This window comes from Paenibacillus sp. J22P15 (assembly GCF_056269345.1).
On sequence record NZ_JBWDNT010000001.1, the window covers coordinates 287,737 to 345,407 of the forward strand.

The following is a 57,671-nucleotide window of genomic DNA, read 5'->3' on the forward strand; positions in this document are numbered from 1 at the left end:
GTCGGCTGTTACGGATTCATATAGCACTGGTTTGCTTGAGCATCCACATTATACACGTCCGGCTTCATTTCGCGGCTGGGACGTTCCGGATGTTCTTATATCTGGACATCATGCAAACATAGAAGTATGGCGCCGCGAGCAATCGCTTCTGCGGACGCTGCAGCGCCGTCCTGACCTGCTAAGGAGTGCTCCGCTTACGGACAAGGAACGCAAGTGGATAGCTGCTCAGCTGAAGCAGGAGCCTCAGAAGACGGGTAAATAGCTTGAACCTATATAATAAAGCCGCAACGAAATTCGTTGCGGCTTTTATTATATAGAAGAGATCGATTATGGCGTGTAAAAATTTTGGGTATAATAAATGTTATAGTTCCCGCCAAAAGCAACACCTGTACCAAGACGTTCAAGCTTGCTGTTGAGCAGCGCTTCCCGATGTCCTGTTTTGGAATTGACCCAGCCATAGTGAGCATAAATGCTGTTTGTGTATCCGGCTGCTATGTTTTCCGCTGCATTATGGTATTTGACGCCTATTGCTTTCATGCGATCGAATGGAGAAGAGCCGTCAGGATTGGTATGATCAAAAAACTGACGAGTACTCATATCATTGCTGTGACCGTGCGCTGAGGCAGCTGCGAGCTTGTCCCATTGCAAGATTGGAATTCCCCGGATAGCGCGTTCGGCATTCGTAAGTTCAAACAACTGCTGCTCAAAGGCAGCTTCCAGCTTAGAAGTATCAGTTGAATTAATAGTCTTGGGCTTGGACACCGTGTTATCCATTTGCATAACACCAGTAATATTATTTCCGTCCAGTCTGTCTATGAAGAGAACCGTATGTACGTTTTTTGAAAGGTATGCATAGTAGTCGTCTTTGGCTTCAGCATTAATAGCATTGCCAATCAGCTTCTTGGCAGTTGCAATCGGTTGGCCGACTTTTACGCCTGACTTGATGTGCCAGCTCTTACCAGCATTAGAGAATAGTGCGACGACACGTTCATTTTGGATGCCAAACATCATGTAATTGTTATAACTGCTATTATAAATATGCCACGTGAAGCCATACTCACTTGGATCGATACGAGAAGGTTTGCCTAATGATTGTTGAAGCTTCTGGAGCGTATCATTAAGAGCGATGTTACTAAGCGTATCAACTTTTTTTATAATTTTTGCTTCTGATAGAGTTGTGGAGTGAAGCTTGAGGTTATATAAGAAGGTAAGTGCCTCCGCTCGTGTTAGCTTTCCATCAGGAATGAAGCCGCTAACAGTTGCAGATGTTCGTCCATTTGATATCTTCTCATCAAGCAGCCACTGAATTGCTCCTTGTTCCGTGAATGCTTTGCCATTAGCGGCTGAAGCGAGTAGAATAGCAGCTTGTCCACGTCGGAATTCGATATTGTGCGGCAATGAGCTAATTGGCCAGCCAAGACTATTTGCATAATTATAATAGGGCTTGGTCCAATCATTCGTGCTCGATGGTGATTCTGTTACTAACTGGTATGCTCTAAGGAGCATAGCAATAAATTCTGATTCATTAACTAGCTTATTTGGCTTAAAGGAGCCATCCCCATAACCTTTAGTTAAATTGTGTTCTATAGCCCAAGAAATATAGGAGCTAGCCCAGTGACCCTTCGTATCTTTAAAAGATAAGGATTCAGCAGAGGTTTGTAAAGGTGATGAAATAGTTAAAACAATGAGCAGTACAGCAGTGATTCCCCCTTTGATTTTAGTAGATAAACATTTTTTTTGAGTGAGCAATATTGTCACCTCTTCATGTCGGTGTTTGTCATCATTTAGTATACATGATTTATGAATAAAAAATCATGTTGTATTATTGGGCTGTATGTGGTAAAATTTCTAGTGTTGTTCGTAAAGTCGGACGGTCCGCTATCAGCGATGAGCCGGTTCAGAGGAATTCGGTGAGCTTATAAGAACGTCTATGGTGGAAGGAGTGAATCAAATGAATCTTTTGCAAACAATTGCGCAAGAAAACCTGCGCCAAGGTCTACCGAACTTTCGTCCTGGTGACACGCTAAAAGTTCATGTAAAAGTTATCGAGGGAACTCGTGAGCGTATCCAATTGTTCGAAGGCGTTGTAATTAAACGTCGCGGCGGTGGTATCAGCGAAACTTTTACAGTGCGTAAAATTTCCTACGGTGTTGGTGTGGAAAGAACTTTCCCGCTTAACTCGCCTAAAATCGAAAAAATCGAAGTGGCTCGCCGTGGTAAAGTACGTCGCGCGAAATTGTACTACCTACGTAGTCTTCGCGGAAAAGCTGCTCGTATTAAAGAAATTCGTTAAGAACAAACGACAAGAGGGGCTTGCGCAAACAAGCTCCTTTTCGTTTTTTCTCAAAGGTCATTTACATATCACAGCATATGGAAAGAAGGCGGATTGAGTGGACTCACAGCAGCGAAATGACGGGCTGGACAATGGCAATGATCAAGAATTGAACAATACGCAGAGTGATGCGGATATTCAGCAAACTATACCAAACCGTGCAACAGCCCATGCATCCGGCTCAGGAAAACAGGGCGGAACCTATAAGGAAATCGTAGAATGGATCAAAGCGCTAGTTATAGCGGTCGTTCTCGTATTTCTCATTCGTCAATTTTTGTTTTCACCATTCATCGTCGACGGACCTTCCATGCAGCCTAATTTCGAGACAGGCGAACGTCTAATAGTAAATAAGATTTTATATACAATACGCGAGCCGAAATTTGGTGAGGTCGTCGTGTTTGATGTCCCTGAGCAAGGCCGGAAATTTATAAAACGAGTGATTGGCGTACCGGGTGATAAAATTAGACTCGAAGGCGATGACCTCTATATTAATGATAAGAAGATTGATGAGCCTTATTTAAAAGAAGCTATTGAGGCGGCTCATGCTGAAGGCAGACTGTATAATGAAAAAGGTGTAAATTCCGATGTGTCTGAAATAACAGTTCCAGAGGACACGATTTTTGCGCTAGGCGATAATCGCAGTGATAGCACAGATAGCCGCGTTATCGGATTCGTATCGGATAAAGAGGTTGTTGGCCGCGCTGATATTATTTTTTGGCCGCTGGACAAACTAGAGTTTATTAAGCACTGGACTAAATGAGGTGAGTAAATGACCATTCAATGGTTTCCAGGTCATATGACCCGGGCGAAACGGCAAATACAAGACAAGCTTAAATTAATCGATCTTGCCATCGAACTATTGGATGCAAGGGTTCCGCTTTCGAGTCGTAATCCGATGATTGAGGAAATTTTGAACGGGAAGCCACGGCTGATCGTATTAAACAAATCCGATTTAGCCGACCCAAAGACGACAGAGCAATGGATGGCTTATTTCCGCAATGAGGGCCATGAATCGATCGCAATTGATTCATCAACAGGAACCAAAGTAAATGAGGTTCCTCTTAAGGCGAAACAAATTTTGCATGAGAAAATCGCTCGCCAAATTTCCAAAGGCATAAATCCGCGTGCAATTCGCGGACTAATTGTAGGTATACCGAATGTCGGCAAATCCACGCTTATCAATAAGCTGGCCGGACGCGCTATTGCGTTAACCGGGGATCGCCCTGGCGTCACAAAGGGACAGCAATGGATTAAGGTTGGAACAGAGATGGAATTACTCGATACGCCAGGGATATTGTGGCCAAAATTTGAGGATGAGCTTGTCGGTTATAGACTTGCAATGACAGGTGCAATCAGAGAGCAAATTTTGAACGTGGACGATATTGCGTTTTTTGCGATGCGTGAGCTAGTGGATCGCTACTGGCCCAATATGAAAGAACGTTATGAACTGGATACGCCTCCAAAGGACACTTCTGATTCGGATGAGATCGTACGCGTGATGGAAGATATCGGACGGAAAAGAGGCTGCTTAGTAAGCGGTGGACGCGTCGATTTAGAGAAGACATCGGGTATTATTTTACGTGATTTACGCTCAGGTAAGCTGGGAAGAATCACGCTTGAGGCTCCGCCTTATTGATGTGAAACGGGGGAACGTAACGTGCTGCAATATGAACAGTCGTTATGGCAAGAGGGATACAAAGCAATTGCTGGTGTGGATGAGGTAGGCCGAGGCTGTATGTTCGGTGACGTCGTTGCAGCAGCTGTTATTTTACCGCCTGGGCTAGTGATCGAGGGAGTGAACGACTCCAAGAAGCTTTCCGAGAAAAAACGTGACCAACTGTATGATGTTATTTTGCAGGAATGTGTGGCGTGGTCAGCTGCTCGTGTTGATGCGGAAACCATTGATCGGATCAATATTAAGCAGGCATCTAGGCTTGCAATGAAAATTGCAGTGGAATCCTTGCAAGTACCATCCGATTATTTGCTTATCGATGCAGAGAAGGTGGATGTCTCTCTGCCGCAATTATCGATCATAAAAGGGGATGCTACGAGTCAATCCATAGCAGCAGCTTCTATCGTTGCTAAGGTGACGCGTGATCGGCTCTGCATGACGGAGTGGGAGCAGGAGTATCCTGCTTATGGGATTGCAATACACAAAGGTTACGCGACGAAGCTGCATCGCGAGCGATTGCTTGAGAATGGGCCAAGCCCAATGCATCGCAAGTCGTTTCTTGGCAACTTATTTACAGAGGAGCAATTGCTTCTCTTCTAAACTACTCCTTTCAGCAAGAGCTATATAACGCTCGATTGATTGTACTAGGCATAGAATGCCTTGTGTGATGATCGGGCGTTATTTTTGCTTTAAGCCTGTTATTTGGAATGAATCGCTTCAAGCTTCGGTCTTGATGACCGATATAAGGTTATAGGTTCATGAAATCGTACGAGCATGGGTATAAAGCAAAACGTTTAGAATGGCGCTGGAGCGGTGGAGGCGGATAAATAAATGAATATTAGTCAAATGATGCGGAGCTTCTTGGGGGAAGCCTCCAGTGCGGATACGCGGGCATTGGAGCTTAAGGTTGGACAAACCGTTCGAGGCATCGTTATGCAGGTTATGGAAAATAACGAAGCACTCATTCAAATTAATGGTGTACAGGTGCGGGCGAAGCTGGAGATTCCTCTTCAGGCGGGGCAAACGGCTATGCTGAAGGTAAAGCCAGAATCTAACGGTGCTCTAGTCCTGTTTAAACAAGTCGAGTCGGGGCAAACGGGACTGCCTGAGAACACGCTCGAGGATTGGGCTAAGCAGCTTGCACTGCCGGATAAGAAGTGGGCGGCCCAGCAAGTAATGGATTTGAGGAAAGAAGGCATTAGTTTAAACAAAGAGGTCGCACAAGCTTTTCAACAGGCTGCATCTGCAATGCCGCCAGGTGGAGACGCAGAGCAGTGGATGCAAGCGGCGTCTGCAACGTTTAAAAGAGGCTTGCCTATGACAGCTGCAACCATTGGCGCGATGCAGCAGCTTATGTCCGGACGCAGCACGCATGAGCTGCTTGAAACGCTGCAGCAGCAGCTTACTTCGTTTTTAAACGATTCGGTTGAAGGTGCTGGAGTCGAATCGAAGGCTGCAGCGCAAGCGGCTGCACGTGTACAATCTCTTCTTTCCGAAGGCATGGAGCTGCTTCGAAATGCGACAGCATTGCTCGAGACACCTCGCGATGGGGAAGCCGCGGCTAAAGAATGGTCCACAGCTATGAAGCAGAATGCACAAATAGCGAATACGAATTTGCAGCAAGATCATGCAGTTATAGTGCCCGCTGCGGAGGAGGACACGGCTGATCCAGTCAATCCTCAAGCGGGAAAAGCATCAGCAAGTCAGCCCAATTGGCTTGGTCAAATGTTGAAATGGATGGGTGTGGATCATGAGCTCCAACTAGCTAAAGCATTGGCAGCTGATACACTAACGAGTCAACATGCTCCGGCGTCTCAGTCTGTCTCAGCGGATTCTGGGGCGACGGCACCGGGAACCATTCCAACAGGCCAATCACAGCAGCTTCCGGATAATAAGCTGATCGTTGAAAGAGCAGTATTAGCTGCTCTGGCAACAGTCGGTGATAACCTTCCGTTGCCGGACTCTTCTCCTCCAGCTCAGCAGGAATCATTGAAAAGCGCGCTACTCGCGCTTGTTTCCTCCGAAAATACACCGCCAGGCATTAAAGAGACTGCACAGCAGCTCGTTCAGCAAATAACAGGACAGCAGCTTTTACTTTCGCCTGAACGAAATAACTCGATGCTGACACATGTTACGATGTTTATACCTTTAAACAGTGAAGAAGGAAAACAAACCGCATCGGTTCATATTCAAACGAGACGCAGCCGCAAAGGAGAACTTGACTCTTCCAACTGCAGACTTCTGTTTAATCTGTCTATGAATACGCTTGGTGACACCATGGTTGATGTTAATGTCGTGGACAAAATCGTCAGCTTAAATTTGTGGAATGACCATCCTGCCATGTCGGCTTTAGCGGAGTCATCTCGTTCTGAAATTGTAAGCAGCATTCAGCAAGCGGGGTATCAATTGCTCTCACTACGTACAACTCCATTGCCTAAAGCTGGAGAAGTAAAGCAAGAAGAGGGGGCGAAGGCAGTTAAAAGCCAACAGCCTGCTGATTTAAACGCCTTTTCTTCGAATCGCTATAAAGGAGTCGATTATCGCATATGAGCAATGGTGAACAGGAAAACAAATCACCGCAAACGAAGGTCAGGAAGGCAGTTGCTTTAAAATACGAGCCAGGCGAGCGATCAGCTCCGGTAATGATTGCTAAAGGTAAAGGCGATTTGGCGGATCTTATACTCGAGAAAGCAAAGGAGAACGGTATTCCTGTTCAAGAGGATTCCTCGCTAGTGGAAGTGCTCTCCAAGCTTGATATCGATCAAGCAATTCCGAATGAACTGTATAAGCTGGTCGCAGAAATTTTAAGTTTCGTCTATCGTTCTGACCGAAAAGCGAGGGATTTGGTAGATGAGTGAGGCCGAGGGCACTGGGAATGGACAAAAGAAACGAGATAATAGGAAGCTAACTGGTGAACTTGGTGAAGAAGCGGCTTGCGAGTATCTAGTGAAGTCGAATTATTCCATCGTTGCACGAAATTGGCGCTGCCGATATGGTGAAATTGATATTATAGCTGAGAAGTCAGGGAGGCTTGTTTTTGTAGAGGTGCGTACGCGAAAAGCAGGAGGCAGATTCGGCACAGCTGCTGAATCCGTCGATTATCGAAAGCAGCAAAAGGTAAGAGGTATCGCTCAGGTTTATTTGCGCAGTATCGGGAAATCAGATGCATCTATTCGTTTTGATGTTGTTGCTGTAACGATGAATCGAGCAGACGACAAAGTCACGGAATACAAGCATTATGAGGGAGCATTTTAGAATTAATTCATATGATTGGCTTTCTCTTGGACTATGAATCCATAGAGAAAGCCTTTTTTCGATTAAGGAAGCTGTTTGTCCAGTCCTCGGAATTGAATAGCTTCAGCAATATGAACAGCTTCGACTGTATCGCTCGCTTCAAGATCGGCAATGGTACGAGCAAGCTTCAGCATACGATCGTATGCTCGCAAGCTGATTCCAAGCGCTTCAAACGCATTTTCCAGCAGGCTGATAGCGTCTGGCATAATATTCACTGCTCTCCGAAGGGCTGAGCCGGATTGTCCAGTATGATGTTTATATCCTTGTTGGCTGGTGCGCTCTAACTGAAAAGCTTGTGCACCTAGCACCATTTCTCTCATTTGAGCCGTATTAAGTGTAGGGCCTGATAAAGCGTGATCGAGAGAAATCGGACGAGGCACTTCAAGCTGCAAATCAATTCGATCAAGCAAAGGACCAGAAATTTTCGATCGATACCTACTTATAATGGTAGCACTGCATGCGCAGCGTTTATCGCCGTATTCATGTCCATAGTAACCGCAAGGACACGGATTGAAAGATGCTGCCAGCATAATATTTGCAGGAAACTGGAATACGGCCTTGGAGCGGGATATCGTAACAATACGGTCCTCAAGCGGCTGCCGCATTACTTCGAGCACTTGCCTTGGAAATTCGGGCAGTTCATCTAGAAAGAGAATACCGCGATGGGCTAGGGTCACCTCTCCAGGCTTCGGAATCGAGCCGCCTCCGATCAGTCCGCCGGTTGAAATCGTATGGTGCGGAGAACGGAAGGGCGGATGTGTAATAAGACCGTGCGAGCTATCAAGCAGCTTGCCGGCCACACTGTATATTTTCGTAACCTCGAGTGCTTCCTGTTCATTCAATAAGGGCAATATCCCCGGTAGTCGACGAATCATCATGGTTTTACCAGTGCCAGGAGGCCCGCTAAGCAAAATATTATGTTTGCCGGCTGCTGCAATTAGCATAGCGCGTTTAGCTTGATGCTGTCCGATGACATCACCGTAATCGCCTATTTCATCCTGCTTATCCATGTAAGCTTTGTATTGGCTTTCGCAAAAAGAAGGGTTCTTAACTGGATCGACGCGGATATGTTCCCAATTGGTTTGCTTTTTTTTGAGCAAATCCAGCTCGTTTAAGTGACTTAATGCAAATAACTCCATATCAGAGATCCAAATAGCTTCCTTCACACTGTCAATCGGAAGCAGGACACGCTTAAAACCGAGTCGCTTCGCTTGTTCAATCATCGCTAATACACCTGCAACTGGTCGGACATTGCCGTTCAGAGATAGTTCCCCGAGTAGCAGTGTGTCCTCGAAGGGGACCGCGCTAATTTGGCCGCTTGCTGTCAAGATGCCCGCTGCTATGGCCAGATCAAAGGAAGTGCCTTCTTTTCGCAAGTCGGCGGGAGCCAGATTAACAGTAATTCTGTCCATTGGAAAAGTAAATCCACTGTTTTTTAGAGCTGCTCTCACTCGCTCGACTGATTCACGGACAGCCGGATCAGGGAGGCCGACGATGCTGATTTGAGGTAGTCCACTTGAAATATCGACCTCAACCGAGATGCCCTTTCCATCAACTCCGTACACGCTTGCACTCTGAATTAAACTAAACATGACAAAAAGCACCCCCATATGTGTGAATGAAGGTGCTTCCTTTCGATTCCGTTCCATCGTTATGAATTTGCAAATATCATAATTTAGTTATGTTCAACTTGTCAATATTTAAAAATCTGCGGGTATGGATTTCGAGATTGGGTCATACTAGATGGCGTGGTTCTTATGCTCAAGAAACGAGCATTCAAGCAGGTTCTCACCCTTTAATCTCAAATTGAGATTAAACCCATATCAAAAAGGACGTATTAATTATGTGTGAAAGTAAGGTAACTGTTGGGGAAAGGTGCTACAATAATAGAGGTTTGTGTACATATGACTGATTTCAGTCTGTGAAATGGAGGATTTCAACAATGAATATCCATGAATATCAAGGGAAAGCGGTCCTTAAACAGTATGGTGTCGTCGTACCTGAAGGTAAAGTAGCCTTCACTGTAGACGAAGCTGTTGAAGCGGCTAAATCGCTCGGAACAAAGGTTGTTGTCGTGAAGGCACAAATTCACGCTGGCGGCCGCGGTAAAGCGGGCGGAGTTAAAGTAGCAAAAAATCTTGATGAGGTGCGCGCTTATGCTAGTGAGATTTTAGGCAAAGTGCTCGTAACACATCAAACAGGTCCAGAAGGCAAGGAAGTTAAACGTCTTCTGATCGAAGAAGGCTGTGACATTAAAAAAGAATATTATATCGGCGTAGTATTGGACCGTGGTACAGGTCGAGTCGTTATGATGGCTTCGGAAGAGGGCGGCACTGAGATCGAAGAAGTTGCTGAGCACTCCCCGGAGAAAATTATCAAAGAGATCGTTGATCCAGCTGTTGGCTTGCAAGCTTTCCAAGCACGCAAACTAGCTTATGCAATCAACATTCCTAATGAGCTCGTTAACAAAGCAGTTAAATTCATGATCTCGCTCTACACAGCTTTTGTAGAGAAAGACGCATCTATTGCAGAAATTAACCCGTTAGTCATTACTGGCGACGGACAAGTTATTGCTCTTGATGCTAAGCTGAACTTTGACTCAAACGCTCTTTATCGTCACAAAGATATCGTTGAGCTGCGCGACTTGGAAGAAGAAGACGCAAAGGAAATCGAAGCGTCCAAATACGACCTTAGCTACATCGCTCTAGACGGCAACATCGGTTGTTTGGTTAACGGTGCAGGCCTAGCGATGGCGACAATGGATATTATCAAATATTACGGCGGAGACCCTGCCAACTTCCTAGACGTAGGGGGCGGTGCTACAGCTGAGAAGGTTACTGAAGCGTTCAAAATCATTTTGTCTGATGAAAAGGTTAAAGGTATTTTCGTTAACATTTTCGGAGGCATTATGCGTTGTGACGTAATTGCAAATGGCGTTGTCGAAGCAGCGAAGCAAGTCGGTCTTGACCGTCCGCTCGTTGTTCGTCTAGAAGGTACAAACGTAGACCTCGGCAAAACTATTTTGAAAGAATCGGGATTGAACATCGTGGCTGCGGATTCCATGGCGGACGGCGCGCAGAAGATTGTCGCTCTCGTGAAATAAGATAACTTGCTGTGTGGCATAGGCCGCATACGAATTCATTCAGGGGATGTGAGTTAAGAGTGAGCATTTTGGTTAATAAAGATACAAAAGTCATTACCCAAGGTATTACTGGCGCAACTGGCTTGTTCCATACCAAAGGCGGATTGGAATACGGTACGCAAATGGTTGGCGGCGTAACACCTGGCAAGGGCGGCACGAACGTTGATATTACACTTGATAACGGCACGCTCGTATCATTGCCTGTTTTCAACACAGTAGCTCAAGCTAAAGCTGCTACTGGCGCTAACGCTTCAGTTATCTATGTTCCACCTGCATTTGCTGCAGATGCAATTATGGAAGCTGTCGACGCTGAGCTTGATCTTGTTATCTGTATTACAGAAGGCATTCCCGTGCTTGACATGGTAAAAGTAAAACGTTACATGGACGGCAGCAAAACCGTTCTAATCGGACCAAACTGTCCTGGCGTTATTACACCAGATGAGTGCAAAATCGGTATTATGCCTGGTTACATTCATACAGCTGGACATGTTGGCGTTATTTCTCGCTCAGGAACTTTGACTTATGAAGCGGTTCATCAATTGACGACTCGCGGCATTGGTCAATCATCTGCAGTTGGAATCGGCGGAGACCCAGTTAAAGGTTCCGAGTTTATTGATATCTTGAATCTTTTCAATGAAGATCCAGATACCTATGCGGTAATCATGATTGGTGAAATCGGCGGTACGGCAGAAGAAGAAGCTGCTGAGTGGATTAAAGCGAACATGAAAAAACCAGTTGTCGGCTTTATCGGCGGCGCAACGGCGCCTCCGGGCAAACGGATGGGACATGCAGGCGCAATCATTTCTGGCGGTAAAGGAACAGCTGCTGAAAAAATCGCAACACTTGAAGCTTGCGGCATTAAAGTAGCTCCAACACCATCAGAAATGGGTTCGACACTTGTAACTGTTCTTGAAGAGCAAGGCCTGCTTGAAAAATGTATCACACGCAAATAAATAGTTTGATCTAAGGTAAGCAACCTTTCAACGACCCGAAAACGGGAGTTGAAAGGTTGCTTTTTTTTTACCGATTGCCATTATTTTATCGGCTGACTTGCAATCTTATGCTATGTACCGCACAATAGATAAGTATGTAGGCCAGCCCTAAACAAGAAGGGGCTTGGATAAAATGACGAAAAATCAAGATATTCGTAGACAAATGGTAATTGCTTTTCACGAAATTCCTGGTATTGGATGGCATGCTATTCAGAAGGCCGTTCAACATCAATTTTGGAATAAACGATCATGGAGTATAGAAGATTTACTTGCTATAGGACTTCATCGAGGTCAAGCGAAGGCGGCGGCAGAGCGTTATGCTGAGCGGCCGTGGATTTTGACAGATGATCCATCTGAAGCGATAGCAGCGGTTAATGCAATTGCACTAACGCCCTATGACTCCGAATATCCGAAAATTTTAAGAGAAATTGCACAGCCGCCTTGGGTCTTGTATGCTAGAGGTCGATTAGAATTGCTGCAGCGGCCCGCAATTGCGGTGGTAGGCACTAGAGTGCCGACAGCATATGGCAGACAGTCTGCGACTACACTAGCTCAGGAACTATCCTCTGCTGGCTTAACAGTAGTCAGCGGTTTGGCAAGAGGTGTCGATAGTAAAGCTCATGAAGCAGCTCTATACGGAGCGGGAGGGACGATTGCAGTTCTGCCCACGCCAATTGATAAATGTTATCCGTCAGAAAATTTATCCTTATTTCACAAAATTGCTGAACATGGCTTGCTCGTCTCTGAGACACCAATCGGTACGCCGCTGCACCCAGGGCAATTTCCACAGCGCAATCGTATTATAGCTGCTTTATCTGTTGGTACGGTAGTTGTAGAGGGGGCTTCAAAAAGCGGTTCTCTCATTACGGCGCAGCATGCAATGGACATGTCTAGGGAGTTATTTGCAATCCCTGGTCCAAACTCATCGCCTAAGAGCGAAGGGCCAAATGAACTCATCAAGCGCTGTGAAGCAAAGCTCATTAGCAGCGTTAAGGATATTATCGATGAGCTGAATTGGCTGCCGGCAGCACTTAAAGCTTATAAGGATGCAGATCACACGAACAAATTAAAACCGGAAACAAGCAGTGTTGAGCTAACGTCTGAAGAGAGTAAGTTAATTGCTTTCTTGAGAGATCAGCCATTGTCAATCAATGAGCTGCACGAGCTCTCAGCCATTCCGTTTGGACATTTGAACGCACTTCTGCTAAATTTATGTATAAAACGCAAAATTGAATTGCAGCCCGGATCAATATATATTGCTTTATAGTTGCAATAGAGAGAGGAGGCGCCTTACATGGCAGATTCTTTAGTTATCGTCGAATCACCCGCAAAAGCCAAAACGATTGGTAAATATCTTGGCAGTAAATATATCGTTAAAGCTTCAATGGGACATATTCGCGATTTGCCCAAAAGCCAGATCGGCGTCGAAGTGGAAAATGATTTTAATCCTAAATACATAACCATACGCGGTAAAGGCAGCATCCTCAAGGAATTAAAGGATGCCAGCAAAAAAGTGAAACATGTCTTTCTAGCAGCCGATCCGGATCGCGAAGGTGAAGCGATTGCATGGCATTTGGCGCACTATTTGGAGCTCGATGAGACCGATACTTGCCGTGTTGTATTTAATGAGATAACGAAACAGGCCGTTAAGGATGCGTTTAAGACACCGCGCAAAATTAATATGGATCTAGTGAATGCACAGCAGGCGAGACGGATTTTGGATCGATTGGTTGGTTACAAGATTAGTCCGCTTCTGTGGAAAAAAGTGAAAAAAGGCTTATCTGCCGGCAGGGTTCAATCGGTTGCTGTTAAGCTTATTATCGATCGTGAGAATGAAATTGACGCATTCAATCCTGAGGAATACTGGTCCATTACCGCGAAACTTACGCATGCAGGCATTCCATTCGATGCGAAATACCATTCCATTAATGGGGAAAAACGCGAGCTAGGTAAGGAAGCGGAAGTGCAGGAAGTACTTCAAGCAATGAATGGTAGTAAGCTTACCGTCTCTGACGTGAGAGAGAAGGAGCGCCTGCGCAATCCAGCGCCGCCCTTCATAACAAGCTCACTGCAGCAGGAAGCGGCAAGGAAGCTAGGTTTCCGCGCTTCTAAGACGATGTCAGTCGCACAGCAGCTGTATGAGGGTGTTGAGCTTGGAAAAGAAGGAACCGTCGGTTTGATTACTTATATGAGAACGGATTCCACACGGATATCCCCTGTGGCACAAGAAGAAGCGAAGGAATTCATTACGGAAAAGTATGGCGCTGCTTTCGTGCCTGAACAACCGCGTATCTATTCTAAGAAAAATAGCAACGCTCAAGATGCGCATGAAGCGATTCGTCCAACGTCCACTTTAAGGGACCCCGAATCGATGAAACCGTTTTGCAGTCGTGATCAATTGCGATTGTATAAGCTCATATGGGAACGCTTCGTATCCAGTCAGATGCAGTCAGCGGTGCTTGATACGATGACGGTAGACTTGCAGGCAGGCGAAACGATTTTTAGAGCTACGGGTTCTAAAATAAAATTTGCAGGCTTTATGAAGGTATATGTGGAAGGCAATGATGATGGTACGGTAGAAGAGCATAAGTTTTTGCCGCCGCTGGCTGCAGGAGATGTGATTCAATCCGAATCTATTGATCCAAAACAGCATTTCACTCAGCCGCCGCCGCGTTTCACGGAGGCACGTTTGGTAAAGACGCTTGAAGAGCTCGGTATAGGACGTCCAAGTACATATGCACCTACACTAGAGACCATTCAAAAGCGCGGCTACATTGCTATGGAAGAGAAAAAGTTTATGCCGACTGAGCTGGGCGATCTTGTTATTCAGCTTATGGAGGAATTTTTCCCTGAAATTCTTGACGCTGAGTTTACGGCCAACATGGAAGGCAACCTTGACCATGTGGAAGAGGGAACTGAGGATTGGGTAAAGGTACTTGCGAATTTTTACGAATCCTTTGAGAAAAGATTAGAAGTTGCCGAAGATGAAATGAAAGAAATTGAAATACAAGATGAAGTGTCTGATGAGCTTTGTGAGAAGTGTGGACGCCACTTAGTGTACAAGATGGGACGTTTCGGTAAATTTCTAGCGTGCTCCGGCTTCCCGGATTGCCGCAATACGAAACCGATTGTCAAAGATATTGGAGTGACTTGTCCGAAATGCGCAGAAGGTAAAATCATCGAGCGTCGGAGTAAAAAAGGACGTATATTTTATGGCTGCGATCAATATCCCGGCTGTGATTATGTTTCTTGGGACAAACCGACGAATAAACCATGTCCGCAGTGTGAGGATTCCAAGCTAGTGGAGAAGCGTAATCGCAGCGGAGCAAAGCTGCTCTGCCCAACTTGCGACTATTCCGAAGAAGTTTTGGACGAAGACGAGCAAGGCACTGATCTAGATTAAGCATGCTTGTTCTCACTAATCATAGATAGCTACACAGTTAAAGAACCGAATGACAACCGCATTACCCGTCCTCCCTTCACAAAGGGAGGACACCGTTGTTAATCGGGCTATTAAGCTGTTGTAGTAACATACAATTTTATCAATGGTTCTATAGGGCTTGATGGTCTTAAAGGTACTACAGGTACTAATGTATAAACGAGTGCACAAACTGAAAGCGTGTCCCCCCGGGACGAAAGCGATCCTAAGCTAAAATAAGCTCACAACCGTCTGAGGGTAGCCTACGTTAGTCCAGTTGCAGGAGTCCAGAGGACGCAGTCCTTGGGGCCCTCCCTTGGAAGGGAGGGTTTGGGTGGGTTCGAAAAGTTTGAAGGGAAGAAGTTATAAAGTTAAATTGTTAAAGGCATCATTTGCCTCAAAAGGTTTGGAATTTTTTGAAGTTTCAAAATTGTTAATTTACAATAAAAACCTTTGAAGGCAAGGTAGAAACCCTCGAGGGCAACCTGGGTGAACTATATTTGAAAGGATTGAATTTATTTTGTCACAACCACAAAAAGTAACCGTCATTGGAGCAGGTCTAGCAGGCAGCGAGGCTGCATGGCAAATCGCATCACAAGGAGTACCTGTCGTTCTATACGAAATGCGTCCGGTCACCAAAACACCGGCTCACCATACGAATCAATTTGCAGAGCTTGTCTGCAGCAACAGTCTACGTGCTAACGGTCTTGCTAATGCCGTAGGCGTTCTAAAGGAAGAAATGCGTCAGTTTGATTCACTAATTTTGAGCTGCGCGGATCAGCATGCTGTACCGGCAGGCGGAGCACTAGCGGTTGACCGTGATGGTTTCTCAGGAGAAGTCACTCGTAGACTACATGAGCATCCGCTTGTAGAAGTTCGCAATGAAGAAGTAACTGAAATCCCTAAAGACGGAATTGTTGTTATTGCAACAGGTCCGCTGACGGCACCAAGCCTATCTTCTCAAATTCAAGAACTGCTTGGTGAAGAATATTTTTATTTCTTTGATGCTGCAGCTCCAATCGTCGAAAAAGATTCCATCGATATGAGCAAGGTTTATTTAGCATCCCGATATGATAAAGGAGAAGCTGCCTACTTGAACTGTCCGATGACAGAGGAAGAGTTTGAAGTTTTCCATGAAGCGTTAACGACGGCTGAGAAAGCAGAAGTAAAGGATTTTGAGAAAGAAGTATACTTTGAAGGCTGTATGCCGATTGAGGTCATGGCGAGCAGAGGCAAACAAACGGTATTGTTTGGACCGATGAAGCCTGTTGGACTTATTAATCCGCATACAGGCAAGCTGCCGCATGCTGTAATCCAGCTTCGTCAAGATAATGCTGCAGGTACGTTATATAATTTGGTTGGCTTCCAAACTCACCTGAAGTGGGGAGAGCAAAAACGCGTGTTTTCATTAATACCTGGTCTGGAAAATGCTGAGTTTGTACGTTTCGGTGTTATGCATCGCAATACGTTCATCAATTCACCGCGTCTGCTTAAACCAACCTACCAGCTAAATAACCGTGAGACATTGTTCTTTGCGGGTCAAATGACTGGTGTTGAAGGTTACGTGGAATCCGCTGCATCTGGTCTAATAGCTGGTATTAACGCAGCTAGGCTCGCTCGTGGTCTTGAGCCGGTGACATTGCCGGTGGATACTACGCTTGGCAGTATGGCGAACTATATTACTACTGCGGATTTCAAGCATTTCCAGCCGATGAATGCAAATTTTGGATTATTCCCGCCGCTTGAGAAGAGAATGAAAAGCAAAAAAGAGAAGAATGAAATGATTGCTAATCGTGCTCTCGAAGGTATTGAGCAATTTAAAAAGGAACATATGCAATAATGTTTCGTATTGAAAGCATGGCACTTAATTTATTATTTTGAACCTTGAGGAGGCAAAGCAATGGAAATGCAATTTCACGCAACTACGATTTGCGCAGTTCGTCATGAAGGAAAAGGTGCAATTGCCGGAGATGGTCAGGTCACTTTTGGGAATAGCATGGTCATGAAAAACTCTGCGAAAAAAGTAAGAAGACTATACCGCGGTCAAGTTGTCGCAGGTTTTGCAGGATCGGTTGCAGATGCCATTACTTTGTTCGAGAAGTTCGAGGCTAAGCTGGAGGAGCATCACGGCAACTTGCAGCGCTCTGCTGTTGAGCTTGCTAAGGAATGGCGCTCAGACCGAGTACTGCGCAGATTGGAAGCGATGATGCTCGTAATGGACAAAACAGGCTTGCTGCTTATTTCAGGTAATGGAGAGATTATAGAGCCGGATGACGGGATTCTAGCGATAGGTTCAGGCGGCAGCTTCGCCTTATCAGCTGCAAGAGCGCTTCAACGTCATGCACCTCAGATGGAAGCGAAAGATATGGCACGTGCTTCGTTAGAAATAGCTGCAGAAATTTGCGTGTTCACAAATCATAATATTATTGTTGAAGAGATCGTATAAATCGAATAACACGGTTTTGGATAGAGGGCCAAACTTCGGAAAGTCAAAGCGAAGAATAGAATTCGGAGGGATTTTATAATGGGAAATGATGCACTGACGCCACGTCAGATCGTAGCGGAGCTTGATAAGTATATCGTTGGACAAAAGCCTGCAAAGCGCTCAGTAGCAATTGCGCTTCGCAATCGTTACCGGAGAAGTTTGCTCGATGAAACGCTGCGCGATGAAATCGTTCCGAAAAATATTTTGATGATCGGACCTACCGGAGTAGGTAAAACGGAAATTGCACGGCGTCTTGCGAAGCTCGTCAAAGCGCCATTCGTAAAGCTGGAAGCGACGAAGTTTACTGAGGTTGGTTACGTAGGCCGTGATGTAGAATCCATGGTCCGTGATCTAGTGGAAACGGCTATTCGAATGGTTAAAACAGAGAAAACTGAAAAAGTTAAAGACAGAGCGGAGAAGCTTGCCAACGATCGAATTGTATCTTTGCTTGCGCCGTCCGCAGCAAAACCAAAATCGCAAAAAAACCCTTTTGAAATGTTATTTGGCAATCAACAACCGTCAGAGGAGCAGAAGGAAGAGCCGGAAGTAGAGAATGCACTCTATCAAAAACGGTCACAAATTAAAGAGCAGCTGGCTGCTGGCAAGCTCGAGAATGAAATCATCGAGATAGAAGTTGAGGATTCCTCACCTAACATGATGGATATGCTGTCAGGTCAAGGACCAGAAGGCATGGGTATGAATATGCAGGAGTTGTTCGGGCAATTGATGCCGAAGAAGCCGAAGAAGCGCAAGCTTCCTGTGAAGGAAGCACGCAAGGTTCTGACCCAAGAGGAAGCTAATAAAATAATAGACATGGATGATGTTATCACAGAATCGATTACAAGGGCGGAGCAATCCGGCATTATTTTCATAGATGAGATTGATAAGATTGCCAGCCCTTCACGAGGTTCAGGCCCGGATGTATCCAGAGAAGGCGTTCAACGTGATATTCTACCTATCGTAGAAGGCTCTACAGTAATGACAAAATATGGTCCAGTGAAAACGGACTACGTCTTGTTTATTGCCGCAGGCGCGTTTCATGTTGCCAAACCTTCGGATTTGATCCCAGAGCTTCAAGGACGTTTTCCGATTCGGGTAGAGCTGACTAGTCTTAGTCTGGAGGATTTCGTCAGCATTTTGAAAGAACCGAAAAATGCTTTGACGAAGCAGTATTCTGCGCTGCTTGAGACCGAAGGAATTCAGATCGAATTTTCGGATGAAGCTATTCGTGAGCTGGCGTCCATAGCAGCTGACGTAAATCGTAATACTGAAAATATTGGTGCACGCCGCTTGCATACGATTTTGGAAAAGCTGCTTGAGGATCTATCCTTTGAAGCACCTGAGCTATCGCTCGAAAAAATGACAATCACACCGGAATACGTGCGAGAAAAGTTAGGAAGCATTGCGCAAAATCGTGATTTGAGTCAATATATATTGTAGTTGTTATGAGTTTTGGGAGGCATTAGAATGACTTTACTAACAAAGACTAGAACGCTGAACCGATTGCTGCAGCGTGCAGCAGGTAAAGCACTTAGCTTTAGGGAAATGGCAGAGGTGCTGTGCACAACGATTCAAACCAATGTGTTTGTCGTCAGCCGCAAAGGAAAAATATTAGGCTGCTCGGCTGTAGATGCGTTTGATCATGATTTTATGCGAACATTATCAGTTGAAGAGCTCCGCTTCCCGCAAGATAGCAACGTTCGCTTTCTTGATATGCAGGAATCCATGACAAATGTGAAACCTGATACGGGAATCTATGAAACTTTTCCTCGGTTAGGTGATCAGGAAATTATGACTGTTGTACCGATTATTGGAGGAGGAGATCGTCTTGGGACGTTAGTGTTGACCCGTTTGTCGGGCGCTTTCGATGATGATGATCTCATTTTGGCTGAATATGGTTCAACGATTGTAGGAATGGAAATATTGCGTGAGCGTGCGGATGAAATTGAGCAGGAAGTTCGCAGCCGTGCTGTCGTTGCAGTTGCGATCGGTTCTTTGTCTTTTAGTGAATTAGAGGCAGTAGAGCATATTTTCGAGGAGCTTGATGGCAAGGAAGGACTGCTTGTCGCATCAAAAATCGCAGATCGAGTAGGCATTACCAGATCTGTAATTGTGAACGCCTTAAGAAAATTAGAGAGCGCTGGTGTTATTGAAACAAGGTCTTTAGGGATGAAAGGCACATACATTAAAATATTAAATCACCAATTACTGCAGGAATTGGATAAGATCAAGAACTAAATATAGGACATTTTGACCATTTAGGCCCTATCTGATTTTAAAGATAGGGCTTTTTTCTTATTGTAATAAATTAGGGAATTGTTGAATATTATCATGTCGGCAAAATTCGACACATCTATCTCATTTTTTTAATTTTGCTGTCGAATGAAGAAGGAATGAGCATTTTTCTGTTGAATACGTAAAAGATGATCTCCTATGTGAAAGTGGTGAAAATTACGTGAATCTGTTGAATGGATCTTCATTTGGAAGAATGGAAGGTGCGCTTCAAGCAGCTGAAATGCGTCAACGCGTCATTGCTAATAATGTGGCAAACGTTGATACTCCGCACTTTAAACGGTCTGAGGTTTTGTTTGAGGCTTTATTAGAGGAAGCTATGGGAAATAAGCAAGTACAAATGATCGGCAAGCAAATGGATCAATTGAATTATGCTACTGGAACATCTGCTTCTAATATACCAATACCCAAACTTGTTACCGATGAATCAACTTCGATGAACAACAATGAAAATAATGTTGATATCGATCTTGAAATGTCTTTACTAGCCAAGAACCAACTGAACTACAATTTTTATGTTCAGCAGGTTAATCATGAAGTAAGAATGATGCGCACAGCGATTGAAGGGAGAGCTTGATGATGAAAATGTCCACGGGGTTTAATATTAGTGCTTCGGCTCTAACAGCACAACGGCTGCGGATGGATGTTATTTCTTCTAATATAGCAAATGCAGAAACGACGCGGGGCAGTTTTGTAAATGGACAATTTCAGCCCTACAAAAGAAAGATGGTTGTAATTGAACCATTGCAGCAGTCTCAGTCTTTCTCAAGCATGCTCTCTAAGCAAATGAATGGGAATTCAGTTGCTCAAGGCGTTAAAGTTACGGGAATAAAAGAGGATGATTCTCCAAACAAGCTCATTTACAATCCAACGCATCCTGATGCTGACGCAAATGGCTATGTAAATATGCCAAATGTTGATGTCACGAAGGAAATGGTGGATATGATTGCAGCATCGCGTTCTTATGAAGCTAACGTAACCGCATTAAATGCTACCAAGTCCATGTTCGTTAAGGCCCTAGAAATAGGTAAGTAATCGCAAGTCAACATCAAGTGAAGCATTGGGGGAATATTGATGATACAATCGCTGGCGCTAAATGCAGTACAGCCGCCTAAACTGGTTGAAACTAAATCGGTTCAAGAAGCGACTCCGGCACAATTGACACAAACGTTTGGTCAATTTCTGCAAACGGCAATTGATAATGTTAGTAATCAAGAACAGAACGTTCATAAGCTTAACGACAAATACTTATTGGGACAGGTTGATGTTACCAAGGTTCTAATTGCTTCTGAGCAAGCGCAACTGAGTTTGCAGCTTACCTCACAAGTCCGCAACAAAATGGTCGAGGCATATCAAGAAATGATGCGGATGCAAATTTAACCGTGATCATGACTGAGCATAGTATTTGGGTGAGGTGAAAATGTGAAAGAGAGATTCGCCCAGTTTCGTAGCAGGCTAACACAATTATGGAGCCAAACGGGCAGAAAACAAAAAATTTGGTTGGGGGCGTCAATTAGCGGGCTGTTGTTAGCAATTATTTTATTAACGATTGTATTTACAAGAACGGAATATGAATTAGCATTTCAAGGGTTGGATACAACTGACGCGGCTGCTATTATGACTTACTTAGATGGAAGCGGAATTCCATATAAGCTCAGTAACAATGGAAAAAGCATTTCCGTACCTAGTACTGACGCAGCGCGAATAAAAGTGGATGTTGGTTCTCAAGGCTTAGTTCAAAACGGATCGATCGGATTTGAAGCTTTTAATGCAAGCTCCAGTCTATTTGGAACAACTGAGAATGAGTTCAATGTAAAGTATTTAAATGCTTTGAATGGTGAAATTCAGCAGTTGTTTAATGCGATGCAAGGCGTGGACAACTCGAAGGTTTTGGTTAATTTGCCAAAAGAGAGTGTATTTCTTTCACCTGAGGACGCTGAACAAGCATCAGCATCTATCATGTTGAAGTTTGTATCAGGGTATCGTCCAAGTCAGAAAGAAATTGACGGCTATTACAACCTTGTGAAAACTGCAGTACCTAATTTAGCGATTAAAGATATTACGATCTCTAGTCCTCAAGGCGAACTGGCCTATACAGAAGTTAATGGAGAAGTAGCTAATTCGACTGCTGTAGATTCCCAATTCGACATTCAACGGAAATATGAGGCAGAGCTTAAGAAAAATATTCAGCAGTTTCTAGGAACGATCGTAGGGCCTGATAATTTAGTCGTTCAAGTTTCGAGCAGTATGAACTTCGACAAGAAGACATCTCAAGAATCTGTTGTGAAGCCGTTAGACAATAACAATAATAATGGCATTATTATTAGTGAGCAGATTAATAGCAGTACTTCTACTGGTAACTCAAATGAGACTGGCGGAGTTGCAGGAACTGGAGAAACGGATGTTCCGGGGTATAATGCAACGGCAGACAGCAATTCTTCAGAATCGAACTCGCAAATTCGAAACTATGATGTTACTCGGATAAACAATAATATCGTATCTGGACCTTTTGTTTTAAAAGACCTTGCTATTAGTGTCGGCATTGAACAGTCACAAATGAATGATGAAGCAAGTAGAAGCGCCATTATGACATATTTGACTGCATTAGTGCGTGCACAACTAGCAGATTCTGGTCAAGATGTAACCAATGACGAATTAATAGAGAAAAAAGTTGCTCTTATTGCTAGAACATTCTCAGGAAGCAGTTCGGATAATCAAGCTAACGGCTTATCGATGCCTTGGATCATTGGAATTGGTGTAGCTGCACTTGCTATTATTGGCGGTTTGGTGTTTATGCTTGCACGTAAACGCAAGAAGGTTGAACAGGAAGAAATAGAATTGGCTGCTCCAGCTAAAGTGGAATATCCAACTCTTGATTTGGAAAGTGTCAACAACGAAAGTCAGGCTCGGAAAAATCTTGAAACACTTGCCAAACGAAAACCAGATGAATTTGTTAATCTTCTTCGCACATGGCTTGTGGATGAATAGAGGTGGTTCATGTGTCAAAATCAATGCAAGGATTATCAGGTCGTCAGAAAGCTGCCATTTTGCTCATTACGCTTGGACCTGATGTATCATCACAAATATTCAAGCATTTACGGGATGAAGAAATTGAACAGCTAACGCTTGAAATTGCTAATGTCCGTAAAGTGGATAGTGTTGACCGTGAAACGATTCTAAGTGAGTTTCATCAAATATGTATGGCTCAAGAGTATATCACGCAAGGCGGTATTTCTTACGCCAAAGATATTTTGGAGAAAGCGCTTGGTGAACAAAAGGCTCTAGAAGTTATTAATCGATTAACAGCTACGCTTCAAGTAAGACCGTTTGATTTCGCTAGAAAGGCCGAGCCTAATCAAATTTTGAACTTTATTCAAAATGAGAATGCTCAAACGATTGCTTTGGTATTGTCTTATTTACAATCCGAACAATCATCACATATCCTTTCATCGCTGCCTCAAGAGAAACAAGCTGAGGTTGCAAGGCGAATTGCTTTGATGGATAGCACATCGCCAGAAGTGATTTCACAGGTTGAACGTGTCCTTGAACAAAAACTATCGGCAACCGTAACACAAGATTATACGAATGCAGGCGGTATAGATTCGATCGTTCAAATTTTGAACGGTGTCGATCGCGGAACAGAACGTACCATACTCGACGCACTCGAAATTCAAGATCCTGAACTTGCAGAAGAGATCAAGAAACGTATGTTCGTATTCGAGGATATTGTCAATATTGACAATCGTTCAATTCAACGGATCATACGTGATATTGAGAACTCAGATCTTCAGCTTGCGCTTAAGGTGGCAAGTGAAGAGGTTAGAGAAGCTATTTTCCGCAATATGTCGAAACGTATGGCTGAAACCTTTAAAGAAGAAATGGAATTCATGGGTCCTGTACGGCTTCGTGATGTTGAAGAAGCACAGACGCGTATCGTTGCTACCATTCGCAGGCTAGAAGAGTCTGGTGAAATCATCATCGCTCGTGGTGGAGGAGACGATATCATTGTCTAATTTGATCAAATCTTCGAGTGTGATTACTCTTGACCAATTGAAACAGCTGGAATGGTTGCATCAACGAAATCTTGAAATCAATGAAGCTCATGATCAGGAAGCGGCTATTGATCCTGTTCCGGATGAAGAAACCATAACTTTGCGCGATCAAATTTTAAACGATGCTCAGCTTTATGCAGAAGAACGACTGCGAGATGCTGCACAAGAAAGTGAAAGGCTGCTATCTGAAACGCAGCAGCAAATCGATGTGTGGTGGCTGCAAAAACGTTCAGAAGACGAAGCGGAATCTGAAAGCTCAAAGCTAGCAGGTTATGAGCTTGGTTATGCCGAAGGAGCTGCCCAATCGCAAAGAGAGATGCGTGAGATCTGGGAGCAAAAGCTAACCGAAGCAACAGATGTGCTGAAAACTGCATTTCAAATGAGAGAACAAATCATTCAGGAAGCTGAGCCTTTTCTTGTAGAACTAAGCTGTGCAATCGCAGAAAAAATCATCGGACAGCAGTTAACGATGGCTCCTGAGATGGCTATCGAGTTAATTCGCAAATCGTTGTCAAGGCGCAGAGAACAAGGTGTCATTACACTTTGTGTCGCACCTGGTCAGCTTGCATTCGTACAGGCTGCTAGGGAAGAGCTTCACTTCGCTATTGATTCACAAGCAGAATTGCAAATTTTGCCCGATTCAACTGTGAAGGACAATGGCTGTGTCATTCGTTCTTCATTTGGCAGTATAGACTCTCGGATTGACACACAGCTTGCTGAAATTAAACGTGAATTAATTCATCTTGCTCATCACAGCGGCGAAGAGCGAGGTCATCACGATGATATTGAATAATTTAGATGTGCTCAAGTACATAGAACACTTACAGCCTCTTGATCCCGTTCGGGTGAACGGTAAAGTTACTCAGGTCATCGGTCTCACGGTTGAATCTGAGGGACCGGATGCAAGTATAGGCGACGTTTGCTTTATTTATCCATCCAAGGGAGCAAAGCCAATCAAGGCAGAAGTCGTTGGATTTCGTGATAATAAGGTTATTCTCATGCCCTTAGGAGATCTACAGTCGATTAATCCTGGCTGTGATGTCGTAGGTACTGGCAAACCGTTGACGGTTCAGATCGGCTCTGAGCTGCTAGGTAAAGTATTAGATGGCCTAGGAAACCCGCTCGATGGATCCTTTTTACCAAGACGCATGCCTCATTATTCAACTTATAATGAACCAAGTAATCCGCTTAAACGTCCACGCGTCATTGAGCCGCTTGGTATCGGAGTAAGAGCGATTGACGGTCTTCTTACTGTAGGACGTGGTCAGCGTGTTGGGATATTCGCTGGATCTGGCGTTGGTAAAAGTACGCTGCTCGGTATGATTGCACGCAATACATCTGCTGATGTCAACGTAATCGCCTTAATAGGCGAGCGCGGACGTGAAGTGCTCGAATTTATCGAGAAGGATCTTGGCCCTGAAGGGTTAGCCCGCTCGGTCGTTATCGTAGCAACTTCCGACCAACCTGCACTAATCCGTATGAAAGGCGCATTGATCGCGACTTCCATTGCAGAATATTTTCGCGATCGCGGCCTAAACGTGATGTTGATGATGGACTCGGTTACGCGATACGCGATGGCGCTGCGTGAAGTAGGCTTAGCCATCGGTGAACCTCCGGCTACAAGAGGTTATACGCCTTCTGTTTTTGCGGCACTGCCAAAGCTGCTAGAACGTGCAGGCACAGGCCCTACCGGATCTATAACGGCATTCTATACCGTGCTTGTTGATGGTGACGATATGAATGAACCCATTGCGGACGCTGTCCGCGGAATATTGGACGGTCACATCGTTCTTAGTCGCCAGTTAGCTCATAAGGGTCATTTTCCTGCAATCGATGTGTTAGCTTCTGTTAGCCGCGTTATGAAGGAAATCGTAACGGAAGAACAGCAGGATGCCGCGAATGAATTAAAGAAATTACTAGCTACATATAAAGATTCGGAAGACTTGATCAATATAGGGGCGTACCAACGAGGATCAAATGTAGAAATTGATATGGCGCTTCAATTTATTGAACCGATTCAGAGCTACACGAAGCAAAAGACCAATGAAAAGGTGAGCTTAGAGGAAGCGCAAAATCGCTTGATTACTGACTTCTACAGGAGTTGAATCGTTAGATGGCATCATTTCGTTATACGTTTCAAAAGGTTGTTGATTTGAAATCCAGTGAGAAAACACAGGCAGAGTGGATTCTCTCGTCAGCTATTGGTGCTCTTGCAGCGGAGGAGCTTTCGCTAGAGCAATTGAGAGCAAAGCAACAAGAATGGGAATATAAGCTGCTTGAAGCTTCTCAGACTGCCGTTCCTTTATCTGAGCTTCAAGTCATTCAGCAATATTTGGACTATTTAGTAACTTGTATAACAAGCAAATTGAAAGATGTGTTGCATGCACAGAAGGCGGTTGAGCAAAGCAGACTTAAACTTTCAGACAAGATGAAAGATGAGAAAGTGTGGCTTAAGGCAAAAGATCATGCGCGTGATCGGTTCCAGTATGCTATGCAAATTAAAGAGCAGAACGAATTGGATGAGCTGGCTAGCGTCCGTTTCATGATACCAACCCCATAAAGTGATGCGTGACACCGGCTAGAGGGAGTGAGTGGAATTGGCGGGTACGAATAACGAAAAGCAAGGCTATAGTACGCTGGAACGAATTATGTTTTTGATGACACCCATTTTATTTGCAATCGTATTACTCGGCGTTTTGTATACCTTATTTAATATTGATTTTCGCAATAAAATGCTGGAAGCCGGAAACTCAGTTCCATTCTTAAAAGACGTACTGCCTGAGCCAATGATTGCAGGCGGTACGACAAATGATGAAGATTTGAAGTCGGCGAACATGTCTGCCAAAATTGCAGATCTGCAAGCTCAGCTTACAGCAATTGAAAGTGAACTGGCAGCAGCGAACCAAACGAAGGCAACGCTTGAGCAAGAGGTTAAGGACTTAGAGAGTGATAATACTCAGCTTAAGGGCGTTAACGATGAACAATTGCTTGAAGATGAACAATATCAAGCGAAAATTCAAGAACTGGCAAGCATGTTTTCGAAAATCACGCCAAGTAAAGCTGCTCCGATCTTGCAAAGTATGACCTTAGACGAGATGGTACTCGTGTTCGCCAATATGCGGCCCGATGATAGAGTTCGAATTATGGAAAAGATGAATCCTCAGACGGCGGCTGATGCAGCTATGCAGCTAAAGGATAATGTGAAGGTAAAGGATCTACAAATTGCAGCCCTTCAATCCAGACTTGAATCTCAGAAGTCATCAGAGTCGAAGCCAGCATCTTCTGTTCTTGATCAGGAGCAATTAGGTGCAACCTTCACTGCTATGAATGCGAAGAGCGCTGGGGAATTATTAATTAAAATGGTAGATGTGAGCCCAAGCAAGGTTCTTCGGATTTTGAATGCGGTGGACAATAAGACGCGGTCGTCGATTTTGGCTGAAATGTCGGGAATAGACGAAACAACGACTGCTAAGATTGTAGCCAAACTAATGACAGGAAGCTAATAGCCGACTGAAATTTGAAATATCGATTTGAAAGGAGGTGGAAAAAATGGAAATGATGATTCCACAAGCTTCTTCTTCACAGCCAGCGGCACAAGCGACTTCAAATGGACAAGTAAGCAAAAGCACGGATGGAGCTGCGTTCCAGAAAACACTAGTACAGCAGCTTAATAGTGATGGGGCTAACAAAAGTAATCAGACACAGGAAGTGCAACTTGTTGCGAATGCAGCTAAGGAAGCGCCTAGCGTTGAGGAGGGCATTGCTCCAACCTTATCTGATCTCATGTCGATCATTGATGGATTGCTTGATAACCTGATGGCAGCTGGTGAAGAAGAGAGTGAGGCACCACTTGACGAAGAGCAGCTTCAGCAGTTAGAGGCAGTTTTGGATCAAATGAATGCATTACTCGCACTACTTGGCATTCCAGTACCTGTTATTCAGCAATCGATTAGTAAATTGACGAGTGAAGAGGCAACCATAGCCGCTCCTGAAGAGGTACAAAACGCAGTCAATATTAAGGCAAGCTTGCAGGATACTTTGCTACAATTACAAGTCATGCTTCAGCAGGGAACGACAAAGCAGATTGGTCAGCAAGAGCCGTCCGTTTTGATAGCTCAGCAGCTTCAAGTGTTAACAGCGATTTTGGAAGGCGAGCCGGTGGATACAACGAAAACGAATACGAATACGAAATCGACCGTCCTTACACAACAACTGTTTACAGCTCAAAACTTGCAACAAACTGATGTGAGTACGTTTCTGCAACGACTATCGCAGCAATCGGTTCATCCTGCAATATTGTCAACGGCAGTTCAAGGCATGGAGCAGGCAATCGAATCAGAAGCAGCTGTTACAACAGTAGAAACAAACCCGCAAATACAGCTTGGATCAAATAATCCGGAAACGATTCGGACATTTACTCCCCTGGTTGCGAATGCGGCGGCAGCAACCTCATTTGTTGCAGCAGATGAATTCGCACAATCGATGACGGGAATGATCGTGCAAAAATTCGATATGACAACACTGAACGGCGTATCGGAAGCGAAACTCATGCTTTTCCCTGAACATTTAGGTCAAGTAGACGTTCGAATAACGATGCAAAATGGACTTTTGACTGCTGTCTTCCAAACAGATACAGCAATGGCCAAAGATATGCTGGACAATCAAATGGCTCAACTGCGATCTGCACTTCAGGCGCAAGGATTGATGGTTGACAAGCTAGAGGTTTCGCAGGGACAATCAGCTGCTCAGCTATTTCAGCAGCAGCACGGACAAGGGAGCAATCAACAGCAATCATCAAACCGACATGCTCTGAACGGTGATGATAGCGCAAACGAAGCTCAATTTGAAACTGAATTGATTGAACAAGCAACCATTCAAGGTCTTGGGTTTGGTCGCGGTATAAACGTCAGAGCGTAGCGGAGCATCTATTCCGCTAGAGAGATTGGGGGTGAACGGAAATGGCAGATAGCATTTCAACTCGTGTCGTTTGGCCGAATTATAGTAAAGAAAATGTACAAGCAGCAGCAAACAAGAAGACAGATACCCTTGGGAAGGATCAGTTCCTTAGTATTCTTGTCACGCAGCTTCGTAATCAGGATCCGATGCAGCCGCTTCAGGATAAAGATTTCATTGCACAGATGGCACAATTTACTTCTGTTGAGCAGCTCATGAACATGGCCACAGAACTTTCGTTAATGCGTCAAAACATTGGCTCAGCTTCTAGCTTAATTGGCAAAACGATAGAATGGAACGAATATAATGAGGCTGGAGAAATTTCTACCGTCAAAGGTGTTGTTGATTCCATTATTTCGAAGGATGGCCTTCTGTATGCAAGAGTAGGCGGAGCTGAAATTGCTCTAGATTACGTCACTTCTATCTCAGAAACAAATGGAGACTCAGAGGACGCAGACGAAGAAACCGATACAGAACCTTCTGATTCAGGTAATGCTGAGGAAGGGGCGGGTGCCTAATGAGTGAAGGCGTAAAAATCGGTCATATATTTCCGGTTAAGTCAACACATCTGCAGCCTAATAAAGCGTCAGCCATTCGTACAACGCAACCAACCGAGTTTCAAGAAATACTGAATGCCAAGGTTTTGAAGTTTAGTCATCATGCTGAGGTTAGAATGCAGCAGCGAGGTATTAAGCTACAGCCAGAATCTTTGACGAAAATAATGAATGCGGTTGAAGAGGCTGCTTCTAAAGGGGCTCAGGATTCTTTAATCGTTTATCGCGATATTGCTATGATTGTGAACGTGCCCAGCCGTACAGTAGTAACTGCTATGGATGGCGGACAAATGCGAAACAACGTATTTACACAAATAGACAGCGCTATTATCTTATCGTAAGGCTGGACCTATCAGGAAGCCTTAAGCTGTGGACCGATTGAAGCAGTTTGTGATAGTGCCTACATACTAATGAAGTAAAAAAATGAATTCAAATTATACTCCAGGAGGAATTACGAACATGCTAAGATCGATGTATTCGGGCGTTTCAGGTATGCGTGGCTTTCAAACAAAGCTTGACGTTATAGGTAACAATATTGCGAACGTGAACACGGTTGGTTTCAAGTCAGGTCGCGTTATGTTTAAAGATATATTGAGCCAGACCGTTGCAGGCGTTACCGCACCTGAAGAGGGTGTACGGGGCGGCGTAAACGCTAAGCAAATAGGGCTCGGCGTATCTATCGGCTCTATTGATACGGTACATACAGCAGGCAGCGCTATGACAACGAATGGACCGACAGACCTTCGTATTGACGGAGATGGCTTCTTCGTAGTGAGAGCTAACGAGGATTCCGAAATGCTATTGACACGCGCTGGTAACTTCACACTTGATGCGAATAGACAGCTTGTAACAGGCGATGGCTACTTCGTATTAAGCGTTGATCAAGAGCCAATCGTCCTTGATGAAGCTGTTACTGCCATCTCTATTGGCCAAGACGGAACTATCATGGGTGTCACACCTGATGGTACGGAGCCCATTGCGCAGATTGGCGTTGCTAAGGTTGTAAACCCTAGCGGTCTTGAGAAACTTGGTGGAAATATGTACAGAGTGACAGCAAATGCAAATCCTGAAGGTTCTATTGAAGATTTCATGACGTTTGCGACGGACCCGGAGTTCGGTACTGGCGCAATTATTTCTGGTCAGCTTGAAATGTCCAACGTGGATTTGACAGCTGAATTTACGGAAATGATCGTTTCGCAGCGCGGCTTCCAAGCGAACTCACGTATCATCACGACTTCCGATGAAATATTGCAAGAGGTCGTTAATTTAAAACGATAGGTAAGTCATAACGAGCGGGGGGCTTAGTGCCTCCCCTAGGTGTGAGGGGGTAACTGATGATTACAGTAACACGATTAAACGGAACAAAAGTAACAATAAACGCATTATTAATTGAAACGATTGAAGAATCAGCGGATGTGGTTATTACGCTTACGACAGGAAAAAAGTTAGTGGTTAAAGAAAAAACAAAAGAACTGTTGCAGCTTAATAACCAGTATCTTCGTACTATCGGCCTCATCGCGGCGGCCCAAATGAGTGAGCAAACGGAGGGTCCCTCGTCATGAAGAAAATGTTGCCTTGGTTAATTACTATTCTATTGTCTATCACATTAATCGCTATTGTTTCAATAATCCTGTTCAAATCATTTTTTACTGATCCTAATGAGCAGGCGACAGAGACAAAAACCATCGAGGTTAAGGCTCTATCGGCCGATGAGCGTGTGGCAGTAACATCTGAGTTGAAAGATTTCAAAAGAAATCTAAAAGATCCTGAATATGTTGTCGTGCTGAGCTTTGCTTTCCAGCTTGACAAAAAGAAAACAAAAGAAGATTTTGATAAGCTGCTCGAAATTGAAGTTAGACCTATTATTAACCGTGTTGTAGCTGATATGACAGCTGAAGAGCTGAGCGGCTCAATTGGTGAAGACGCGCTTGAGTCGAAGCTGCTCAACCTAATTGCACCTATCATTCCAAAAGGGAAATTGATTAAGGTAGAAATTACAAACTTTGCGCTTGCTGAAATTTAACTGACTACGCAGACATTCCTCGAAGGAGGTGAGATATTTGGTTGATGTTTTATCGCAAAATGAAATTGATGCGCTACTGGCTGCTTTGGATTCCGGTGAAATGGATGCAGAGGATTTAAAAAAGGAAGAAACGACACGAAAAGTTAGTGTCTACAATTTCAAACGCGCCGTTCGTTTTTCGAAGGACCACATTAGAAGCTTAACCCGGATTCATGAAAACTTCGCGCGATATTTGACAACCTATTTCTCAGCGCAACTTCGCACATTTGTTCAAATTAATGTCGTGCAGGTCGAACAATTGCCTTACGATGAATTTATTCGTTCGATACCTAAGATGACGATTTTGAACATATTTGAAGCGGAGCCACTGGAAGGTCGAATGGTGCTTGAGGTTCATCCAAACGTGGCTTATGCTATGCTGGATCGAATGTTAGGCGGACAAGGCATTGCGCCTTCCAAAATTAATAACTTAACTGAAATTGAAACCATTATTATGGAGAAAATTTTCAGTCGTACGTTTGAGGGCCTGCAAGAAGCATGGAAAACGGTAATCGATATATCTCCTAGGCTTGAAGCTTTGGAAACGAATCCGCAGTTCATGCAGATTGTATCACCAAACGAAACGATAGCGCTCATTTCATTCAGCACCAAAATTGGTGATACGACAGGGATGATTAACCTTTGTATCCCGCATGTCGTTATTGAACCGATCATGTCCAGGCTATCCGTTCATCATTGGTTTGTATCACAGAAGAAGGCTCGTGCACCAGAAGAGGTAGAAATATTGGAGCAGCGTGTAAATAAAGCGAAGCTTCCAATCGTAGCTGAGCTTGGTGAATCATCGCTGACGATCCAAGAATTTCTAGGACTGAATATAGGCGATGTTATTTCATTAAATAAGTCAGTCAATGATGGTCTGAACATTAAAGTGGGAGACAAGCTTAAATTCATTGGCAGTGCAGGCTCCGTTAAGGATCGGCTAGCTGTTCAAGTAGATGAGATTGTCACTGAAGGAGTGGAAGAAGATTATGACGAGTAAGGACTATTTGTCACAAGAGGAAATTGATGCATTGCTACGTCAATCCTCCAGTGAGCCGGAAGCGGAGCAGCACTCTGAGGTCGGAACACAACTCTCAGACTTTTTATCCGAAATGGAACAGTCTGCCTTGGGTGAAATCGGTAATATCACATTTGGTAGTGCCGCTACCGCTTTGTCAACATTGCTTGGCAAGAAGGTAGACATTACGACTCCGCTGGTCACTATCGTAAGAAAAGACGAGCTAGCAGACATTTTCCCTAAGCCGCATGTAGCAGTTAGCGTTCAATATGTTGACGGCTTTCAAGGTATTAATTCCCTTGTCATCAAGACAAAGGATGCTCAAATCATCGCGGATTTGATGCTTGGCGGTGATGGTACTGACATTACAGTAGAAGAGCTAAATGAAATTCATATTAGTGCTGTTCAAGAAGCGATGAATCAAATGATGGGATCTTCAGCTACATCGATGTCTACCATCTTTAATCGATTTGTCAACATTTCGCCGCCAGGCATTGATATTTTGGATGTGAATAATGGCGATGGAATGGATCATTTGCCGCCAGTTGATATGTTTATAAAAATATCATTCCGCTTAACGATTGGCGATCTCATTGATTCCACAATCATGCAGCTGGTTCCAATTCCGTTTGCCAAACAAATGGTTGATATATTAATGGGTGTAGTTGACGATCAATCATCGCAGCCAGCAGTTACAGCGCCGCCAGCGGCTCAAGCAGTTCCAGCAGCACAACAGGCAATGGCTATGCAGGAAACTGCCGCAGCAGCTCACATGCACGCTGTGCCGCCGCAAATGAATACAGCACCGCCGATGCAGCAGATGCCTTCGATGCCGTATCAAACACCAGCAGCTGGCTACGACATGTCGATGCAGCCGCCGGGGCCTCATACATATGGTCATGCAGCTAATCGAAATGTTAATGTACAGCCTGTGCAATTCGCTAACTTTGGAAATGCACCATTGATTCAACCAGACGAGACAAACCTCAATTTACTTCTCGACATACCGCTTAAGGTCACTGTAGAATTAGGAAGGACCCAAAAGCAAATAAAGGATATTTTGGAGCTGTCTCAAGGTTCTATCATTGAGCTGGACAAGCTAGCTGGCGAACCAGTGGACATCCTTGTTAATAACAAACTGATCGCAAAAGGCGAGGTTGTTGTTATCGATGAAAACTTTGGTGTTCGCGTAACGGATATCGTAAGCCAATGGGACCGCATACAAAAATTACAATAGCATCCTAGGAGGATAAAAAGATGGCAAACCGCATTCTTATCGTAGACGACGCAGCATTCATGCGCATGATGATTCGTGATATTTTATCAAAGAACGGCTACGAGGTCGTCGGTGAAGCCCAAGACGGCGCTCAAGCAGTTGAGAAATACAAGGAATTAAAACCTGATTTGACAACAATGGATATTACGATGCCTGAGATGGATGGAATTACTGCATTGAAAGAAATCAAAAAACTTGATAGCAACGCCAAAGTAATTATGTGTTCAGCAATGGGTCAGCAAGCAATGGTAATTGATGCGATTCAAGCAGGCGCAAAGGACTTCATCGTCAAACCGTTCCAAGCTGATCGTGTAATTGAAGCGATCAAGAAAACTCTCGGATAACGGTTAGATATTATGTTTAACATAGCTTCGCGCATTTCAATGGTGTCTGCACTTGGGATGGCGATTGGGCCACAATTTGCGGCTGCTGCCGCTTTAAACGGCAGCAGCGCAAACGATAATGAACAAATGATGTTTACCGGAACGAATGATCTGGCAGCAAACATGGTTTGGGTTATCGTGGCGCTGGCCATCGTTATCGTTTTGATTATTTTAGTTATTAAATTTTTGTCTCAGCGCAACCGAATGTGGGGAGCGAATCGATCGCTTCGTTCACTCGGCGGTATCGCGCTCGGGCAAAATAATTCGCTTCAAGTTGTTGAGATTGCAGGACGGATATACATAGTTGGCGTAGGGGAGAACATAACTCTTATTGACAAGTTAGACGATCCCGAACAAGCTAGTGCTGTAATTTCCGCGCTGGAACGTCGACAGGAACCAGCATTGTCAAAGGATATTATCTCTCAAATCATGAAGAAGCTGAAAGATCGCAACAACAAGAATGTCCCTGAACCTGCAAATGAGCAGTGGAATAAGACTACCTCCTTTGAGGATTTGTTGCAAAATAAGCTTAGTCAACAAGCTAACCACAAGCAGCAATTGGAATCGTTACTGCATGACTCTAAATCAAATGAACGGTTGATGGATGATGAAAAATAAGTGGTGGATATCAATCGTTGCTGTACAATTGCTTGCGATGTTATTTCATAATCAAGCATTTGCGGAGCCCTTACCCGACGTATCCATCAATATTGGCGACGGAAGTGGTGACACGCCCGGTACTAGCGCTTTATCCATTCTTCTATTAATAACTGTCTTAAGTGTGGCACCAGGAATTATGGTGCTTATGACAAGCTTTACTAGAATCGTAATTGTTCTAGGCTTTGTAAGAACATCACTAGGAACGCAGCAAATGCCACCCAATCAAGTGTTGATTGGACTGGCAATGTTTCTAACCTTTTTCATTATGGCTCCCACCTTCTCACAGGTGAATGAAGTTGCGCTTCAGCCGTATTTAAAAGGTGAAATCTCACAAACTGATGCCTTTAAGGAAGCCTCTGTTCCGATGAAGAAGTTTATGTTCTCTCATACGAGGGAAAAGGATTTAATGCTCTTTATGGATTATACAAAAACAGAGAAACCAGCTTCATTTGAAGGGATTCCACTTACTGTTTTAATACCGGCATACGCAATAAGCGAACTGAAAACAGCCTTTATTATGGGGTTTATGATTTTCATTCCATTTCTAGTCATCGATATGATCGTTGCAAGTACGCTGATGGCCATGGGGATGATGATGCTTCCTCCAGTAATGATATCCTTACCGTTTAAAATTCTTCTATTTGTATTAGTAGATGGATGGTATTTAATTGTGAAATCTTTGTTATTAAGCTTCAACACGTGATACTAGCAGGGAGGGACGTTAGATGAGTACTGATTTCATAATCGGGTTGGCCAGTCAGGCTGTATTCATCGTTCTGAAAGCCAGTGCACCAATGCTCGTTCTTGCTTTGGTCGTAGGGTTACTAGTCAGCATATTTCAAGCCACAACTCAGATTCAGGAGCAGACGCTGGCATTTGTTCCGAAAATTGTAGCGGTTTTCGTGTCCATCATTATTTTTGGCCCATGGATTCTTAATACGGTTATCGACTTCACTTACAATCTGCTGAACAATCTTCATAATTACATCGGTTAGGTTGTGAATGGATGAACGCGATCGTACAGGGTTTCCCTATTTTTTTGTTGATTTTTTGTCGAATAACAGCGTTTTTCGTCGTCGCGCCTGTGTTTTCCTCAAGAGGTGTACCTAATACATTCAAAATCGGGTTAGGTTTTTTTATCTCTCTTATCGTCTTTTTTACTTACGGAATGAAGCAAACGATTGTACCGGATGCTGAATATATTCTTGTGCTGTTTCGAGAAATATTGGTCGGCGTACTGCTTGGGTATGTAGTCTATCTGTTTTTTACGGTCGTGCAAACCGCTGGAGCCTTAATGGATTTACAGGTTGGTTTTGCAATGGCGAATATCGTAGATCCCCATACAGGTACGTCAGCCCCGTTGCTTGGCAATTTTAAATACATGATGATCCTAGTTATCTTTCTAATGATGAACGGTCATCATTTTTTATTGACAGGTTTAATGGACAGCTATCAATGGATGCCGCTTTCCAACGAGTTATTCAGCCGATTAATGAGCGGCAGCGTAACTGACTTTTTAGTTAGGACGTTTGCGAGCACCTTTTTGCTAGCGTTACAAGTATCAGCGCCGTTAGTTGTAGCTATGTTTTTAACGGATGTTGGTTTAGGCTTCCTGACCAAATCCGCGCCTCAATTCAATGTATTTGTAATTGGAATTCCACTAAAGCTTATCATCGGCATGATTTTGCTTATCTTGTTAATGCCAAGTCTTGCTGGCATATTCGAAAGATTGTTTTCCATCATGTTTGATGCTTTGGAGCAGTTATTCGGTATCGTGCAAGGACCGCCGCCTGAAGGGAAATAGGAGGATGCAGCCATGCGAAATTACCGTCTAGAGCTAGATTTGCAGCTTTTCAGTCAGGAGAAGACTGAGGATGCGACTCCGAAGAAAAAGGATGAAGCAAGGAAGAAAGGGCAAATTGCACGATCAGGTGACTTGCCCGGTTCTTTAATATTAATTTTTGTTTTCATGAGCTTCATCATGCTGGGTGATTATTATAAAAAACATATTTTGATGCTTTTTGGAAATCTATTTGAAGATTGGCTCTTAATGGATTTGACAGTAGCGAATGTAATGTCTCTCTTCAATGCTATCGCGATTGAAATGCTGCTCATTTTGCTTCCAATATTTGCGATCACTGTATTGGTTGGTGTCCTTGGTAATATTGTTCAGTTTGGTTTTTTGCTAACGGGTGATCCTCTGAAAATGAAAATAAGCAAGCTGAACCCGATCAGCGGTTTTAAACAAATTTTTTCTGCAAAAACACTGGTTGAATTTCTGAAAAGTATTTTAAAGCTGACTATTGTATCTGTACTCGTATATATGACCATTGCAAAAGAGTGGAACCGTATATTAGTACTTGCCAGCTTGCCAATCCAACAAATATTTAGCTTCACCGCAGGCTTAACTGTAAAACTTGGTATTGAAATCGGCGTAGTCCTCGCGGTCCTCGCAATAGCTGATTTTTTCTATCAACGATATGAGCATAACAAAAATTTGAAGATGTCAAAGCAGGATATTAAAGACGAATACAAAAAATCTGAGGGTGACCCGATTATTAAGGGACGTATTCGAGAGCGTCAGCGCAAAATGGCAATGCAGCGAATGATGCAGGAAGTTCCAAAAGCGGATGTCATCATCACAAACCCTACCCACTTTGCTATTGCATTGAAATATGATGCTTCGAAGATGGAAGCGCCAAGGATCATCGCCAAAGGGATGGATCATGTTGCGCTTCGTATAAGAGAGATAGCCAAAGAAAACGGGGTTGTTACAATGGAAAATAAACCGCTTGCCAGAGCGCTATATGAACGAGCGGAGATTGGGGATGTCATTCCCCCAGACCTGTTTCAAGCTGTGGCTGAGGTGCTCGCATATGTGTATAAGCTAAAGGGTCGAATTAAATCATAACACTACGGGAGGTGGCGGCGTCATGAAAGCAAAGGACTTTGTAATACTATTTGGCGTAATTGGAATTGTACTCATGATGATAATCCCGATCCCAGTCCTATTACTAGATGTACTCATTATTTTAAACATTTCGATAGCATTAATGATTTTGCTGATTGCAATGAACACTAGAGAAGCGCTTGATTTCTCCATATTTCCGGCCATTCTATTGATAACTACCCTATTCCGACTTGCACTGAACGTATCTACTACTAGAAATATTTTGTCACATGCGGAAGCAGGGGAAGTTGTTGCTACTTTTGGCAGCTGGGTTGGCGGAGGAGAAATTGCAATCGGCTTTATCGTCTTCCTCATACTCGTAGTTGTACAGTTCATCGTTATTACGAAAGGTTCTGAACGTGTTGCCGAGGTCGCAGCAAGATTTACGCTAGACGCGATGCCAGGTAAACAAATGAGTATTGATGCTGATTTGAATGCTGGTTTAATTAATGAACACCAAGCGAAAGATCGTCGTTCTAAGATTGAACGTGAAGCGGATTTTTACGGGGCAATGGACGGAGCCAGTAAGTTTGTAAAAGGTGACGCGATTGCATCAATCATCATTCTAATTATCAATCTAGTAGGCGGCTTTATTATTGGTATGGCGATTCATGGTTTAAGCTTTGGGGAATCACTATCGACGTTCTCGATCCTTACGATTGGTGACGGACTGGTCAGTCAAATACCTGCGCTGCTAATTTCCACAGCTGCCGGACTTATTGTAACAAGAGCAGCATCTGAAGGTAACCTGGCAGAAGATGTTACAGAACAGCTATTCAAATATCCTAAACTATTGTTTATTGCTGCTGGAACTATCGGTTTGTTAGGCCTAACCCCAATCGGTCCAATGAGAACCTGGCCATTTGCCATTTTGCTTGCCTTTGGCGGCTGGTTCATGCAGAAAGCAGTACATAAGAAACAAGCGCAAAACGATATGCTTGTTGAAGAGCAGCAAATCGAAGAGGTTCGCAGTCCTGAGAGTGTTATTAGCCTCTTGCAGGTCGATCCCATCGAATTCGAGTTTGGATATGGCCTTATCCCGCTAGCGGATACACAACAGGGTGGGGATTTACTAGATCGGATTATAATGATACGCAGGCAGTGTGCTCTGGAACTCGGGCTCGTTGTACCGGTTATTCGAATTCGAGATAATATTCAACTCAAACCGAATGAGTATGTCATTAAAATTAAAGGAAACACAGTTGCACGCGGAGATCTGCTGCTTAATCATTATTTGGCAATGAGCCCAGGCTTCGAAGATGACTCTGTCGTAGGGATTGAAACAACAGAACCGGCCTTTGGATTACCTGCGATTTGGATTGACGAGCAGATGAAGGAACGTGCGGAGCTCTCTGGTTACACCGTGGTAGATCCGCCTTCGGTAGTTGCCACACATTTAACAGAGATAATAAAACGTCATGCACATGAATTGATTGGACGTCAAGAGACGAAGCAACTCGTAGAAAATGTGAAAGAATCTTATCCTGCACTTATGGATGAACTTATTCCTTCGATACTTGCGATTGGCGATGTGCAAAAAGTACTATCAAAGCTGTTAAGAGAAAAGGTATCCATCCGAGACCTTGTTACCATATTTGAAGCATTAGCGGATCATGGAAACTATACGAAAGACCCTGATATATTGACAGAATATGTACGTCAGTCACTATCGAGGCAGATTACGCAGCAGTTCACATCCGGTGGGGATACTATGCGAGTGATTACAGTTGGACCGCAGCTGGAGAAAAAAATTGCAGAGTCCGTTCAGCAGACGGATCAAGGCAGCTATATCGCTCTAGATCCTGTTTCTACTCAGCAAATCTATCAGAAGCTTAATGAACATGTGAATCGTCAAATACAAGCTGGTCAACAGCCTGTGGTACTCGCATCACCAACCATTCGGATGTATTTGAGACAAATTGTAGAGAGAACGATGCAAGATGTTCCGGTACTCTCTTACAGTGAGCTTGAACCGAATATTGAAGTTCAAAGCGTCGGGGTGGTGAACTTATGAGAGTAAAACGATATGTAGTGAGCGCATTGCCAGAAGCTGTTTCACAGATTCGAAGCGAGCTTGGGAAAGATGCTGTTATTTTGAATACGAAAGAAATTAAAGTTGGCGGTTTTATGGGGATGTTTCGCAAGAAAAAGATGGAGGTTATCGCCGCTATCGAAACGAATCAGACGAATGCCCCTGAACAGCCTCAGCGCAAAACCGATCTTCAAGTGAATGCGGTAGTAGAACAAATATTGCAAACGGCTCAACGGTCAACGACTGCTGTTATGGAGCCGCCTGCTGTACATGCTGTACCTGTTATAGATGTTCAGAAGGATAGGATGGAACGCGAACAATTTATCGTTAATGAAATTCGCGATTTAAGAGAGTACATGCTCAAATTATCTAAGCAACAAAACAATATAACAACGATGTCGGAGCACTTGATCGTGCTCCGGGAGCATTTGACAGAACAAGAATTAGAGTCAGAGTGGATCGAGCGTTTGATCCAAGAGATATCAGATAGGCAGGCAGAAGAAAAAGTTGATTTCTCTAGGGAGCAAGTGTGGAATTGTGCAGCTGTATTGTTGGAAGGATGGCTGCAGCCTTATAGCGGCAGCAGTATAAGCAATCAAGCAAGGGTAATCCATTTTGTAGGTCCAACTGGTGTTGGCAAGACGACGACGATAGCGAAGCTAGCTGCGGAGCAAACGATCAAGCAGGGAAGAAAAGTAGGGTTCATTACTTCTGATACCTACCGGATTGCTGCGGTAGATCAACTGCGAACCTATGCCAATATATTGAACGTGCCGCTTGAGGTCGTTTTTTCGCAAATGGACTTGCCGCGAGCTTTCAAGCAGCTTGAAGAGCGCGAGCTCATCTATATGGACACAGCTGGGCGGAATTTTCGCAGTGAGCTTCATGTTTCAGAGGTCAATAGCTTGCTGCAAACTTCTGAGCCAAATGAAACGGTACTAGTACTTAGCATGACGGGCAAGACAAAGGACATGGCTGCAGTTGCAAATCATTTTTGTAAATACGGCGTTCGAAAAGTGCTCTTTACGAAATTAGATGAAACATCAATCTACGGCGCTATCTTTAACTTGATTATGAATTATGAATTGCTTCCTACCTATATGGCGAGTGGACAAACTGTCCCAGACGATATAGAGAAGTTTCAAGTGGATGTATATGTTCGTCAACTGCTTGGGAGCAATAGCCTATGATGGATCAAGCTGAAGCATTACGTAATTTAGTCAAGCAGCAAGAGCTTCAAGACGAAGGCCGAACGACACATGTTGTGACAGTTACCAGCGGGAAAGGCGGAGTAGGTAAGTCGAACTTCAGCTTGAATTTCGCATTAGCTCTTCAACGTTTAGGTAAAAAGGTGCTCGTATTTGATGCGGATATTGGAATGGCCAATATAGATGTACTTATGGGCGTGTCATCCACTTACAATTTATATCATTTATTAAAGCAGGAAAAAACAATTTGGGAAATCGTTCAAGAGGGACCGGAAGGGCTTAACTTTATTGCAGGAGGTTCCGGCTTTAGAGACTTAATCGATTTGACCGCCGAGCAGCTCGATCGCTTTGCGGATGAAATAAGCAAGCTGCATGGAAAATATGATCTTATCTTATTTGATACCGGCGCAGGCCTTTCGAAGGAAACCGTTAAATTTATTACTGCGGCGCAGGAGACGATCGTGGTGACAACGCCTGAACCAACATCGATTACAGATGCATATGCACTAATTAAGATGGTTAAAGCGATGGAAGTGGACGTTAACTTCAAACTAATTGTCAATCGAGCCTCCGACTTTCGAGAAGGAAAACAAACCGCAGACAAAATCAGTATGGTTTCTCAGCGGTTCCTACAATCCGATTTGCCTCATTTAGGTATTTTGCCGGATGACCCTAACGTTTCGAAGGCCGTGAAGCGGCAAATCCCATTTACTGTTGCCTATCCAGGAACTGAAGCATCGATTGCAATGGATCGGATTGCCAAAAACTTTCTGGACATTCCCCAAAGATCTGCAACTAACGGCGGTGTCAAAGGATTCTTGCATAAGATGTTCAGACTTTCAAGATAATCCTTTAAAAGTAAGGAGGGAAAAAGATGATTCCTTATCGCGTACTTGTAGTTGATGATTCCGCATTTATGCGAAAAATCATAAGTGATTTAATCCTTCAAGATTCGATGTTTACTATTGTAGCTACTGCTAAGAATGGTCAAGAAGCAATCGAAGCCGTTCATGAATGGAAACCGGATGTCGTTACTTTAGATCTTGAAATGCCTTTAATGAACGGAATAGAAGCGCTGCAAATCATTATGAAGGATAATCCAACTCCTGTTATTATGCTCTCAGGTATTAGTGAAGACAATACGAGAGAAACGATAAAAGCGCTGCAATTCGGTGCCTTCGATTTTATTAGAAAGCCTTCAGGTGCCATCTCTAACGATATTCGTCAGGTCGGTGAGATCCTGCTAGAAAAATTACATATTGCTGTTCTGACAAAGCGTTATCAGCCTATTATTGCTATTAGCGAGAAGCAAGAGACGAGAGCTGATGATAAAGGTTTCTCCAAAGGAAGTAATGAAGCAGTGTTGAATGCTGCTTTACAACAAAAGGAGCCGCCGTTTGAACCATTGCCAACTCCCATTCAAGTTCGAAAACAACCGATTCTACCGAGTGTGGATAATAAACTTGGGCAACAGCGAGCGGCACTCCCTTTACATACAAAACTTAAAAGTACGATTCATGAGGAAGCAGCGCTGAGCAAAGCCAAATCAATAATTACTCCTCGCAAATCAGTCGATAAGGGACCAGAGGTTAAAACTAAAACTAATCTTGTTGATCCACCTTCAATAAAAAAAGAAAGAATGATTGGCGGAGCTTCTACTTTCAAACATATTGTTGCTATTGGGACTTCGACTGGCGGTCCAAGGGCGCTGCATGAGGTCATAACTTCATTACCTGCGGATTTTCCAGCTCCCGTGCTTGTCGTACAGCATATGCCGCCGAAATTCACCAAGTCTTTGGCTCAACGTCTTGATAGCTTTAGTGAGATGCACGTTGTTGAGGCAGAGCACGGGGAGAAAGTGGTCGCTGGTGTTGTCTATATTGCCCCAGGCGGATACCATATGGAGCTTGTCAAGGATGCTTCGTTTTATTCGATTTCTCTTTCAGAACAGCCTCAGCGCAACGGACATCGTCCTTCGGTTGACGTTTTGTTCGAGTCTTTGGCAGAATATCGCGAACTGAAACGCCATGCTGTGATTATGACTGGCATGGGCAGTGATGGTGCGAAGGGGATGAAAATTCTTGCCGAATGTGGAATTGAAACAACGATTGCAGAGGCAGAAGAAACCTGCGTTGTCTATGGTATGCCGAGATCGGCAGTTGAAGCAGGGTGTGTCAGCAAAGTATTGCCGCTTCAGCATATAGCATTACAACTTAGACAGGCAGTGGTTAAATAAATGGGCTAGAGTGGCTTCACCATACTAACAGGAGGTGCTAGGAAATGGATATGAATGCCTATTTATCGATGTTTATCGATGAATCTAATGATCACCTGCAATCCTTGAATGAAAACTTACTTCGTCTGGAAAGCGAGCCTGAGGAACTTAGTATCGTTCAAAATATTTTCCGTTCAGCTCACACACTTAAAGGTATGTCAGCAACCATGGGTTTTGAAGATTTGGCGGCTCTGACGCATGAAATGGAAAATGTTCTAGATCTCGTTCGCAACAGTAAGCTCAAAATGGACAGCTTTATTTTTGACACCTTGTTCAAGGGGTTAGACGCACTTGAAGCGATGGTTCAGGACATCGTTGGAGGAGGTACTGGGAAAGCAAATGTCACCTCAATTGTTGACTCTTTACAGGTCATATTGAAAAACGATTATAGCGCTAGTAAAGCGAGCACAGCTCCTACGGTAGCAGCTAATGTACCTGCAGAATCGACTACAAGTATTTCAGCTTCGGTGCTGCTAGATGAGTTTCAATCTTCAATCTTGCTGCAATCGATAGAAACCGGCCACAACGTTTTTCATGTTCAAATCGCGATTCGCGATAATTGCTTATTGAAAGCAGTTCGCGCTTATATGGTATTTGAATTGCTTGAGCGCAATGGCGAAGTTATCAAATCCGATCCATCGGTTCAGGATATTGAACAAGATAAATTCGATTTCACCTTTTCTGTGTTTGCTATTTCCCGCTTACAACAGGAGGATCTGCAAACACAACTTCTTAACATTTCCGAGATTGAATCGGCTGTGGTAACGTCTTTGGACGAAGAGTCTTTGGCTGTGTTAAGTCAATCTAATGCCGCTGCAGCAGTAGAAGTTGTCGAGGAAGTGCAGGCTGCAGAACCGCTTCCTACAAAGCAAGAAGCACCGGATCAAGCTGCAAAAGGACAAGCTCCTGCTTCGCCGAGCGCGCCTGCTAACGTATCCAGAACCATTCGTGTTGATATCGAGAGACTTGATACATTAATGAACTTATTCAGTGAGTTACTCATTGATCGAGTGAGACTGGAACAGCTTTCCAGTGAGATTAAACGGACTGATTTAACTGAAACCGTTGAGCATATGACACGTGTTAGCTCAGATTTGCAAAGCATAGTGCTTAAGCTTCGCATGGTGCCTGTTGATTCAGTATTCAATCGTTTCCCTCGTATGATTCGAGATTTGGCTAAATCGCTGGACAAGAAGATTGATCTTGTTATTACGGGAGCAGAAACAGAACTTGATCGTACCGTTATTGATGAAATCGGAGATCCACTTGTCCATTTATTACGTAATTCTGTAGACCATGGAATCGAAACGGTAGATGAGCGAATAGCTGCAGGCAAGTCAGAAACTGGCACAATTAACTTACGCGCCTATCATAGCGGAAATCACGTCTTCATTGAAGTTGAAGAAGATGGCCGCGGTATTAACCACGAGCGTGTACTAAAAACTGCAATTAAAAATAATGTCGTCACTGCAGAGCAAGCTAAACTGATGACGCCACAAGAAATCAATATGCTTATCTTTGCAGCTGGATTCAGTACGGCAGACAAAATTTCGGATATTTCAGGCCGAGGCGTTGGGCTTGACGTTGTTCGATCCAAAATTACTTCTTTGGGTGGAAACGTTACGATAGATTCTGCATTCGGTAAAGGGACGAAGTTCTCCGTTCAATTGCCGCTTACCCTTTCTATTATTTCCGCGATGCTTATAAAGCTAGGTTCTGAGAAATATGCAATACCATTATCTTCAATCGTAGAAACCGGCATAATCCGCAAGGAACAAATTCTTCATGTTCATGGTAACAAAATGATAGATTTTAGAAATACCATTATTCCTCTAGTTTCGTTAAGCAAAGTGCTTGATTCGCCTGATTTTAATGAAAATGACGAGCAGGAAACCGAAATTGTAGTCGTTCGCAAAGGTGAGAAGTGGGCTGCTGTGATGGTCGATGAATTTATTGGTCAAAGTGAAATCGTTCTAAAAACGCTGGGCAAATATTTAACTAATATTAGTGCGATTTCCGGCGCAACGATTCTTGGCGATGGTTATGTTGCATTGATTATCGATCCGAATGCACTTATCAAATAGGGAGGTTTTTATGATGGGAGAAGAATTAAAAGTTATCGTGTTTGCGCTTGGCAACGAAGAGTATGGAATCGAAGTAGATAAGGTCCGCACGATTGAAAGATTGTCTCCAATTACACGCGTCCCAAAAACAGCTATTTTTATTAAAGGGGTCATTAATCTTCGGGGTATTGTCGTTCCTGTTATTGACTTAAGGGGCAGATTTAATCTTCCCGAAACAACAACTACGGAGAATTCGAGAATTATCGTTGTTTCTGTAGCAGACATTGAAGTTGGATTCATAGTGGACGCTGCAAATGATGTTATCGATATTGATACAGATACAATCGATTTACCTCCTGAAATTGTTGGAGGCATTAAAGCTAAATACCTAAGGGGCATTGCTAAGCTTGGTGAAGGTCGACTTCTCATCATGCTGAATTTGTCCGAGGTTTTGAACAAGAGCGAAATTATGCAAATTGAGCAGCTTGAGGTATAACAAGTGACCCTTTTTAGCCGCTTTGAAGCATTCGAGCTTGATATATTGAAAGAAGTCGGCAATATCGGAGCAGGCAATGCTGCTACTGCATTATCGTGTTTGCTTGATAAACCTGTTGATATGGCAGTGCCAAAAGTAAGCTTACTTCCATTTGAAGAAGTTGCAGAACGAGTAGGCGGTTCAGAGAAAATCGTCATAGCTGTGTTTCTTCGAGTGGAAGGAGAAGCTCCTGGCAATATGTTTTTCATCATGGAGGAAGATTCAGCGAGGCGATTATTGCGTCAACTGCTAAGCATAAATATCGAAGAGCAAGACGGTTATTCTGAAATGGAGCTGTCAGCGCTTTGCGAGATAGGCAATATTTTGGCAGGCTCTTACTTATCTTCATTAGCTGATTTTACCCATTTAGCAATGGCCCCAACCGTTCCTGCTATAGCAGTAGACATGGCAGGAGCCGTACTTAGTTACGGTTTAATGCAATACGGAGAGATGGGGGATTCTGCCCTATTAATCGAAACGACCTTTTTAGAGGATTGTCAGTCGCTTGAAGGACATTTTTTCCTCATACCAGACCCAGAGTCGTTTGAGAAGATCTTCAGGGCTTTGGGAGTCGTTAGCGAATGATACAACAAAACTTGGTCAAAGTAGGCATGGCAGATTTAAATATTGCAACAGATGGAGCGATACTCAAAACGACCGGTTTAGGATCTTGTGTTGGACTTACCTTGTATGATCCAACTCGAAAAATTGCAGGTATGGCACATGTCATGCTGCCTTCTTCAGATATTGCCCGAGAGACAAAAATTAATTTGGCTAAATATGCGGATACCGCGATTCCGGAGCTGCTTGATCAGATGATAGCAGCTGGTGCACAGATCGAGCGTATGAAAGCAAAGATGGCTGGCGGAGCTCAAATGTTTGCTATGACTGGTCATAGTGATTCTCTTAGAATAGGTCCACGTAACGTAGAATCTTGTACTGAAATGCTTCGTAGATTTAAAATTCCGATTATTTCTCAAGATACGGGCGGAAGCTATGGCAGAACGATTGAGTTTGATAGTGTTAGCGGAATTCTATCAATAAGAAGTGTGCAATTTGGAACAAAGGAGATTTAAAATGTTAGGAACATGGCGATGGAATGTCGTATTTGGATTTTTCGGCACCGTGCTTACGGTAGCTTTCTCGATCGGTAATAATCCGATTACTGTTATGCTGCTAAGAGGTATGTATGCTTTCATCGCTTTCTTTGTTCTTGCGTATGGAGTACGGGTAATATTAGCATACATCCTTCAGCCTCCTTCACTTATAGGCAATGAAATTGAAGATGAGGAAGGTAAAGGAACTCAACTAGACTTACAGACACCTGACGAGTCAGTGGATATTAATGAACTGCTGAAATCACAGCTTCAGGATGGTGCGATAAATCCATCTAATGAAAAAAGTAAAAATGATGCCGACGGATTTCGTCCATTAAGTCCTCCACAATTATTAAACACAAAAAATACACAGCCTGAAGAATTGGTTAAAGCCATTCGTCACCTGACAGGAGAGTGAGTCGATGATTGAGCAGAAAACCCCTCATTTGACAAACTTGCAGATGTGGCAAGCCTGGAGAGAACAAGGCGATTTGGAAGCAAAAAAGAAGCTCATTGAACAATATTTGCCGCTTGTTGATTATGTAACAAATCGAATGGCAATCGGTCTTCCGAAAAACGTCATAAGAGATGATCTCGCAAGCAATGGTGTGATGGGGCTAATTGATGCTATCGAGAAATTTGATTACGGCCGCGGATTGCAATTTGAAACGTATGCTTCTTGGCGCATTCGCGGTGCTATTATAGATGGCTTAAGACAAGGGGACTGGGTCCCTAGATCCGTTCGAGAGAAAGCGAAAAGAGTGGAAGAAGCATACCAACATTTAGAGCAGCAATATTTACGATCGGTAAGCGATGCAGAAATTAGCAGTTATCTTGAAATATCTGAGAAAGAATTTATTAATATGCTGCAAGATATATCGGTAACAACGGTATGCTCTTTGGAGGATCCGATTCGAGAAGAGGAATCGGAAACTAGAATGTCATTATTAGTTGATGATAAAGCAAAAAATCCGGATCATAAGGTTCACGAGTTTTATTTGAAGGAATCATTGGTTAAAGGGATTGAAAAGCTTACAGAAAAGGAACGGACAGTCGTTTCGCTTTTCTATTATGAGGAATTATCATTAAGTGAGATTGCTGAAGTAATGTCACTATCACCGTCGAGAATATCCCAGCTCCACTCAAAAGCGATTTTGCGGCTGCGAGGAGCTTTGGCTAAGAATAAAGATCAACTTATGCAGCATTAAACTTCAAAGGAGGGAGTTACGTGGAAAATCTTCAATTGGAATCATACCTACGCATACAGACATCTGCGGACAAGTTGTCAGCCTTCTTGACATTTAGCAGAATTTCGGACGAATTCGAATGTAACGGCGATGAGCTTGAGCGATTCTTGCATAGCAAGGGGATCGTTTTTGGCCTTCGTAAAGAAGTTCTGAGTCAGATTGGCACTAATCCTCTCGCATATTATAAAGAGCAAACTCTAGTGGCACAAGGACAGTCACCTGCTCAAGGTAAAGATGGGTATGTAAAGCTTGTTTATGATATGAACAAAAATAATAATGCGCCAATAGAGCTGAAGGATGGGAAGGTTGACTTCAAGGAAGTCGTTCAGTTAAAGAACGTCAAGCGCGGTCAATTGATTGCTGAGCGTATTGATCCTGAATTAGGACCGAGTGGGAGAGCAGTGACGGGAGAAGAGATTTCTCCTAAGCTTGGCAAAAGTGTTAGATTTAAAGTTGGCAAAAATGTGGTATTGAATAATGAACAAACAGCGATGTACTCGGCCATAGATGGCTTGATTTCGCTTACGGATAAAGAAAAGATTAATGTGTTCCCAGTCTATGAGGTTAACGGTGATGTAGATTACAGTGTTGGAAATATTGATTTTGTCGGAACCGTAGTCATTAGAGGAAATGTTCTTAGCGGTTTCAGAGTCAAAGCATCAGGTGATATTCGAGTCATTGGCGGAGTCGAAGGGGCTGAGATCGAATCAGAAGGCTCCGTAGAAATAACAGGTGGAATTCTGGGCGGAAATAAAGGGTTCGTCAAAGCTGAGCGTAACGTTCGCAGCTCATTCATTCAAGAAGCTAATGTAATGGCTGGCGAAGAGGTGCTTGTCTCTCAAAGCATTATGCATTCACATGTTAGAGCGGGGAAGAATGTCATTTGCTCGGGAGCTAGAGGATTGATCGTTGGCGGAACTATTCAAGCGGGTGATTTGGTGAGTGCTCGTACAATTGGAAATTCCATGTCAACAGCGACGATTGTTGAAGTAGGCGTGAATCCAGAATATCGTTCGGAACTGCTAGCGTTAAGAACAAATCTCAAGCAGAATATGGATAATATAGACAAAACAGATAAGGCACTCGTTATTTTGAATCAACTTGCAGTGACTGGAAAATTATCTCCAGAAAAGCTGGCATTGCGAATAAAGCTAACCACGACAAAGCGTCAAACGCTGCTTGAGAATGAAGTGATGAAGAGCCGCATTCTTGAGATCGAAAAAACGCTGGAAAACAATGAACGTTCGAAAATCGATGTTTCGAATATTGTATTTGGCGGCACTAAAATTGTAATTGGTAGGTACACCAAGTTTGTGAAGGATTCTTCACAGCGTGTTTCCTTCCGCTATTCCGAAGGGGACATCGTCTTAGTCCCATACACTATTTAATAGAAGAATAGCGCAAAGGGGGAGCAGCTATGACGTTCAAATCCATTGATTTGCAAATGTCTGTACCACGCACGCAAGAATTCAGCGGAAAGCATGGACAAGCTATGCATAAGCCTGCAGCAGACCAGAATATGCTGGCTGACCAAACTTCTAAACTAACAGAGAATCTGCGTAGTAAAAATACAGCTGTTGAGCAATCAAACGGAGCACATATTCGAAGCGATCAAGAAGGCAGTCAAGGGAACGCCTATCAAAAGGCAAGACGAAAGCGTTCAGAATCACCTTCTGAGATTGATGAACAAGAGCAAGCTCCTCCTCACCCCTATAAAGGGCTTAGATTCGATATGAAATTATAAATAGAAGGCATGAAGAGAAAGGCAGGCTATGAACGATGCAGCCATATTTGCAATATATCGTATTACTAGGAGCGGTTGTTATTGTTGGTGCCTCTGTAATGCCTCGCAAGAAGCAGCATACACCACTGCCTCCGGAAACGATGCAAAACATGGAATCCGCGCTGGAGCAGTTTATGGAAAATATGGAGAAGGACAATGAGGAGCTCGTGCTTCTTGTTCGAAATGCTCAGCAAGAATCCAAACTGGATGCTGAGCGTAAGGAACAACGTATAGCAGAGCTGGAGAAGAAATGCGAACAGCTAACAGAGCAGCTGGAAAAGACACTTTCCACATCCTCACTTGTGCGGCCAATAAACACTCCATCCCAAGCTGAGATTATAGAGACAAAGAAACCGGAAATAATAGATGTTGAAATTGTAGCACCTATTATTGAACCTGCAGTTCCAATGAATACGATCCAGGCTAGGTATAAGGATTTATTTATGCTCTATGAGCAAGGAAAGTCGATTGAAGCGATCTCCAAAAAACTAGGCATGAATAAAGGTGAGGTTCAGTTAATTATTCAACTCGCTAAGCAGGAGGAAGCCGCCCATGCTTAAAAATCGAGTGTTTCTAATCGGTCTAGGCGCAGGTATTATACTAGGAGCCTTGTTGTTCCAACTCATGTTATCTGGCGAACAGAGCAGACAAAGGCTTAGTAATATGGGGAAAAATACGGATGAAAAGCTTTACACGCAACTAGAAGTAGATGCTTTTATTAAGGCAGAGCGAGACTCCTTGCAACTTGATCAGGCGACCAAAACCGGAAGTGGGGAACAGCAAGCTCAGAAGACCGATAGAACGGAACCTGTGAAGAAGCAGCCGAGCGAGGTGCTGCCTGATCAGTCCGCGCCTACAGCCGCCCCAGATGAGGAGCAGCACGCGTTAAAGCATGTCATTAGAATCGAGGCTGGCTCTAATTTGACACAAACAGCAAATTTATTAGCTTCTAATAATATTATTGAAGATAAGTCAGCATTTATATCAAAAATGAAGAAATCGAAGAAGCTGGTTCGCGCCGGTTATTTTTTGTTTCAAGAAGAAATAACGGTTGATGAGGCGATTGTAGTCGTTACGAGTCAGCCGCTGTCGAAAGAAGAAGTAAGGAGTTTAACAAACAAATAGCAAAAATAGTAACTAACCTATCTTTTCTGAAACGATTGTTGCACAAAAAATGTATTTGTGGTATATTAATTCACGGTGTTAAAAACGCACGCAGGTCAATTTTGTCAAACGGTGCTTCCGCCCGGCGGGAGTTTTGACGAAAGATGCGACTAGCGGAGGAGCACTAAAAAAACCATTATAGGAGGTGTTGGAGTAATGGCGGTTATTTCCATGAAACAGCTACTAGAAGCTGGGGTACACTTCGGTCATCAGACTCGTCGTTGGAACCCGAAGATGGATCGTTATATCTTCACAGAAAGAAACGGGATTTACATTATCGATTTGCAAAAAACGGTTAAGAAAGTTGACGAAGCGTACAACTTTGTTAAATCGATCGCTGCAGACGGCGGCACTATGCTGTTCGTAGGTACGAAAAAACAAGCTCAAGATTCAGTTAAAGAAGAAGCAGAACGTTGCGGCAACTTCTACATCAACCAACGTTGGTTGGGTGGAACTTTGACTAACTTCCAAACGATTCAAAAACGTATTGATCGTTTGAAACAACTTGAAAAATGGGCTGAGGATGGTACTTTCGAGGTTCTTCCTAAGAAAGAAGTTATCATTCTTAACAAAGAAAAAGATCGTTTGGAAAAATTCCTAGGCGGTATCAAAGGAATGAAAGGTTTGCCAAGCGCGTTGTTCATTATTGACCCACGCAAAGAGCGTATTGCTGTTGCAGAAGCTCGCAAACTTGGAATCCCAATCGTTGGTATCGTTGATACGAACTGTGATCCAGACGAAATTGACTACGTAATCCCAGGTAACGATGATGCAATTCGTGCCGTTAAGTTGTTGACGTCGAAAATGGCTGATGCAATTGTTGAAGCTAACCAAGGCGAACAAACAACGGCTTAATTTAAAGGCTTTAGTTAGTCAACAAAGGGTGGTCAGATGGTGATAAGCCTCTCACTGCCCTTTTTTCGAATGTAAATCACTAAAATCAATACTTAATTTACGAAGCTACAATGACTTCGTGAAACCAATAGGAGGGCTTACAATGGCAGTTAGTGCTAGCGCGGTAAAAGAGCTACGGGAAAGAACTGGAGCTGGAATGCTCGATTGTAAAAAAGCTTTGGACGAAACAAACAATGACGTTGAAAAAGCAATTGCTGTTCTTCGTGAAAAAGGTTTGGCGGCTGCAGCTAACAAAGCTGGTCGTATCGCAACTGAGGGCGTAGTTGAATCATACATTCACGCTGGCGGCCGTATCGGCGTAATCGTTGAAGTGAACTGTGAGACGGATTTCGTTGCGAAAACGGATCAATTCCGTGAATTTGCAAGAGACGTTGCTATGCAAATCGCAGCAGCTAACCCGAAATTTGTTAGCCGTGATGAAGTTTCAAACGAAGAGCTAGAAAAAGAACGTGAAATTTTGAAAGCTCAAGCACTTAACGAAGGCAAGCCTGAAAAAATCGTTGAAAAAATGGTTGAAGGACGTATCTCGAAGTACTACGAAGAGTTCTGTCTTCTTGAGCAATCTTTCATTAAAGACCCAGACAAAACAATCTCTGTTTTGCTTAACGAGAAAATTAGCAAAATCGGTGAAAACATTACCATCCGTCGCTTTGTTCGTTATGAACTTGGTGAAGGCCTAGAGAAAAAAGTAGACAACTTCGTTGAAGAAGTTATGGCTCAAGTAAAACATTAATCCGAACTCACAGGCGGGGCGGGGCGTCCGCCCCGCCTGCTTGTATAATTAGAACATATTTGAAGGACCTCATTTATTGAGGTGCATGATGGAGGTATTAACGTTGGAGCATCCTGTGTACAAACGTATCGTTTTGAAAGTAAGCGGTGAATCATTGTCTGGTCAGGAAGGTTATGGTATTGAATCAACAATCATAACTTCGATTGCTGATCAGGTGAAGGAAGTCGTAGCACTAGGCATAGAAGTTGCTATCGTTGTCGGAGGCGGCAATATTTGGCGTGGAATTGCAGGTTCTGCAAAGGGTATGGACCGTGCAACAGCTGATTACATGGGAATGCTTGCTACTCTTATGAATTCACTTGCGCTTCAAGATGCACTTGAACAAATCGATGTACCAACTCGTGTACAGACATCGATCGCAATGCAACAAATCGCTGAACCGTACATCAGACGTCGTGCCATTCGTCATTTGGAAAAAGGACGCGTCGTTATCTTTGCTGCCGGCACTGGAAATCCGTTTTTCTCTACAGATACGACAGCAGCGCTTCGCGCGGCTGAGATCGAAGCAGAAGTAATACTAATGGCGAAAAATAAAGTGGATGGCGTTTACTCCGCTGATCCATTTAAAGATAATACAGCAGAGAAATTTGAGGAACTTACATACATGGATATGCTAAACCTCAATTTGGGAGTTATGGATTCAACCGCAGCATCACTTTGCATGGACAACAATATTCCGCTCATCGTATTTGCAATTACGGAGAAAGGGAATATTAAACGCGTCGTGCTGGGTGAAAAAATCGGAACGATTGTGAGAGGAAGTGCGAAATAATGCCACAAGAATTGAAAAAAAACGCTGAAGAACGTATGGATAAAGCGATTTCCGCGCTTAAACGTGATTTGTCTTCATTGCGCGCAGGTAAAGCAAGTTCAGCATTGCTGGACCGTATTCAAGTTGAATACTACGGGTCAATGACTCCTGTTAATCAGCTTGCGAATATTAGTTCTCCTGATTCCCGCACATTGTTCATCCAACCATGGGATAAAACTTCAATGTCAGCGATCGAGAAAGCAATTATGAAATCGGATCTTGGGTTGACGCCTTCCAATGATGGTACGGCGATTCGTCTCTCAATTCCGCCGCTAACAGAGGAACGTCGTGCAGAACTTGTGAAAACTTCGAAAAAGCTTGGTGAAGAAGCTAAAGTAGCTATTCGCAATATTCGCCGCGATGCGAATGACAGTGTGAAGAAACTTGAGAAAACAACCATTTCTGAAGATGAGTCCCGCGGTCACCAAGAGGATATCCAGAAAGCTACGGATAAATTCATTGCTGAAGTGGATAAAGTGCTTGTTGTCAAAGAAAAGGAAATTATGGAAGTATAATGATCTCTGGGCCCCTCCGATAGGTGGGGTTTGGTTTTGATTTCGGTTGGGAGGAAGTAAGATGATCGAGCGACTTTGGGCCAAATTAGGCAAATCGTCCTTACAGCCGACTGATTCTGTGGACTCAGAAAATGTGCCTGAGCATGTTGCAATTATAATGGATGGGAATGGCCGCTGGGCTAAAGATCGTGGCTTGCCACGTATGGCAGGCCATCATTCCGGCATGAAAGCGGTCAAACGTATTACGATTGCAGCGGATCGGTTAGGCGTCAAATATTTGACGTTATATGCGTTTTCAACGGAAAACTGGAAGAGACCTAAAGCTGAAGTGGATTTTCTTATGAAGCTTCCACAACAATTTCTTGAAATTGAATTAGAAGAACTAATTGCCAACAACGTGCAGGTGCGTATGATGGGACATAAAGAGGATTTGCCCTCTTTTACGATCAGCGCAGTTGAAGAAGCCATTATTAAGACCGCTAACAATACAGGGCTTGTTCTGAATTTTGCTTTAAACTATGGAAGTCGTAAGGAAATGCTTGAAGCTGTCAAAAATATCGCCTCAGAAGTTCAGCAAGGGCATCTTGCTATTGATGATATCGATGATAAAGTAATGGCGGATCGTTTGCTTACGAGTGGATTGCCCGACCCGGATTTACTAATTCGTACGAGCGGGGAATTACGTTTAAGCAATTTTATGATGTGGCAGCTTGCTTACAGTGAATTGTGGTTTACGGATGTGTATTGGCCTGAATTTACGGAAGCGCATTTTCAAGAAGCGATTTTGGAATATCAGCGTCGCGCGCGTCGATATGGTGGATTGTAGCTTCAAGCAACGGAGTGTGACTTTTCATTGAGACAACGAATAATAACTGGAATTGTAGCAGGTGCAGGCTTCATAGGCATAACAGTAATCGGCGGATGGTTATTTACAACTCTTCTCGTATTATTGGCAATTATTGGATTTACTGAATATGCGCGCATGAATGGTGTAGCATGGTCGCATCCGTCAGCTTTGCTCGGATATGCGGGTGTGCTACTGTTTGTGCTTCCGTGGTCGGAATGGGGAATTGTGATTCCATCCGCACTAACCATTATTTGGATACTGACATTTTTGCTGCTGGCCTTAACCGTGATTACAAAAAATAAAACGACAATTGATGGCGCCGCACTTATGTTGCTAGGCGCTTTATATGTAGGTTATGGCTTTTCGGCGATGGGTGAGGCTCGCAACATTGAGCTGCATGGTTTATTGTGGACGTTTTTGTCCTTTGGGTGCATCTGGGCATCAGATATCGGTGCTTATTTTACAGGACGAGCTATTGGAAAAACAAAGCTATGGCCTTCCATCAGCCCCAACAAAACAATAGAAGGCGCTCTTGGCGGTGTTTTGCTTTCATTACTCGTATCGGCGGTATTCGCATGGACGATGCCAGATTTTATTGAATTACCGAAAGCTCTGCTAATCGGATTAATTGCCGCTGTAGCTGGTCAATTCGGGGATTTGATTCAATCTGCGTACAAACGTGTGAGAGATATTAAGGATACAGGTACGTTGCTGCCAGGACATGGCGGTGTGCTGGATCGATGTGATAGCTGGCTTATTGTATTCCCGCTGTTAGTTCTTACCGAGCTTCTGCCCGTATAAGTCAGGAGGATTAGATGTGAAAAAAATAAGTATATTAGGATCGACAGGTTCCATCGGAACGCAGACGTTGGACATTATTGCCCATGATCCTGAACGTTATCAGGTTGTCGGGTTATCCGCAGGTGCGAATGTCGATTTGATTATAGAACAGGCGAAACAATTCAAACCCGCAATCGTGAGTTTGGCTTCAAAAGCTGACGCTGACACCGCACGTCCCCATTTACCGCTTGGCACAAAGGTAGTTTATGGGGAAGCGGGGCTCATTGAAGTGGCTGCTGCAACGGACGCTGATATCGTTGTAACAGCAATTGTGGGCAGCAGAGGTCTGCCTGCAACATTAGCCGCTATTGATGCAGGCAAAACGATAGGTTTGGCTAATAAAGAGACGCTTGTGACTGCTGGTCACATCGTGATGGAGCGTGCGAGACAACGCGGTGTATCAATCTTACCGATTGACAGCGAACATTCTGCAATATTTCAATGCTTAAATGGAGAAGATCGCAAGTCTATCAATCAAATTACTTTAACAGCTTCTGGCGGTTCTTTCCGTGATCGCTCGCGTGAGCAGCTTGAAGGAGTAACGGTCGCTGAGGCGCTTAATCATCCTAATTGGTCAATGGGTGCAAAAATTACGATTGATTCAGCAACTATGGTTAATAAGGGTCTGGAAGTTATTGAAGCAAGATGGCTGTTCGATGTTACATACGACCAAATAGATGTCATTATTCATCCGGAGAGCATCATTCATTCTTATGTGGAGTTTACCGATTACAGCATCATTGCACAACTTGGTATGCCTGACATGCGTGTACCCATTCAATATGCTCTTTCCTATCCGCAGCGAAACGTAACGCCAACTAGCAGGTTGAACCTTGCACAGATTGGCAAGCTGAATTTTCGTGAGATGGATTTTGAAAGATATCCTTGTTTAAGGTTGGCTTTCGAATGCGGTCGGCTAGGTCAATCTGCACCTGCTGTATACAATGCTGCAAACGAAGTTGCTGTGGCGCGTTTTTTAAAAGGCGAAATTACGTTTCTCGACATTGAACGGGTATTGGAAACGGTCGTTAGCAAGCATGAAGCATCTGATATTAATGATTTACAAATGATTTCAGAAGTGGATACTTGGGCAAGGCGGCTGGCAGAATCCGTATAATATCGATGAAATTCCGGTTCTCTTGTATCGGACGGGAGAATAATGATAATCTATGTACAGGCCGTAACGAACAGGAGGCTTCAGCTTAATGCACATGATTCAGGTTGTTTTCTTGACCGTACTCGTTTTTTTCGTTATCGTAACGATTCATGAATGGGGTCATTACTATTTCGCAAAACGCGCAGGCATATTGGTGCGAGAATTTGCAATTGGCTTCGGGCCGAAGCTGATTTCGGTAAAGCGTGGCGAGACGAGATACACATTAAGGTTAATACCAGCCGGCGGGTTTGTACGAATGGCAGGAGAAGATCCGGAAATCGTGGATGTCCAGCCGGGCCAAACGATCGCGGTTCGTCTGAAGGATAATAAAGTTACAAGGCTTTATTTGGATCGCCTTGACGAGCGGAGCGGAGTTATTCGCGGCGAGATCGTTACGATTGACCTTGAACACAAGCTATCTGTTACATTAGATGTGGAAGGGGAAAATGAGAGTTTTTCAGTACATCCTACAGCTTTAATGATAACAAAAGGCAAGGAGACACAGATCGCGCCAATTGACAGACAGTTTGGCAGCAAAACGGTAGCACAGCGTGCTCTTGCAATTTTTGCGGGACCTCTGATGAATTTTGTGCTGGCCTTTGTTTTGTTCGCCACTTACATTCAAATGGTTGGGCTTCCTGTTGAGTCCCCTGATAAGCTGCTTGTCAATGAAATAACAGAAGGCATGCCTGCTGATAAAGTAGATTTGAAAAAAGGCGATGTCATCGACTCGGTCAATGGAATCAAAATCGGTGCTGATTTTGATAAAATGATTGCGATTATAGGTAAATCACCGAATGTCCCTGTGAAAATGGATATTATCCGTGATGGCAAAGCACAGCAGGTTGTCATTAC

The 57,671-nt window shown here is 43.7% G+C and carries 63 protein-coding genes (2 of these 63 only partly in view); 61 read left to right on the top strand and 2 right to left on the bottom strand.

Features of this window, described 5'->3' with window-relative positions; genetic code table 11:
• Positions 1 to 262: the 3' portion of a tRNA (guanosine(37)-N1)-methyltransferase TrmD gene (gene trmD, locus AC0YN6_RS01365; RefSeq protein ID WP_475744555.1), read on the top strand. 491 nt of this gene lie to the left of the window's left edge; 262 of the gene's 753 nt are visible here — the last part of the coding sequence; the start codon falls outside the window, past its left edge; it ends in the stop codon at positions 260 to 262.
• A 65-nt stretch (positions 263 to 327) separates the two neighbouring features.
• Here trmD and AC0YN6_RS01370 read toward each other — a convergent pair whose 3' ends face one another.
• Entirely contained in the window at positions 328 to 1,749 is a 1,422-nt protein-coding gene (locus AC0YN6_RS01370; protein ID WP_475744557.1) for a CAP-associated domain-containing protein, read from the bottom strand.
• Positions 1,750 to 1,951: 202 nt separating this feature from the next.
• Between AC0YN6_RS01370 and rplS the strand changes: the two genes are divergently transcribed.
• The 7 genes from rplS to AC0YN6_RS01405 all read left to right on the top strand — a co-directional run bounded on the left by rplS (position 1,952) and on the right by AC0YN6_RS01405 (position 7,259).
• Positions 1,952 to 2,293 (top strand): 50S ribosomal protein L19, encoded by a 342-nt coding sequence (gene rplS, locus AC0YN6_RS01375; RefSeq protein WP_053375699.1) that lies wholly within the window; start codon positions 1,952 to 1,954, stop codon positions 2,291 to 2,293.
• A gap of 187 nt (positions 2,294 to 2,480) precedes the next feature.
• On the top strand, positions 2,481 to 3,092 hold the full coding sequence (gene lepB / locus AC0YN6_RS01380; protein WP_475745500.1) for a signal peptidase I: 612 nt from the start codon (positions 2,481 to 2,483) through the stop codon (positions 3,090 to 3,092).
• A 9-nt stretch (positions 3,093 to 3,101) separates the two neighbouring features.
• Positions 3,102 to 3,968 (top strand): ribosome biogenesis GTPase YlqF, encoded by an 867-nt coding sequence (ylqF, locus tag AC0YN6_RS01385; RefSeq protein WP_475744558.1) that lies wholly within the window; start codon positions 3,102 to 3,104, stop codon positions 3,966 to 3,968.
• 21 nt (positions 3,969 to 3,989) lie between these two features.
• On the top strand, positions 3,990 to 4,604 hold the full coding sequence (locus AC0YN6_RS01390; RefSeq protein WP_475744559.1) for a ribonuclease HII: 615 nt from the start codon (positions 3,990 to 3,992) through the stop codon (positions 4,602 to 4,604).
• A 231-nt stretch (positions 4,605 to 4,835) separates the two neighbouring features.
• Positions 4,836 to 6,554 (top strand): hypothetical protein, encoded by a 1,719-nt coding sequence (locus AC0YN6_RS01395; RefSeq protein WP_475744561.1) that lies wholly within the window; start codon positions 4,836 to 4,838, stop codon positions 6,552 to 6,554.
• Complete coding sequence (locus AC0YN6_RS01400) at positions 6,551 to 6,862, top strand: EscU/YscU/HrcU family type III secretion system export apparatus switch protein (protein WP_475744562.1); 312 nt, start codon at positions 6,551 to 6,553, stop codon at positions 6,860 to 6,862. Before AC0YN6_RS01395 ends, AC0YN6_RS01400 begins: the two co-directional genes overlap by 4 nt.
• Positions 6,855 to 7,259 carry a YraN family protein gene (locus AC0YN6_RS01405; RefSeq protein WP_475744563.1) on the top strand — a complete coding sequence of 135 codons (405 nt, stop codon included), beginning with the start codon at positions 6,855 to 6,857 and terminating at the stop codon, positions 7,257 to 7,259. Before AC0YN6_RS01400 ends, AC0YN6_RS01405 begins: the two co-directional genes overlap by 8 nt.
• A gap of 62 nt (positions 7,260 to 7,321) precedes the next feature.
• Here AC0YN6_RS01405 and AC0YN6_RS01410 read toward each other — a convergent pair whose 3' ends face one another.
• Positions 7,322 to 8,890, bottom strand: coding sequence for a YifB family Mg chelatase-like AAA ATPase (locus AC0YN6_RS01410; RefSeq protein WP_475744564.1), 1,569 nt, complete (start codon positions 8,888 to 8,890; stop codon positions 7,322 to 7,324).
• A gap of 350 nt (positions 8,891 to 9,240) precedes the next feature.
• On the opposite strand from AC0YN6_RS01410, the gene sucC reads away from it, so the two are divergent.
• The 53 genes from sucC to rseP form a co-directional block, all read left to right on the top strand.
• Complete coding sequence (gene sucC, locus AC0YN6_RS01415) at positions 9,241 to 10,401, top strand: ADP-forming succinate--CoA ligase subunit beta (RefSeq protein ID WP_475744566.1); 1,161 nt, start codon at positions 9,241 to 9,243, stop codon at positions 10,399 to 10,401.
• Positions 10,402 to 10,460: 59 nt separating this feature from the next.
• Entirely contained in the window at positions 10,461 to 11,393 is a 933-nt protein-coding gene (sucD, locus tag AC0YN6_RS01420; RefSeq protein ID WP_475744568.1) for a succinate--CoA ligase subunit alpha, read from the top strand.
• Positions 11,394 to 11,565: 172 nt separating this feature from the next.
• On the top strand, positions 11,566 to 12,699 hold the full coding sequence (gene dprA / locus AC0YN6_RS01425) for a DNA-processing protein DprA (protein ID WP_475744570.1): 1,134 nt from the start codon (positions 11,566 to 11,568) through the stop codon (positions 12,697 to 12,699).
• A gap of 27 nt (positions 12,700 to 12,726) precedes the next feature.
• Positions 12,727 to 14,835, top strand: a complete 2,109-nt coding sequence (gene topA, locus AC0YN6_RS01430) for a type I DNA topoisomerase (protein WP_475744571.1) — start codon at positions 12,727 to 12,729, stop codon at positions 14,833 to 14,835.
• Between the two features lie 535 nt (positions 14,836 to 15,370).
• Positions 15,371 to 16,690 carry an FADH(2)-oxidizing methylenetetrahydrofolate--tRNA-(uracil(54)-C(5))-methyltransferase TrmFO gene (trmFO, locus tag AC0YN6_RS01435; protein WP_475744572.1) on the top strand — a complete coding sequence of 440 codons (1,320 nt, stop codon included), beginning with the start codon at positions 15,371 to 15,373 and terminating at the stop codon, positions 16,688 to 16,690.
• A gap of 60 nt (positions 16,691 to 16,750) precedes the next feature.
• Positions 16,751 to 17,296: an ATP-dependent protease subunit HslV gene (gene hslV, locus AC0YN6_RS01440; protein ID WP_475744573.1), complete on the top strand. Its 546-nt coding sequence runs from the start codon at positions 16,751 to 16,753 to the stop codon at positions 17,294 to 17,296.
• 78 nt (positions 17,297 to 17,374) lie between these two features.
• Positions 17,375 to 18,775, top strand: a complete 1,401-nt coding sequence (gene hslU, locus AC0YN6_RS01445; RefSeq protein ID WP_475744575.1) for an ATP-dependent protease ATPase subunit HslU — start codon at positions 17,375 to 17,377, stop codon at positions 18,773 to 18,775.
• Positions 18,776 to 18,802: 27 nt separating this feature from the next.
• Positions 18,803 to 19,573 (top strand): GTP-sensing pleiotropic transcriptional regulator CodY, encoded by a 771-nt coding sequence (gene codY, locus AC0YN6_RS01450; RefSeq protein ID WP_475744576.1) that lies wholly within the window; start codon positions 18,803 to 18,805, stop codon positions 19,571 to 19,573.
• A gap of 217 nt (positions 19,574 to 19,790) precedes the next feature.
• Positions 19,791 to 20,204, top strand: coding sequence for a flagellar basal body rod protein FlgB (gene flgB, locus AC0YN6_RS01455; RefSeq protein ID WP_475744577.1), 414 nt, complete (start codon positions 19,791 to 19,793; stop codon positions 20,202 to 20,204).
• A gap of 2 nt (positions 20,205 to 20,206) precedes the next feature.
• Positions 20,207 to 20,662, top strand: coding sequence for a flagellar basal body rod protein FlgC (gene flgC, locus AC0YN6_RS01460; RefSeq protein ID WP_475745501.1), 456 nt, complete (start codon positions 20,207 to 20,209; stop codon positions 20,660 to 20,662).
• A gap of 39 nt (positions 20,663 to 20,701) precedes the next feature.
• Entirely contained in the window at positions 20,702 to 21,007 is a 306-nt protein-coding gene (gene fliE / locus AC0YN6_RS01465) for a flagellar hook-basal body complex protein FliE (RefSeq protein ID WP_475744578.1), read from the top strand.
• 42 nt (positions 21,008 to 21,049) lie between these two features.
• Entirely contained in the window at positions 21,050 to 22,615 is a 1,566-nt protein-coding gene (fliF, locus tag AC0YN6_RS01470) for a flagellar basal-body MS-ring/collar protein FliF (protein ID WP_475744579.1), read from the top strand.
• A 23-nt stretch (positions 22,616 to 22,638) separates the two neighbouring features.
• The gene (fliG, locus tag AC0YN6_RS01475; RefSeq protein WP_475745502.1) at positions 22,639 to 23,640 is read left to right on the top strand and encodes a flagellar motor switch protein FliG; all 1,002 of its coding nucleotides are present in this window, start codon (positions 22,639 to 22,641) and stop codon (positions 23,638 to 23,640) included.
• Entirely contained in the window at positions 23,633 to 24,472 is an 840-nt protein-coding gene (locus AC0YN6_RS01480) for a FliH/SctL family protein (protein ID WP_475744580.1), read from the top strand. The genes fliG and AC0YN6_RS01480 overlap by 8 nt, the downstream gene beginning before the upstream one ends.
• Complete coding sequence (gene fliI, locus AC0YN6_RS01485) at positions 24,459 to 25,784, top strand: flagellar protein export ATPase FliI (RefSeq protein ID WP_475744581.1); 1,326 nt, start codon at positions 24,459 to 24,461, stop codon at positions 25,782 to 25,784. The genes AC0YN6_RS01480 and fliI overlap by 14 nt, the downstream gene beginning before the upstream one ends.
• 8 nt (positions 25,785 to 25,792) lie before the next feature.
• Complete coding sequence (gene fliJ / locus AC0YN6_RS01490) at positions 25,793 to 26,239, top strand: flagellar export protein FliJ (RefSeq protein ID WP_475744582.1); 447 nt, start codon at positions 25,793 to 25,795, stop codon at positions 26,237 to 26,239.
• A 31-nt stretch (positions 26,240 to 26,270) separates the two neighbouring features.
• Entirely contained in the window at positions 26,271 to 27,182 is a 912-nt protein-coding gene (locus AC0YN6_RS01495) for a MotE family protein (RefSeq protein ID WP_475744583.1), read from the top strand.
• 46 nt (positions 27,183 to 27,228) lie between these two features.
• Complete coding sequence (locus AC0YN6_RS01500) at positions 27,229 to 28,596, top strand: flagellar hook-length control protein FliK (protein ID WP_475744584.1); 1,368 nt, start codon at positions 27,229 to 27,231, stop codon at positions 28,594 to 28,596.
• Between the two features lie 41 nt (positions 28,597 to 28,637).
• Positions 28,638 to 29,150, top strand: a complete 513-nt coding sequence (locus AC0YN6_RS01505; RefSeq protein WP_475744586.1) for a flagellar hook capping FlgD N-terminal domain-containing protein — start codon at positions 28,638 to 28,640, stop codon at positions 29,148 to 29,150.
• Complete coding sequence (locus tag AC0YN6_RS01510) at positions 29,150 to 29,527, top strand: TIGR02530 family flagellar biosynthesis protein (protein ID WP_475744588.1); 378 nt, start codon at positions 29,150 to 29,152, stop codon at positions 29,525 to 29,527. Before AC0YN6_RS01505 ends, AC0YN6_RS01510 begins: the two co-directional genes overlap by 1 nt.
• Before the next feature lie 118 nt (positions 29,528 to 29,645).
• On the top strand, positions 29,646 to 30,464 hold the full coding sequence (gene flgG, locus AC0YN6_RS01515) for a flagellar basal body rod protein FlgG (protein WP_475744589.1): 819 nt from the start codon (positions 29,646 to 29,648) through the stop codon (positions 30,462 to 30,464).
• Between the two features lie 56 nt (positions 30,465 to 30,520).
• The gene (locus AC0YN6_RS01520; protein WP_475744590.1) at positions 30,521 to 30,748 is read left to right on the top strand and encodes a flagellar FlbD family protein; all 228 of its coding nucleotides are present in this window, start codon (positions 30,521 to 30,523) and stop codon (positions 30,746 to 30,748) included.
• Positions 30,745 to 31,209: a flagellar basal body-associated FliL family protein gene (locus tag AC0YN6_RS01525; RefSeq protein WP_475744592.1), complete on the top strand. Its 465-nt coding sequence runs from the start codon at positions 30,745 to 30,747 to the stop codon at positions 31,207 to 31,209. The genes AC0YN6_RS01520 and AC0YN6_RS01525 overlap by 4 nt, the downstream gene beginning before the upstream one ends.
• Positions 31,210 to 31,246: 37 nt before the next feature.
• Positions 31,247 to 32,248 (top strand): flagellar motor switch protein FliM, encoded by a 1,002-nt coding sequence (gene fliM, locus AC0YN6_RS01530; protein WP_054028979.1) that lies wholly within the window; start codon positions 31,247 to 31,249, stop codon positions 32,246 to 32,248.
• The gene (gene fliY / locus AC0YN6_RS01535; RefSeq protein ID WP_475744594.1) at positions 32,238 to 33,503 is read left to right on the top strand and encodes a flagellar motor switch phosphatase FliY; all 1,266 of its coding nucleotides are present in this window, start codon (positions 32,238 to 32,240) and stop codon (positions 33,501 to 33,503) included. Before fliM ends, fliY begins: the two co-directional genes overlap by 11 nt.
• Positions 33,504 to 33,523: 20 nt before the next feature.
• Positions 33,524 to 33,886, top strand: a complete 363-nt coding sequence (locus AC0YN6_RS01540) for a response regulator (protein ID WP_475744596.1) — start codon at positions 33,524 to 33,526, stop codon at positions 33,884 to 33,886.
• Between the two features lie 12 nt (positions 33,887 to 33,898).
• Positions 33,899 to 34,543: a flagellar biosynthetic protein FliO gene (locus tag AC0YN6_RS01545; RefSeq protein ID WP_475744597.1), complete on the top strand. Its 645-nt coding sequence runs from the start codon at positions 33,899 to 33,901 to the stop codon at positions 34,541 to 34,543.
• Positions 34,544 to 34,580: 37 nt separating this feature from the next.
• On the top strand, positions 34,581 to 35,288 hold the full coding sequence (gene fliP / locus AC0YN6_RS01550; protein WP_475745503.1) for a flagellar type III secretion system pore protein FliP: 708 nt from the start codon (positions 34,581 to 34,583) through the stop codon (positions 35,286 to 35,288).
• A gap of 22 nt (positions 35,289 to 35,310) precedes the next feature.
• Complete coding sequence (fliQ, locus tag AC0YN6_RS01555) at positions 35,311 to 35,580, top strand: flagellar biosynthesis protein FliQ (protein ID WP_475744598.1); 270 nt, start codon at positions 35,311 to 35,313, stop codon at positions 35,578 to 35,580.
• A gap of 11 nt (positions 35,581 to 35,591) precedes the next feature.
• Positions 35,592 to 36,389 (top strand): flagellar biosynthetic protein FliR, encoded by a 798-nt coding sequence (gene fliR, locus AC0YN6_RS01560; protein ID WP_475744599.1) that lies wholly within the window; start codon positions 35,592 to 35,594, stop codon positions 36,387 to 36,389.
• A 12-nt stretch (positions 36,390 to 36,401) separates the two neighbouring features.
• Positions 36,402 to 37,496 carry a flagellar biosynthesis protein FlhB gene (gene flhB / locus AC0YN6_RS01565; protein WP_475744600.1) on the top strand — a complete coding sequence of 365 codons (1,095 nt, stop codon included), beginning with the start codon at positions 36,402 to 36,404 and terminating at the stop codon, positions 37,494 to 37,496.
• A gap of 22 nt (positions 37,497 to 37,518) precedes the next feature.
• On the top strand, positions 37,519 to 39,549 hold the full coding sequence (gene flhA / locus AC0YN6_RS01570) for a flagellar biosynthesis protein FlhA (RefSeq protein ID WP_475744601.1): 2,031 nt from the start codon (positions 37,519 to 37,521) through the stop codon (positions 39,547 to 39,549).
• A complete protein-coding gene (gene flhF / locus AC0YN6_RS01575) occupies positions 39,546 to 40,757 on the top strand; it encodes a flagellar biosynthesis protein FlhF (RefSeq protein ID WP_475744603.1) in 1,212 nt (403 codons plus the stop codon). The genes flhA and flhF overlap by 4 nt, the downstream gene beginning before the upstream one ends.
• The gene (locus tag AC0YN6_RS01580; protein ID WP_475744604.1) at positions 40,754 to 41,623 is read left to right on the top strand and encodes a MinD/ParA family protein; all 870 of its coding nucleotides are present in this window, start codon (positions 40,754 to 40,756) and stop codon (positions 41,621 to 41,623) included. The genes flhF and AC0YN6_RS01580 overlap by 4 nt, the downstream gene beginning before the upstream one ends.
• A gap of 26 nt (positions 41,624 to 41,649) precedes the next feature.
• Complete coding sequence (locus AC0YN6_RS01585; protein ID WP_475744605.1) at positions 41,650 to 43,011, top strand: protein-glutamate methylesterase/protein-glutamine glutaminase; 1,362 nt, start codon at positions 41,650 to 41,652, stop codon at positions 43,009 to 43,011.
• Positions 43,012 to 43,055: 44 nt separating this feature from the next.
• Positions 43,056 to 45,134 (top strand): chemotaxis protein CheW, encoded by a 2,079-nt coding sequence (locus AC0YN6_RS01590; protein ID WP_475744606.1) that lies wholly within the window; start codon positions 43,056 to 43,058, stop codon positions 45,132 to 45,134.
• A 13-nt stretch (positions 45,135 to 45,147) separates the two neighbouring features.
• The gene (locus tag AC0YN6_RS01595; RefSeq protein ID WP_475745504.1) at positions 45,148 to 45,609 is read left to right on the top strand and encodes a chemotaxis protein CheW; all 462 of its coding nucleotides are present in this window, start codon (positions 45,148 to 45,150) and stop codon (positions 45,607 to 45,609) included.
• A 3-nt stretch (positions 45,610 to 45,612) separates the two neighbouring features.
• A complete protein-coding gene (locus AC0YN6_RS01600; protein ID WP_475744607.1) occupies positions 45,613 to 46,233 on the top strand; it encodes a chemotaxis protein CheC in 621 nt (206 codons plus the stop codon).
• Positions 46,230 to 46,724 (top strand): chemotaxis protein CheD, encoded by a 495-nt coding sequence (locus AC0YN6_RS01605; RefSeq protein ID WP_475744608.1) that lies wholly within the window; start codon positions 46,230 to 46,232, stop codon positions 46,722 to 46,724. The genes AC0YN6_RS01600 and AC0YN6_RS01605 overlap by 4 nt, the downstream gene beginning before the upstream one ends.
• Before the next feature lies 1 nt (position 46,725).
• Positions 46,726 to 47,163: a hypothetical protein gene (locus AC0YN6_RS01610; RefSeq protein WP_475744610.1), complete on the top strand. Its 438-nt coding sequence runs from the start codon at positions 46,726 to 46,728 to the stop codon at positions 47,161 to 47,163.
• Between the two features lie 4 nt (positions 47,164 to 47,167).
• Positions 47,168 to 47,953, top strand: a complete 786-nt coding sequence (locus tag AC0YN6_RS01615) for a FliA/WhiG family RNA polymerase sigma factor (protein WP_475744611.1) — start codon at positions 47,168 to 47,170, stop codon at positions 47,951 to 47,953.
• A 20-nt stretch (positions 47,954 to 47,973) separates the two neighbouring features.
• Positions 47,974 to 49,380, top strand: a complete 1,407-nt coding sequence (locus AC0YN6_RS01620) for a DUF342 domain-containing protein (protein ID WP_475744613.1) — start codon at positions 47,974 to 47,976, stop codon at positions 49,378 to 49,380.
• A gap of 29 nt (positions 49,381 to 49,409) precedes the next feature.
• Positions 49,410 to 49,736, top strand: a complete 327-nt coding sequence (locus tag AC0YN6_RS01625; RefSeq protein ID WP_475744614.1) for a hypothetical protein — start codon at positions 49,410 to 49,412, stop codon at positions 49,734 to 49,736.
• A gap of 35 nt (positions 49,737 to 49,771) precedes the next feature.
• Positions 49,772 to 50,335, top strand: a complete 564-nt coding sequence (locus AC0YN6_RS01630) for a hypothetical protein (RefSeq protein ID WP_475744615.1) — start codon at positions 49,772 to 49,774, stop codon at positions 50,333 to 50,335.
• Positions 50,328 to 50,900, top strand: coding sequence for a hypothetical protein (locus AC0YN6_RS01635; protein WP_475744616.1), 573 nt, complete (start codon positions 50,328 to 50,330; stop codon positions 50,898 to 50,900). The genes AC0YN6_RS01630 and AC0YN6_RS01635 overlap by 8 nt, the downstream gene beginning before the upstream one ends.
• Positions 50,901 to 51,095: 195 nt before the next feature.
• Positions 51,096 to 51,794 (top strand): 30S ribosomal protein S2, encoded by a 699-nt coding sequence (gene rpsB, locus AC0YN6_RS01640; RefSeq protein ID WP_054028957.1) that lies wholly within the window; start codon positions 51,096 to 51,098, stop codon positions 51,792 to 51,794.
• Positions 51,795 to 51,936: 142 nt separating this feature from the next.
• Complete coding sequence (gene tsf, locus AC0YN6_RS01645) at positions 51,937 to 52,587, top strand: translation elongation factor Ts (RefSeq protein WP_475744618.1); 651 nt, start codon at positions 51,937 to 51,939, stop codon at positions 52,585 to 52,587.
• Between the two features lie 103 nt (positions 52,588 to 52,690).
• On the top strand, positions 52,691 to 53,419 hold the full coding sequence (pyrH, locus tag AC0YN6_RS01650) for a UMP kinase (RefSeq protein ID WP_475744620.1): 729 nt from the start codon (positions 52,691 to 52,693) through the stop codon (positions 53,417 to 53,419).
• The gene (gene frr, locus AC0YN6_RS01655; protein ID WP_475744622.1) at positions 53,419 to 53,973 is read left to right on the top strand and encodes a ribosome recycling factor; all 555 of its coding nucleotides are present in this window, start codon (positions 53,419 to 53,421) and stop codon (positions 53,971 to 53,973) included. Before pyrH ends, frr begins: the two co-directional genes overlap by 1 nt.
• Positions 53,974 to 54,034: 61 nt before the next feature.
• Positions 54,035 to 54,799, top strand: coding sequence for an isoprenyl transferase (locus AC0YN6_RS01660; RefSeq protein WP_475744624.1), 765 nt, complete (start codon positions 54,035 to 54,037; stop codon positions 54,797 to 54,799).
• 27 nt (positions 54,800 to 54,826) lie between these two features.
• Positions 54,827 to 55,621 carry a phosphatidate cytidylyltransferase gene (locus tag AC0YN6_RS01665; RefSeq protein ID WP_475744626.1) on the top strand — a complete coding sequence of 265 codons (795 nt, stop codon included), beginning with the start codon at positions 54,827 to 54,829 and terminating at the stop codon, positions 55,619 to 55,621.
• A gap of 16 nt (positions 55,622 to 55,637) precedes the next feature.
• A complete protein-coding gene (locus AC0YN6_RS01670; protein ID WP_475744628.1) occupies positions 55,638 to 56,777 on the top strand; it encodes a 1-deoxy-D-xylulose-5-phosphate reductoisomerase in 1,140 nt (379 codons plus the stop codon).
• Between the two features lie 88 nt (positions 56,778 to 56,865).
• Positions 56,866 to 57,671: the 5' portion of an RIP metalloprotease RseP gene (rseP, locus tag AC0YN6_RS01675; RefSeq protein ID WP_475744630.1), read on the top strand. Its footprint extends 469 nt past the window's final position; only the first 806 of its 1,275 coding nucleotides appear in the window; its start codon is at positions 56,866 to 56,868; the stop codon falls past the right edge of the window.

Coding starts and splice junctions, on each gene's coding strand:
- AC0YN6_RS01595 (WP_475745504.1), top strand. CDS start 45,148: ATGGGAGAAGAATTAAAAGTTATCGTGTTTGCGCTTGGCAACGAAGAG.
- flhF (WP_475744603.1), top strand. CDS start 39,546: ATGAGAGTAAAACGATATGTAGTGAGCGCATTGCCAGAAGCTGTTTCA.
- AC0YN6_RS01525 (WP_475744592.1), top strand. CDS start 30,745: ATGAAGAAAATGTTGCCTTGGTTAATTACTATTCTATTGTCTATCACA.
- frr (WP_475744622.1), top strand. CDS start 53,419: ATGCCACAAGAATTGAAAAAAAACGCTGAAGAACGTATGGATAAAGCG.
- AC0YN6_RS01635 (WP_475744616.1), top strand. CDS start 50,328: ATGCTTAAAAATCGAGTGTTTCTAATCGGTCTAGGCGCAGGTATTATA.
- flgG (WP_475744589.1), top strand. CDS start 29,646: ATGCTAAGATCGATGTATTCGGGCGTTTCAGGTATGCGTGGCTTTCAA.
- AC0YN6_RS01520 (WP_475744590.1), top strand. CDS start 30,521: ATGATTACAGTAACACGATTAAACGGAACAAAAGTAACAATAAACGCA.
- fliJ (WP_475744582.1), top strand. CDS start 25,793: ATGGCATCATTTCGTTATACGTTTCAAAAGGTTGTTGATTTGAAATCC.
- fliY (WP_475744594.1), top strand. CDS start 32,238: ATGACGAGTAAGGACTATTTGTCACAAGAGGAAATTGATGCATTGCTA.
- AC0YN6_RS01660 (WP_475744624.1), top strand. CDS start 54,035: ATGATCGAGCGACTTTGGGCCAAATTAGGCAAATCGTCCTTACAGCCG.
- flhB (WP_475744600.1), top strand. CDS start 36,402: ATGCGAAATTACCGTCTAGAGCTAGATTTGCAGCTTTTCAGTCAGGAG.
- hslV (WP_475744573.1), top strand. CDS start 16,751: ATGGAAATGCAATTTCACGCAACTACGATTTGCGCAGTTCGTCATGAA.
- ylqF (WP_475744558.1), top strand. CDS start 3,102: ATGACCATTCAATGGTTTCCAGGTCATATGACCCGGGCGAAACGGCAA.
- tsf (WP_475744618.1), top strand. CDS start 51,937: ATGGCAGTTAGTGCTAGCGCGGTAAAAGAGCTACGGGAAAGAACTGGA.
- fliR (WP_475744599.1), top strand. CDS start 35,592: ATGAACGCGATCGTACAGGGTTTCCCTATTTTTTTGTTGATTTTTTGT.
- AC0YN6_RS01510 (WP_475744588.1), top strand. CDS start 29,150: ATGAGTGAAGGCGTAAAAATCGGTCATATATTTCCGGTTAAGTCAACA.
- AC0YN6_RS01615 (WP_475744611.1), top strand. CDS start 47,168: ATGATTGAGCAGAAAACCCCTCATTTGACAAACTTGCAGATGTGGCAA.
- codY (WP_475744576.1), top strand. CDS start 18,803: ATGACTTTACTAACAAAGACTAGAACGCTGAACCGATTGCTGCAGCGT.
- AC0YN6_RS01505 (WP_475744586.1), top strand. CDS start 28,638: ATGGCAGATAGCATTTCAACTCGTGTCGTTTGGCCGAATTATAGTAAA.
- fliG (WP_475745502.1), top strand. CDS start 22,639: ATGCAAGGATTATCAGGTCGTCAGAAAGCTGCCATTTTGCTCATTACG.
- AC0YN6_RS01590 (WP_475744606.1), top strand. CDS start 43,056: ATGGATATGAATGCCTATTTATCGATGTTTATCGATGAATCTAATGAT.
- AC0YN6_RS01500 (WP_475744584.1), top strand. CDS start 27,229: ATGGAAATGATGATTCCACAAGCTTCTTCTTCACAGCCAGCGGCACAA.
- AC0YN6_RS01410 (WP_475744564.1), bottom strand. CDS start 8,890: ATGTTTAGTTTAATTCAGAGTGCAAGCGTGTACGGAGTTGATGGAAAG.
- AC0YN6_RS01405 (WP_475744563.1), top strand. CDS start 6,855: ATGAGTGAGGCCGAGGGCACTGGGAATGGACAAAAGAAACGAGATAAT.
- fliE (WP_475744578.1), top strand. CDS start 20,702: ATGATACAATCGCTGGCGCTAAATGCAGTACAGCCGCCTAAACTGGTT.
- AC0YN6_RS01580 (WP_475744604.1), top strand. CDS start 40,754: ATGATGGATCAAGCTGAAGCATTACGTAATTTAGTCAAGCAGCAAGAG.
- flhA (WP_475744601.1), top strand. CDS start 37,519: ATGAAAGCAAAGGACTTTGTAATACTATTTGGCGTAATTGGAATTGTA.
- AC0YN6_RS01605 (WP_475744608.1), top strand. CDS start 46,230: ATGATACAACAAAACTTGGTCAAAGTAGGCATGGCAGATTTAAATATT.
- AC0YN6_RS01630 (WP_475744615.1), top strand. CDS start 49,772: ATGCAGCCATATTTGCAATATATCGTATTACTAGGAGCGGTTGTTATT.
- AC0YN6_RS01540 (WP_475744596.1), top strand. CDS start 33,524: ATGGCAAACCGCATTCTTATCGTAGACGACGCAGCATTCATGCGCATG.
- hslU (WP_475744575.1), top strand. CDS start 17,375: ATGGGAAATGATGCACTGACGCCACGTCAGATCGTAGCGGAGCTTGAT.
- sucC (WP_475744566.1), top strand. CDS start 9,241: ATGAATATCCATGAATATCAAGGGAAAGCGGTCCTTAAACAGTATGGT.
- fliP (WP_475745503.1), top strand. CDS start 34,581: ATGTTATTTCATAATCAAGCATTTGCGGAGCCCTTACCCGACGTATCC.
- AC0YN6_RS01395 (WP_475744561.1), top strand. CDS start 4,836: ATGAATATTAGTCAAATGATGCGGAGCTTCTTGGGGGAAGCCTCCAGT.
- AC0YN6_RS01585 (WP_475744605.1), top strand. CDS start 41,650: ATGATTCCTTATCGCGTACTTGTAGTTGATGATTCCGCATTTATGCGA.
- fliQ (WP_475744598.1), top strand. CDS start 35,311: ATGAGTACTGATTTCATAATCGGGTTGGCCAGTCAGGCTGTATTCATC.
- AC0YN6_RS01625 (WP_475744614.1), top strand. CDS start 49,410: ATGACGTTCAAATCCATTGATTTGCAAATGTCTGTACCACGCACGCAA.
- AC0YN6_RS01400 (WP_475744562.1), top strand. CDS start 6,551: ATGAGCAATGGTGAACAGGAAAACAAATCACCGCAAACGAAGGTCAGG.
- rpsB (WP_054028957.1), top strand. CDS start 51,096: ATGGCGGTTATTTCCATGAAACAGCTACTAGAAGCTGGGGTACACTTC.
- rplS (WP_053375699.1), top strand. CDS start 1,952: ATGAATCTTTTGCAAACAATTGCGCAAGAAAACCTGCGCCAAGGTCTA.
- AC0YN6_RS01610 (WP_475744610.1), top strand. CDS start 46,726: ATGTTAGGAACATGGCGATGGAATGTCGTATTTGGATTTTTCGGCACC.
- flgC (WP_475745501.1), top strand. CDS start 20,207: ATGAAAATGTCCACGGGGTTTAATATTAGTGCTTCGGCTCTAACAGCA.
- fliI (WP_475744581.1), top strand. CDS start 24,459: ATGATATTGAATAATTTAGATGTGCTCAAGTACATAGAACACTTACAG.
- dprA (WP_475744570.1), top strand. CDS start 11,566: ATGACGAAAAATCAAGATATTCGTAGACAAATGGTAATTGCTTTTCAC.
- topA (WP_475744571.1), top strand. CDS start 12,727: ATGGCAGATTCTTTAGTTATCGTCGAATCACCCGCAAAAGCCAAAACG.
- AC0YN6_RS01545 (WP_475744597.1), top strand. CDS start 33,899: ATGTTTAACATAGCTTCGCGCATTTCAATGGTGTCTGCACTTGGGATG.